General features: G+C 67.1%; 51 protein-coding genes (2 of these 51 only partly in view). 14 read left to right on the top strand and 37 right to left on the bottom strand.

What is annotated here, in order from left to right; all coding sequences use genetic code 11:
• Positions 1–1,713, top strand: the 3' portion of a protein-coding gene (gene tkt / locus MF270_RS14750) for a transketolase (protein WP_238366664.1). Its footprint begins 306 nt before the window's first position; 1,713 of the gene's 2,019 nt are visible here — the last part of the coding sequence; its start codon lies beyond the left edge, outside the window; the stop codon is at positions 1,711–1,713.
• A 264-nt stretch (positions 1,714–1,977) separates the two neighbouring features.
• Here tkt and MF270_RS14755 read toward each other — a convergent pair whose 3' ends face one another.
• Positions 1,978–2,949, bottom strand: coding sequence for a DUF808 domain-containing protein (locus MF270_RS14755; RefSeq protein ID WP_238366665.1), 972 nt, complete (start codon positions 2,947–2,949; stop codon positions 1,978–1,980).
• Positions 2,950–3,223: 274 nt separating this feature from the next.
• Between MF270_RS14755 and gap (MF270_RS14760) the strand changes: the two genes are divergently transcribed.
• The 4 genes from gap (MF270_RS14760) (at position 3,224) to MF270_RS14775 (ending at position 6,036) form a co-directional block, all read left to right on the top strand.
• On the top strand, positions 3,224–4,228 hold the full coding sequence (gap, locus tag MF270_RS14760; protein ID WP_238366666.1) for a type I glyceraldehyde-3-phosphate dehydrogenase: 1,005 nt from the start codon (positions 3,224–3,226) through the stop codon (positions 4,226–4,228).
• A gap of 144 nt (positions 4,229–4,372) precedes the next feature.
• The gene (locus MF270_RS14765; RefSeq protein ID WP_238366667.1) at positions 4,373–4,516 is read left to right on the top strand and encodes a hypothetical protein; all 144 of its coding nucleotides are present in this window, start codon (positions 4,373–4,375) and stop codon (positions 4,514–4,516) included.
• 163 nt (positions 4,517–4,679) lie between these two features.
• The gene (gap, locus tag MF270_RS14770) at positions 4,680–5,681 is read left to right on the top strand and encodes a type I glyceraldehyde-3-phosphate dehydrogenase (RefSeq protein WP_238366668.1); all 1,002 of its coding nucleotides are present in this window, start codon (positions 4,680–4,682) and stop codon (positions 5,679–5,681) included.
• A gap of 193 nt (positions 5,682–5,874) precedes the next feature.
• Positions 5,875–6,036, top strand: coding sequence for a hypothetical protein (locus MF270_RS14775; RefSeq protein WP_238366669.1), 162 nt, complete (start codon positions 5,875–5,877; stop codon positions 6,034–6,036).
• Positions 6,037–6,124: 88 nt separating this feature from the next.
• Here MF270_RS14775 and coaD read toward each other — a convergent pair whose 3' ends face one another.
• The 3 genes from coaD to MF270_RS14790 form a co-directional block, all read right to left on the bottom strand.
• On the bottom strand, positions 6,125–6,619 hold the full coding sequence (coaD, locus tag MF270_RS14780; RefSeq protein WP_238366670.1) for a pantetheine-phosphate adenylyltransferase: 495 nt from the start codon (positions 6,617–6,619) through the stop codon (positions 6,125–6,127).
• 231 nt (positions 6,620–6,850) lie between these two features.
• A complete protein-coding gene (locus tag MF270_RS14785; RefSeq protein WP_238366671.1) occupies positions 6,851–7,285 on the bottom strand; it encodes a CBS domain-containing protein in 435 nt (144 codons plus the stop codon).
• A gap of 66 nt (positions 7,286–7,351) precedes the next feature.
• Complete coding sequence (locus tag MF270_RS14790; RefSeq protein WP_238366672.1) at positions 7,352–8,251, bottom strand: LysR family transcriptional regulator; 900 nt, start codon at positions 8,249–8,251, stop codon at positions 7,352–7,354.
• Positions 8,252–8,355: 104 nt separating this feature from the next.
• On the opposite strand from MF270_RS14790, the gene MF270_RS14795 reads away from it, so the two are divergent.
• The 4 genes from MF270_RS14795 to MF270_RS14810 all read left to right on the top strand — a co-directional run bounded on the left by MF270_RS14795 (position 8,356) and on the right by MF270_RS14810 (position 12,302).
• Positions 8,356–9,855: a CoA-acylating methylmalonate-semialdehyde dehydrogenase gene (locus tag MF270_RS14795; RefSeq protein ID WP_238366673.1), complete on the top strand. Its 1,500-nt coding sequence runs from the start codon at positions 8,356–8,358 to the stop codon at positions 9,853–9,855.
• A gap of 201 nt (positions 9,856–10,056) precedes the next feature.
• Positions 10,057–10,473 carry a hypothetical protein gene (locus tag MF270_RS14800; RefSeq protein WP_238366674.1) on the top strand — a complete coding sequence of 139 codons (417 nt, stop codon included), beginning with the start codon at positions 10,057–10,059 and terminating at the stop codon, positions 10,471–10,473.
• Positions 10,474–10,521: 48 nt separating this feature from the next.
• The gene (locus MF270_RS14805) at positions 10,522–11,652 is read left to right on the top strand and encodes a carboxylate-amine ligase (protein WP_238366675.1); all 1,131 of its coding nucleotides are present in this window, start codon (positions 10,522–10,524) and stop codon (positions 11,650–11,652) included.
• Positions 11,652–12,302, top strand: coding sequence for a DUF2161 domain-containing phosphodiesterase (locus MF270_RS14810; protein ID WP_238366676.1), 651 nt, complete (start codon positions 11,652–11,654; stop codon positions 12,300–12,302). The genes MF270_RS14805 and MF270_RS14810 overlap by 1 nt, the downstream gene beginning before the upstream one ends.
• Before the next feature lie 95 nt (positions 12,303–12,397).
• Here the strand turns inward: MF270_RS14810 and MF270_RS14815 are convergent, their stop codons facing one another.
• From MF270_RS14815 to bcoG, 3 genes are read right to left on the bottom strand one after another with little or no spacing between them, the layout of a single operon-like run.
• Positions 12,398–13,810 (bottom strand): carnitine 3-dehydrogenase, encoded by a 1,413-nt coding sequence (locus MF270_RS14815; protein WP_238366677.1) that lies wholly within the window; start codon positions 13,808–13,810, stop codon positions 12,398–12,400.
• Positions 13,807–14,424 carry an SGNH/GDSL hydrolase family protein gene (locus tag MF270_RS14820; protein WP_238366678.1) on the bottom strand — a complete coding sequence of 206 codons (618 nt, stop codon included), beginning with the start codon at positions 14,422–14,424 and terminating at the stop codon, positions 13,807–13,809. The genes MF270_RS14815 and MF270_RS14820 overlap by 4 nt, the downstream gene beginning before the upstream one ends.
• Positions 14,421–15,338, bottom strand: coding sequence for a 3-dehydrocarnitine:acetyl-CoA trimethylamine transferase BcoG (gene bcoG, locus MF270_RS14825; protein WP_238366679.1), 918 nt, complete (start codon positions 15,336–15,338; stop codon positions 14,421–14,423). The genes MF270_RS14820 and bcoG overlap by 4 nt, the downstream gene beginning before the upstream one ends.
• Positions 15,339–15,540: 202 nt before the next feature.
• Between bcoG and MF270_RS14830 the strand changes: the two genes are divergently transcribed.
• Positions 15,541–15,762, top strand: a complete 222-nt coding sequence (locus tag MF270_RS14830; RefSeq protein WP_238366680.1) for a hypothetical protein — start codon at positions 15,541–15,543, stop codon at positions 15,760–15,762.
• 12 nt (positions 15,763–15,774) lie between these two features.
• On the opposite strand, the gene MF270_RS14835 is transcribed toward MF270_RS14830, so the two are convergent.
• Positions 15,775–16,491, bottom strand: coding sequence for an RlmE family RNA methyltransferase (locus MF270_RS14835; protein WP_238366681.1), 717 nt, complete (start codon positions 16,489–16,491; stop codon positions 15,775–15,777).
• Positions 16,492–16,563: 72 nt separating this feature from the next.
• Here MF270_RS14835 and kynU point away from each other — a divergent pair, with 72 nt between their 5' ends.
• Together kynU and MF270_RS14845 are read left to right on the top strand one after the other, a co-directional pair.
• The gene (gene kynU / locus MF270_RS14840; RefSeq protein WP_238366682.1) at positions 16,564–17,796 is read left to right on the top strand and encodes a kynureninase; all 1,233 of its coding nucleotides are present in this window, start codon (positions 16,564–16,566) and stop codon (positions 17,794–17,796) included.
• 81 nt (positions 17,797–17,877) lie between these two features.
• The gene (locus tag MF270_RS14845; RefSeq protein ID WP_238366683.1) at positions 17,878–19,176 is read left to right on the top strand and encodes a PAS domain-containing protein; all 1,299 of its coding nucleotides are present in this window, start codon (positions 17,878–17,880) and stop codon (positions 19,174–19,176) included.
• Positions 19,177–19,457: 281 nt separating this feature from the next.
• On the opposite strand, the gene MF270_RS14860 is transcribed toward MF270_RS14845, so the two are convergent.
• The 4 genes from MF270_RS14860 to MF270_RS14875 all read right to left on the bottom strand — a co-directional run bounded on the left by MF270_RS14860 (position 19,458) and on the right by MF270_RS14875 (position 28,417).
• Positions 19,458–25,364, bottom strand: coding sequence for a M10 family metallopeptidase C-terminal domain-containing protein (locus MF270_RS14860; protein WP_272490764.1), 5,907 nt, complete (start codon positions 25,362–25,364; stop codon positions 19,458–19,460).
• 271 nt (positions 25,365–25,635) lie between these two features.
• Positions 25,636–26,634, bottom strand: a complete 999-nt coding sequence (locus MF270_RS14865; protein ID WP_238366684.1) for an NADPH:quinone reductase — start codon at positions 26,632–26,634, stop codon at positions 25,636–25,638.
• A gap of 15 nt (positions 26,635–26,649) precedes the next feature.
• The gene (locus MF270_RS14870) at positions 26,650–26,829 is read right to left on the bottom strand and encodes a hypothetical protein (protein WP_238366685.1); all 180 of its coding nucleotides are present in this window, start codon (positions 26,827–26,829) and stop codon (positions 26,650–26,652) included.
• Positions 26,816–28,417 (bottom strand): FAD-dependent monooxygenase, encoded by a 1,602-nt coding sequence (locus MF270_RS14875; protein ID WP_238366686.1) that lies wholly within the window; start codon positions 28,415–28,417, stop codon positions 26,816–26,818. The genes MF270_RS14870 and MF270_RS14875 overlap by 14 nt, the downstream gene beginning before the upstream one ends.
• A 183-nt stretch (positions 28,418–28,600) precedes the next feature.
• Here MF270_RS14875 and MF270_RS14880 point away from each other — a divergent pair, with 183 nt between their 5' ends.
• Complete coding sequence (locus MF270_RS14880) at positions 28,601–29,374, top strand: ion transporter (protein ID WP_238366687.1); 774 nt, start codon at positions 28,601–28,603, stop codon at positions 29,372–29,374.
• On the opposite strand, the gene MF270_RS14885 is transcribed toward MF270_RS14880, so the two are convergent.
• The 11 genes from MF270_RS14885 to chvE all read right to left on the bottom strand — a co-directional run bounded on the left by MF270_RS14885 (position 29,371) and on the right by chvE (position 41,846).
• Entirely contained in the window at positions 29,371–30,216 is an 846-nt protein-coding gene (locus MF270_RS14885) for an SMP-30/gluconolactonase/LRE family protein (RefSeq protein ID WP_238366688.1), read from the bottom strand. The genes MF270_RS14880 and MF270_RS14885 overlap by 4 nt on opposite strands.
• A complete protein-coding gene (locus MF270_RS14890; RefSeq protein ID WP_238366689.1) occupies positions 30,213–30,821 on the bottom strand; it encodes a 2-dehydro-3-deoxy-6-phosphogalactonate aldolase in 609 nt (202 codons plus the stop codon). Before MF270_RS14890 ends, MF270_RS14885 begins: the two co-directional genes overlap by 4 nt.
• A 2-nt stretch (positions 30,822–30,823) precedes the next feature.
• Complete coding sequence (locus tag MF270_RS14895) at positions 30,824–31,729, bottom strand: 2-dehydro-3-deoxygalactonokinase (RefSeq protein ID WP_238366690.1); 906 nt, start codon at positions 31,727–31,729, stop codon at positions 30,824–30,826.
• 88 nt (positions 31,730–31,817) lie between these two features.
• Positions 31,818–33,332: an aldehyde dehydrogenase (NADP(+)) gene (locus tag MF270_RS14900; RefSeq protein WP_238366691.1), complete on the bottom strand. Its 1,515-nt coding sequence runs from the start codon at positions 33,330–33,332 to the stop codon at positions 31,818–31,820.
• A gap of 15 nt (positions 33,333–33,347) precedes the next feature.
• On the bottom strand, positions 33,348–34,265 hold the full coding sequence (locus tag MF270_RS14905; RefSeq protein WP_238366692.1) for a dihydrodipicolinate synthase family protein: 918 nt from the start codon (positions 34,263–34,265) through the stop codon (positions 33,348–33,350).
• Positions 34,262–35,272, bottom strand: coding sequence for an aldose epimerase family protein (locus MF270_RS14910; RefSeq protein WP_238366693.1), 1,011 nt, complete (start codon positions 35,270–35,272; stop codon positions 34,262–34,264). The genes MF270_RS14905 and MF270_RS14910 overlap by 4 nt, the downstream gene beginning before the upstream one ends.
• Before the next feature lie 9 nt (positions 35,273–35,281).
• Positions 35,282–36,202 (bottom strand): Gfo/Idh/MocA family protein, encoded by a 921-nt coding sequence (locus tag MF270_RS14915; protein WP_238366694.1) that lies wholly within the window; start codon positions 36,200–36,202, stop codon positions 35,282–35,284.
• The gene (gene araD / locus MF270_RS14920) at positions 36,202–37,947 is read right to left on the bottom strand and encodes an L-arabinonate dehydratase (RefSeq protein WP_238366695.1); all 1,746 of its coding nucleotides are present in this window, start codon (positions 37,945–37,947) and stop codon (positions 36,202–36,204) included. Before araD ends, MF270_RS14915 begins: the two co-directional genes overlap by 1 nt.
• A 3-nt stretch (positions 37,948–37,950) precedes the next feature.
• Entirely contained in the window at positions 37,951–39,177 is a 1,227-nt protein-coding gene (gene mmsB / locus MF270_RS14925) for a multiple monosaccharide ABC transporter permease (RefSeq protein ID WP_238366696.1), read from the bottom strand.
• An 11-nt stretch (positions 39,178–39,188) separates the two neighbouring features.
• Positions 39,189–40,709, bottom strand: a complete 1,521-nt coding sequence (gene mmsA / locus MF270_RS14930) for a multiple monosaccharide ABC transporter ATP-binding protein (protein ID WP_238366697.1) — start codon at positions 40,707–40,709, stop codon at positions 39,189–39,191.
• 84 nt (positions 40,710–40,793) lie between these two features.
• Positions 40,794–41,846 (bottom strand): multiple monosaccharide ABC transporter substrate-binding protein, encoded by a 1,053-nt coding sequence (chvE, locus tag MF270_RS14935; protein WP_238366698.1) that lies wholly within the window; start codon positions 41,844–41,846, stop codon positions 40,794–40,796.
• Positions 41,847–42,014: 168 nt separating this feature from the next.
• Between chvE and MF270_RS14940 the strand changes: the two genes are divergently transcribed.
• Positions 42,015–42,932: a LysR family transcriptional regulator gene (locus MF270_RS14940; protein WP_238366699.1), complete on the top strand. Its 918-nt coding sequence runs from the start codon at positions 42,015–42,017 to the stop codon at positions 42,930–42,932.
• A gap of 17 nt (positions 42,933–42,949) precedes the next feature.
• Here the strand turns inward: MF270_RS14940 and MF270_RS14945 are convergent, their stop codons facing one another.
• The 14 genes from MF270_RS14945 to MF270_RS15010 form a co-directional block, all read right to left on the bottom strand.
• Positions 42,950–43,411 (bottom strand): flavodoxin domain-containing protein, encoded by a 462-nt coding sequence (locus MF270_RS14945; protein WP_238366700.1) that lies wholly within the window; start codon positions 43,409–43,411, stop codon positions 42,950–42,952.
• On the bottom strand, positions 43,408–44,670 hold the full coding sequence (locus MF270_RS14950) for an FAD-dependent oxidoreductase (RefSeq protein ID WP_238366701.1): 1,263 nt from the start codon (positions 44,668–44,670) through the stop codon (positions 43,408–43,410). The genes MF270_RS14945 and MF270_RS14950 overlap by 4 nt, the downstream gene beginning before the upstream one ends.
• Before the next feature lie 10 nt (positions 44,671–44,680).
• Positions 44,681–45,427 (bottom strand): SDR family oxidoreductase, encoded by a 747-nt coding sequence (locus tag MF270_RS14955; RefSeq protein WP_238366702.1) that lies wholly within the window; start codon positions 45,425–45,427, stop codon positions 44,681–44,683.
• Positions 45,424–46,911, bottom strand: a complete 1,488-nt coding sequence (locus MF270_RS14960) for an aldehyde dehydrogenase (protein WP_238366703.1) — start codon at positions 46,909–46,911, stop codon at positions 45,424–45,426. The genes MF270_RS14955 and MF270_RS14960 overlap by 4 nt, the downstream gene beginning before the upstream one ends.
• A 17-nt stretch (positions 46,912–46,928) precedes the next feature.
• The gene (locus MF270_RS14965) at positions 46,929–47,750 is read right to left on the bottom strand and encodes an aspartate dehydrogenase (RefSeq protein WP_238366704.1); all 822 of its coding nucleotides are present in this window, start codon (positions 47,748–47,750) and stop codon (positions 46,929–46,931) included.
• Positions 47,750–49,456: a thiamine pyrophosphate-binding protein gene (locus MF270_RS14970; RefSeq protein WP_238366705.1), complete on the bottom strand. Its 1,707-nt coding sequence runs from the start codon at positions 49,454–49,456 to the stop codon at positions 47,750–47,752. The genes MF270_RS14965 and MF270_RS14970 overlap by 1 nt, the downstream gene beginning before the upstream one ends.
• A complete protein-coding gene (locus tag MF270_RS14975) occupies positions 49,422–50,210 on the bottom strand; it encodes an SDR family oxidoreductase (RefSeq protein ID WP_238366706.1) in 789 nt (262 codons plus the stop codon). The genes MF270_RS14970 and MF270_RS14975 overlap by 35 nt, the downstream gene beginning before the upstream one ends.
• Before the next feature lie 3 nt (positions 50,211–50,213).
• Positions 50,214–51,161, bottom strand: coding sequence for a VOC family protein (locus tag MF270_RS14980; protein ID WP_238366707.1), 948 nt, complete (start codon positions 51,159–51,161; stop codon positions 50,214–50,216).
• Positions 51,158–51,988 carry an alpha/beta fold hydrolase gene (locus MF270_RS14985; protein WP_238366708.1) on the bottom strand — a complete coding sequence of 277 codons (831 nt, stop codon included), beginning with the start codon at positions 51,986–51,988 and terminating at the stop codon, positions 51,158–51,160. The genes MF270_RS14980 and MF270_RS14985 overlap by 4 nt, the downstream gene beginning before the upstream one ends.
• A 3-nt stretch (positions 51,989–51,991) precedes the next feature.
• Positions 51,992–52,855, bottom strand: a complete 864-nt coding sequence (locus MF270_RS14990; RefSeq protein ID WP_238366709.1) for an ABC transporter permease — start codon at positions 52,853–52,855, stop codon at positions 51,992–51,994.
• A gap of 5 nt (positions 52,856–52,860) precedes the next feature.
• The gene (locus MF270_RS14995) at positions 52,861–53,853 is read right to left on the bottom strand and encodes an ABC transporter substrate-binding protein (RefSeq protein ID WP_238366710.1); all 993 of its coding nucleotides are present in this window, start codon (positions 53,851–53,853) and stop codon (positions 52,861–52,863) included.
• A gap of 87 nt (positions 53,854–53,940) precedes the next feature.
• Positions 53,941–54,720 carry an ABC transporter ATP-binding protein gene (locus MF270_RS15000; RefSeq protein WP_238366711.1) on the bottom strand — a complete coding sequence of 260 codons (780 nt, stop codon included), beginning with the start codon at positions 54,718–54,720 and terminating at the stop codon, positions 53,941–53,943.
• Positions 54,721–54,748: 28 nt separating this feature from the next.
• A complete protein-coding gene (locus MF270_RS15005; RefSeq protein WP_238366712.1) occupies positions 54,749–55,378 on the bottom strand; it encodes a hypothetical protein in 630 nt (209 codons plus the stop codon).
• Positions 55,378–55,704 carry the final stretch of an aromatic ring-hydroxylating oxygenase subunit alpha gene (locus MF270_RS15010; protein ID WP_238366713.1) on the bottom strand. It continues 729 nt past the right edge of the window, so 327 of the gene's 1,056 nt are visible here — the last part of the coding sequence; the start codon falls outside the window, past its right edge — the gene reads right to left on this strand; its stop codon occupies positions 55,378–55,380. The genes MF270_RS15005 and MF270_RS15010 overlap by 1 nt, the downstream gene beginning before the upstream one ends.

Consider the following 55,704-nt stretch of genomic DNA (forward strand, 5'->3'; position numbering starts at 1 on the left):
TGGGGCGCGATCACCGCGGGCCACCCGGAATATGGCCATGCCAAGGGGATCGAGACCACCACCGGCCCGCTGGGCCAGGGCATCGCCACCTCGGTCGGCTTCGCCATGGCCGAAGAGATGCAGCGCGCCCGCTACGGCAAAGACCTGGTGGACCATTACACCTATGTGATCGCCGGCGATGGCTGCCTGATGGAGGGTGTCAGCCAAGAGGCCATCGGCCTGGCCGGCCGGTTGCGCCTGGGCCGGCTGATCGTCTTCTGGGACAACAACAATATCACCATCGATGGCGAAGTGGGCCTGTCGGACAAGACCGACCAGGCCAAGCGCTTCCGCGCCAGCGGTTGGCACGTGCAGGAGATCGACGGGCATGACCCGGCCGCCATCGACGCCGCCATCGAGGCCGCCAAGGGATCGCGCCTGCCGTCGATGATCGCCTGCAAGACGCATATTGCCCTGGGCCACGCCGCGCAGGACACGTCGAAAGGCCACGGCGCGCTGACCAATGCCGATCAGAACGCCGCCGCCAAGAAGGCCTGGGGCTGGATCCATGGCCCGTTCGAGATCCCCTCGGACATCAAGGCCAAGTGGGAAGCCATCGGCGCCCGCGGCAAGACCGAGCGCGAAGCCTGGGAGGCCCGCCTGGCCGAAACCGGCGACATCCGCCGCAACCGCCTGCTGCGCGTCTACGAGCGCGACGTGCCCAAGAAGCTGCCCGCCGTGATCCGCGCGCTGAAAAAGCAGGCCTCGGAAAATGCCACCAAGGCCGCGACCCGCAAGGCGTCGGAAATGGTGCTCGAGGTGGTGAACCCGGTGATGCCGGAAACCGTCGGCGGCTCGGCCGACCTGACGGGGTCGAACAATACGCTGACCCAGGACATGGGTGTCTTTGACGTGGGCGCGCGCAATGGCCGCTATGTCTACTGGGGTATCCGCGAGCATGGGATGGCAGCGGCGATGAACGGCATGGCGCTGCATGGCGGCCAGCGGCCCTATGGCGGCACCTTCATGGCCTTCACCGACTATGCCCGCCCGGCGATGCGCCTGGCCGCGCTGATGCAGATCCCGTCGGTCTTTGTCATGACCCATGACAGCATCGGCCTGGGCGAGGACGGCCCGACCCACCAGCCGGTCGAGCACCTGGCGATCAGCCGCGCGACGCCGAACACCTACGTGTTCCGCCCCGCCGATGTGGTCGAGACCGCCGAGGCCTGGGAGATCGCGCTGACCTCCAAGACCACCCCGTCCGTGCTGTCGCTGACGCGCCAGAACCTGCCGGCGGTGCGGCTCGAGCACAAGCAGAAGAACCTGACGGCCCAGGGCGCCTACGTGCTGGCCCCGGCCGAAGGCAAGCGCCTGGCGATCCTGATTGCCACCGGCTCGGAAGTGTCGATCGCGATGGAGGCGCGCGAGAAGCTGCAGGCCGAGGGGATCGGAACGAGCGTCGTGTCCATGCCCTGCATGGAGTTGTTCGCCGAGCAGGACGAGGACTACCGCAAGCGCGTGCTGCCCGCCGGGCCGGTCCGCGTCGGCATCGAGGCGGCCGTGCGCGACGGCGGCTGGGACCGCTGGCTGCTGGGCGAACGGGGCCGGTCGAACCGGTCCGATTTCGTCGGCATGACGGGCTTTGGCGCCTCGGCCCCGGCGGAGGTGCTGTACGAGAAGTTCGGCATCACCGCCGATGCGGTGGTGGAGAAGGTCAAGGCGCTGCTCTGACCGGCTGGTTTCGGATCGCTTTGCGATCCGACCCGCGCGCCGGCAGAGCCGGCGCGCAAGGGGGGCCAGCCCCCGTCCGCGTGCCGCGGACTCCTCCGGGGTATTTTCGGGACGAAAGAAGACAGGGGGCGGTCCGACTGGGCCGCCCTTTCTGCCAGGTGACCAGGTGGGAGGGGGGCGCTGCCCCCCACGTCGCCTTTGGCGACGCCCCCCCGAGGTATTTGGAAAACAATGAAGTGCCGGGGATAGGTGGGGCCGCTGCGCTCAATGCGCGGCGGATTTGCCGGTGACGGCGCCGATCAGCGGGCCGATGATGCGGGTGGCGATGGGGATCAGGACCAGGCCCCAGGCCAGGCCCGCGATCCCGTCCATGGTCGCGGTGGCGACCCATTCGGCGGCCGCCTCGAATTGCGCGGGCACCATCTGGGCGAAGGCCACGGCGAGATGGTGGATCTCGTCGTAGAGCCAGGGCCAGCCCAGCACCTCGAGACCGTGGATCACGATCGAGCCGCCGACCCAGAGCATCGCCGCCGTGCCGACGACCGACAGCAGCCATAAGAGCCAGGGCATGACGGCGACAAGCCCGCGCCCCAGGGCCTGGCCAAGGCCGGTGCGGCCGTTCTGGGCAATGTAAAGCCCCACGTCGTCCATCTTGACGATCAGCGCCACCGATCCGTAGACCGCGACGGTCACGCCCACGCCGACCACCGCCAGCGTGGCGGCCTGTATCCAGATCGACGGCGCCTCGATCACCGAGAGCGCGATGGTCATGATCTCGGCCGAGAGGATGAAGTCGGTCTTGATCGCCCCCTTCACCTTCTTTTCTTCCAGATGGCCGGGGTCCTTGACCTCCATGTCCTCGGCCACCTTGTGGTCGGCATGGGGGAAGAGCACATGGAAGATCTTCTCCGCCCCCTCGAAACACAGGTAGCTGCCACCCAGCATCAGGAGCGGCGTGATCAGCCAGGGCGCGAAGTTCGCCAGCAGCATGGCCAGCGGCAGCAGGATCACGAGCTTGTTGAACAGCGACCCGCGCGTGATGCGCCAGATGATCGGCAATTCCCGCGCGGGCGCAAAGCCCTGGACGTATTTCGGCGTCACCGCCGCGTCGTCGATCAGCACCCCGGCGGTCTTGGCCCCGGCCTTGCCCGCCGCCGCCGCGACATCGTCGACCGAGGCCGCCGCGACCTTTGCAATCGCCGCCACATCGTCCATCAGGGCCAGAAGTCCGCTCATCCCGCCGTGTCCTTTTGTTGCCTGCGCTTACCCTAGCCCGCCGCCCGGTGGCTGCAAGCCTGCGTGCGCGAATCCCGTGCCGCGTTGCAGCGCCGCCCGGACCCGGCGCCCCGGCCCCGGGTGGATGTTGGGCGCTAACGGTGGCGCAACCATCGGTCCGGGCGACATGTTTAACGCTAACACACTGAGAAATGACCCCTTTTTGTCTTTCCGCCGTGATGTTCCGAAGCTATGTAAAACCCAACCTTTCAGACACGCGCCGAGGAGTGGGAACATGACCGTCACCGTTGGGATCAATGGCTTTGGACGTATCGGGCGCTGCACCCTCGCGCATATCGCCGAGAGCGCGCGCAACGACGTCCAGGTGGTCAAGCTGAACGCCACCGGCCCGATCGAGACGACCGCCCATCTTTTCAAGTACGACAGCGTGCATGGCCGGTTCGGTGGCAACGTGACCGTCAACGGCGACACGATGGATATCGGCCGCGGGCCGATGCAGGTCTTTTCGACCTACAACCCCGAGGAACTGGACTGGTCGGGCTGCGACGTGGTGCTGGAATGCACCGGCAAGTTCAACGACGGCCACAAGGCCGACGTGCACATCCGCCAGGGCGCCAAGTCGGTGCTGATCTCGGCCCCGGCCAAGAACGTGCAGAAGACCATCGTCTACGGCGTGAACCACCGCGACCTGCTGCCCCAGCACACCATGATATCGAACGGCTCCTGCACCACCAACTGCCTGGCGCCGTTGGCCAAGGTGCTGGACGAGGCGATCGGCATCGAGCGCGGCATCATGACCACCATTCACAGCTACACCGGCGACCAGCCGACGCTGGACCGCCGCCACAGCGACCTCTACCGCGCCCGCGCCGCCGCCATGGCGATGATCCCGACCTCGACCGGCGCCGCCAAGGCCCTGGGCGAAGTTCTGCCGGGCCTCAAGGGCAAGCTGGACGGCACCGCGATCCGCGTGCCGACCCCGAATGTCTCGGCCGTAGACCTGACCTTCGAGGCCAAGAAGGACGTGACCGTCGAGGACGTCAACGAGGTGGTGCGCGAGGCGGCCGAGGGTCACATGCGCGCGGTCCTGGGCTGGGATGCCGAGCCCAAGGTCTCGATCGACTTCAACCACACCACGCAAAGTTCGATCTTTGCACCCGAGCAGACCAAGGTCGTCGGCGGCCGCACCGTCCGCGTCCTGGCCTGGTACGACAACGAATGGGGCTTTTCCGCCCGCATGGCAGATGTCGCCGCCGCGATGGGCCGCCTGCACCAGTAACGCGCGAGCCGGGAGGCGCCGGGGAGAGGGCGCATCCCAGGGAGGCGAGGCCCGGGTCCGGTGGGACCCGGGCCTTTTTGCGCGCCCCGCTTGCATCGCCCGGCCCCTTGCGGCAGGGTCGCGCGGCGGCAAGGAGGGCAAGAGATGACCAACAAGCTGGCCCTCTGGCTGGGCGGATTGATCCTGCTGTTCCTGCTTGGCGATTACCTGCTGACGGGCGGCGCGGCCGCGCTGTTCCTGGCGCGCGAATTCGCCGACCTGCTGAATTGGGTCGCCTTCTGGCGCTAGCCGTCGCGGACCGGTCCTGCGTCACACCGGCCAGAAATGCATCCATTGCGGGCATTCTTTGACCTGAACGCCGTTCATTGGGTCGGTACGCGGTTGCCGTCTTCCCTTTCGCTTGCGCCTGTGTTAGCGCTACCAAGAACATATCGAACGGAGGGCAAGAGCCATGACCGTCACCGTCGCCATCAACGGGTTCGGCCGCATCGGCCGTAACGTCCTGCGCGCCATCATCGAATCCGGACGCACCGATATCGAGGTCGTCGCCATCAACGACCTCGGCCCGGTCGAGACCAATGCGCACCTGTTGCGCTACGATTCTGTCCACGGCCGCTTTCCGGCCGGGGTCACGACCACCGACAGCTCGATCGACGTAGGCCGTGGGCCGATCCAGGTCACGGCCGAGCGGGACCCGGCCAAGCTGCCCTGGGGCCACGTGGACATCGTGCTGGAATGCACCGGCATCTTCACCGACCGCGACAAGGCGGCGATCCACCTCGAGAACGGCGCGAGCCGGGTGCTGGTCTCGGCCCCGTCCAAGGGCGCGGACAAGACCATCGTTTACGGGGTCAACCACGGCACGCTCGGCGCCGATGACCGCGTGGTGTCGAATGCGTCGTGCACTACGAACTGCCTGGCGCCGGTGGCCAAGGTGCTGCACGACAGCTTCGGCATCAAGCGCGGCTTCATGACCACGATCCACAGCTACACTGGCGACCAGCCGACGCTGGACACGATGCACAAGGATCTCTACCGCGCGAGGGCGGCCGCCATGTCGATGATCCCGACCTCGACCGGTGCGGCCAAGGCCGTGGGCCTCGTGCTGCCCGAGCTTGACGGCAAGCTCGACGGTGTCGCCGTGCGCGTGCCGACGCCCAACGTGTCTTGCGTAGACCTGACCGTCGAGGTGGGCCGCGACACGACCGTCGACGAGATCAACGCCGCGATGCACGCCGCCGCGGCAGGTGCGCTGAAGGGCGTTCTGGCCGTCACCGACGACAAGCTGGTGTCGACCGATTTCAACCACGATCCGGCGTCCTCGACCTTTGCGACGGACCAGACCAAGGTCATGGACGGCAATTTCGTGCGCATCCTGACCTGGTACGACAACGAATGGGGCTTTTCCAACCGCATGGCCGACACGGCTGCCGAGATGGCCAAGTATCTCTGATCACAGCGTAAATCATGTCGAGCGCCCCTGCCATCGGTGGGGGCGTTCGCCGTTTCTGGCCCGGGCTTCGCGCCATGCAGGGAATGCAACGCGGCTTTGGGTGCCTGGCATTTGTGCTGCGGCGCAGCAATTCCTAAGTTAGCGCTATCGGCGACATGGAGTCGCCGACCAGACCAACCCAAGGAGCAAGCCCATGACCCTGCTGACCAACCTGCGTGGCCGCGCCGCGCGCGCTGTCGCCTACCGCCGCACCCTGCGCGAATTGCGCGGACTGAACAGCACCATCGCCCGTGACCTCGACATCGCGCCCGGCGATGTGCGCCGCATCGCACGCGAGGCGGTCTATGCGCACTGAGACCATCGAAGCCACGTACCGAAACCGGCCGGTGTCTGCCTGACCCCGGCCGGTTTTCGTTCAAGGGGCCGCGCAGGCGCCCTGCCCTTCAGCCCTTGAAACGGCCGTCAAGCGCGGCCAGCACCGGCGGGGTCACGAATTTCGACACATCCCCGCCCAGCCGGGCGATTTCCTTGACCAGCTTGGAGGCGATGGCCTGGTGCCGTGCCTCGGCCATCAGGAACACCGTTTCGACCGAGGAATCGAGCGCCCGGTTCATGCCGACCATCTGGAACTCGTATTCGAAATCGGCCACGGCCCGCAGCCCCCGCACGATGACGCTGGCGCCGACATCCTTGGCGCAATGAATCAGCAGGTTCTCGAACGGATGCGCCACGATCTCGGTCCCGGTCTCGCGGGACAGCGCCTCGCATTCGCCCTCGATCATCGCAACGCGTTCCTCGAGTGGAAAAAGCGGCCCCTTGTCGCGGTTAATCGCGACGCCGATGACCAGCCTGTCAACCAGCAGCGCCGCGCGCCGGATGATGTCGATATGGCCCAACGTGATCGGATCGAAGGTGCCCGGATACAGCCCGATGCGCATGACGCTCACTCCCCCTGCGTTCTAAGGGCACGCAACAATATTGCGCAGGATAATGCAAGTGCAGAAAATCTTGGGCGGTCATGTCGTGACCTGAGGGGGACAGCGCTTGGGGCCGGCGTGGATCCGGGGGCGCTGCCCCCGTCCGCCAAGGCGGACTCCCCCGAGGTATTTTCAAAACGATGAAGACAGGCCGATCCGACGACCGGCCCGAATGAATGTTGTTCAGCGCGCTCAGTGGCCCATGATCATGCCTTCGAGAGCATCCTTTTCCATCGCCAGCTCGCTCAGGCGCGCCTTGACCACGTCGCCGATGGTCACGATGCCGACCAGCTTGCCGCCCTCGACCACGGGCATATGGCGGAAACGGCCAACAGTCATCTGATGCAGGATCTCGTCGGTCTCGTCGCGCGGGCTGGCGCAGACCGGGTTGCGGGTCATCAGCGCCTCGGCCGTGTCCTCGAGGATCGCCGCCCCGCGATGCGACAGCGCGCGCACCACGTCGCGTTCCGACAGGATTCCCGTCGGCGTCACCCCGTCATCCGACACGACCACCCCGCCGATCCGCTTTTCGGCCAGGATGTCTGCGATCTCGGAGATCTTGGTCGCGGTGGACACGGTGATCACACCGCTGTCGCCCTTGGACTTGAGGATTTGCTCGACAATCATGCGGTACTCCTCCTATCGGCACGCTTGTTTCTCCAGCGTCCACCGAAGCGTGTGACCTGTCAAGCGTCAGGCCACTTCGGATTCGAGCCTTTGCACCTCGGCACGGATGCCTTCGACCAGCGCGGTGGCAAAGCGGTTCATCCGTTCCAGCCGCCGGTCATCATCGTGGCGCACGAGGTAAAAGCTGCGGGTGAGCGCGAACGCCTCGGTCAGCACGCGCTGCATGCGCGGCGCGAAGGGCAGCGCGAAATCGTGCACGATGCCGACACCGGCGCCCTGGCGGATCATGTTGAACTGCACCGAGGCGGAGTTCGACGCGCCATGCGGCGTCTCGAGCCCGAGATCGGCGAGATAGTCGAGTTCCTTGTCGAAGATCATGTCGGGGATGTAGCCGACGATGCGCTGGCCGGGGAGGTCGGCGAGGCTGTCGAGCTTTGGCGCGGTGCGCAGGTAGCTGCGGGCGGCGGCAAGGCTGAGCCGGTAATCGGTGATCTTCTGTACACTCAGGCGCCCCGCCGTCGGCGCGCTGACGGTGATGGCAAGGTCGGCCTCGCGCTTGGAAAGGTTCACCACGCGGGGCAGCGCGAGGATCTGGATCTCGAGATCGGGGTTGGCCTGGGCGATGCGCGCGCAGACCTGCGGCAGCACGAAATTGGCGCAGCCGTCCGGGGCGCCGATACGGATCTGGCCCGACAGCGTGTTCGAACTGCCCTGCATTTCCTCGACGGCGGCGCCCATGGCCTGTTCGGCCCGTTCGGCATGGGTCAGCAGGCGCTGGCCCGCATCGGTCAGCGCGTAGCCCTGCGGTGACTTGGCAAAGAGCGGCGCGCCCAGCGATTCCTCGAGCCGCGCGACGCGTCGGCCCACGGTCGCCGGGTCCACCCGCAGCCGCCGCCCGGCCTCGGACAGCGATTCCGCCCGCGCCACGGCCAGGAAAATCCGCATGTCGTCCCATTGGGGGTCCATCGCCCGCCCCTCCTGCATTCTTGCAAAGTCTTTTTGGCAGGTTTCGTCTGGTCGGGTGAAAAATGCAAGCCTATGCTGCGTTCAAAGACATCAGGGAGAGTCCCATGGAAGAATTGTGCCACTGGATCGACGGCAAGCGGGTCAAGGGGACCTCGGGCCGTTTCGCAGACGTGATGAACCCCGCGACGGGCGAACAGACCGGCAAGGTGCCGCTGGCCAGCGTGGCCGAGCTGACCGCCGCCATCGCCAGCGCCGCCGAGGCGCAGAAGGGCTGGGCCGCGACCAACCCGCAGCGTCGCGCCCGCGTGATGATGAAGTTCGGCGCCCTGATCGAAACGCATATGGACGAGCTGGCCGAGCTGGTGAGCCGCGAGCATGGCAAGACCCTGCCCGATGGCCGCGGTGACGTGCAGCGCGGTCTCGAGGTGGTCGAGGTCTGCATGGGCGCGCCCGCGATGCTCAAGGGCGAGTTCATGGACAACGGCGGCCCGGGCATCGACCTTTATTCCATGCGCCAGCCGCTGGGCGTGGTCGCCGGGATCACCCCGTTCAACTTCCCCGCGATGATCCCGCTGTGGAAGATGGCGCCGGCGCTGGCCTCGGGCAATGCCATGATCCTCAAGCCGTCCGAGCGCTGCCCCTCGACCTCGCTGCGTCTTGCCGAGCTGCTGCAGGAGGCCGGCCTGCCCGATGGTGTGCTGCAGGTCGTGAACGGCGACAAGGAAGCGGTGGACACGATCCTCGATGACGAGACGATCCAGGCCGTGGGCTTTGTCGGCTCAACCCCGATCGCGCAGTACATCTATGGCCGCGCGGCGGCGAACGGCAAGCGCGCCCAGTGCTTTGGCGGCGCCAAGAACCACATGATCATCATGCCCGACGCGGACATGGACAAGGCCGCCGACGCGCTGGTCGGTGCCGGTTTCGGCGCGGCGGGCGAACGCTGCATGGCGATCTCGGTCGCCGTGCCGGTGGGCGACGAGACCGCCGATGCGCTGATCGAGCGGCTCGTGCCCCGGATCGAAAAGCTGAAGGTCGGCCCCTACACTTCGGGCGATGATGTCGATTATGGCCCGGTCATCACCAAGCAGGCGCAGGAACGTATCAAGGGCCTGATCACCAGCGGCGTCGAGCAAGGCGCGACGCTGGTCAAGGACGGCCGCGACTTCTCGCTCCAGGGCTACGAGGACGGGTTCTACGTTGGCCCGACCCTGTTCGACAACGTGACCCCGGACATGGATATCTACAAGCAGGAGATCTTTGGCCCCGTGCTCAGCCAGGTCCGCGCAAAGTCCTATGACGAGGCGCTCAAGCTGACGATGGACAATGAATACGGCAACGGCACCGCGATCTTTACCGCCGATGGCGACGTGGCGCGGGATTTCGCCAGCCGGGTCAATGTCGGGATGGTCGGGATCAACTTTCCCATCCCCGTGCCGCTCAGCTACTTCACCTTCGGCGGCTGGAAGAAGTCGGCCTTTGGCGACCTGAACCAGTACGGCCCCGATGCCTTCCGGTTCTACACCAAGACCAAGACCGTCACCGCGCGCTGGTTCTCGGGCATCAAGGACGGCGCGGCCTTCAACTTCAAGGCCATGGACTGACGACATCGGGCAGCCGCCCACTCACCTGGCTCGAGGGTCGGTCCGCCACGCGGGCCGACCCTTTGCGCTGCGGGACATGCCTTGCAGCGCGGCCTCACTTTTCGCAGATCGGTCATTTCCCGATTGATCGGTGCGAAAGTTGAATTACCTTGTAGGGATAGTCGCAAATTTAAAGCGCTTCCAGACAGGGGCCGGGGTCAGATGCCAAGCGCGTTCCACATGTTCCCCGAGGACAATTTCGTCATCTCGCTGCACTGGGGCGTGATGACGGCCCGCGAACATTCCGCGCTGATACAGGAATACCGGCGACATCCCGAGGCGCATCCGATGCAGGATTGCCTTGTCGATTTCACCCATGTCACGGATTACGAGATCACCTTTTCTACCCTGCTGTTCGAGATTTCGTCGCTGCAATTGCCCGATGTCCGGCCGGACCTGTCGCGTATGGCCATCCTGGCCCCGACAGACGTGGGCTACGGCGTGGCGCGCATGTACGAATCCGTCATCGATGGCCGCCTGTCCACCACGCCCCGGGTTTTCCAGACCCGGCCCGAGGCCTTTTCCTGGCTCCGCCGCGACGACGGACCGCGCTACCGCCTGACGCCTCCCTTGCCCTGACCGCCCCGCTCTGGTTTCCTGCCTCAAAGGGTGCGGGAGAGCTGGGGCATGCAGGAGCCGGAATTCACCATCGGGATCGAGGAGGAATACCTTCTCGTCGACCAGGATAGCCTCGCGCTGGCCGGCCACGTGCCGGAGGCGCTGATGGAGGCCTGCCGCGCCGATCTCGAGGACCAGGTGAGCCCCGAGTTCCTGCAATGCCAGATCGAGATCGGCACCCGGCCCTGCCAGACCATTGGCGAGGCGCGGGACGAGCTGCGGCGCCTGCGGTCCACCGTGGCACGGCACGCAGCCGAGTTCGGGCTTGCCCCGATCGCGGTCAGTTGCCACCCGTTCAGCGACTGGAAGGACCAGCATCACACCGACAAGGACCGCTACAACGACCTGCAGCGCGACCTTGGCGGGGTCGTGCGGCGGATGCTGATCTGCGGCATGCATGTGCACGTGGGCCTTGGTGACGACGCGCTGCGAACGGACCTGATGCGGCAGCTCACTTACTTCCTGCCGCACCTGCTGGCCCTGTCCACCTCCTCGCCCTTCTGGCAGGGGCAGGACACGCGGCTGGCCTCGTACCGCATTTCCGTCTTCGACAACCTGCCCCGCACCGGCCTGCCACCGCATTTCGACAGCTGGCCGGAATACCAGCGCTCGGTCCAGACGCTGGTCGATCTTGGCGTGATCGAGGACAGCTCCAAGATCTGGTGGGACCTGCGGCCGTCCGCGCGCTTTCCGACGCTCGAGACGCGGATCATGGATGTCTCGCCCCGGCTCGAGGATGCGCTGACGCTGGCGGCGGTCAACCAGTGCCTGTTGCGCATGCTCTGGCGGTTGAAGCTCAGGAACCAGCGCTGGCGCTATTACGACAACTTCCTCGTGGGCGAAAACCGCTGGCGGGCGCAGCGCTACGGGGTCAGCGAAGGGCTGATCGACTTCGGCGCCGGTCAGATCGTGCCCTTTCCTGCGCTGATGGACGAGCTGCTCGAACTGATCGCCGAGGATGCCGGCGTGCTGCGCTGCCAGCGCGAGGTGCAGCGCGTCACCGACATCGCCGCGCAGGGCACCTCGGCCGACCGGCAACGGGCGGTCCATGCCGCGGCGCTTGACGGCGGCACCTCGACCGACGAGGCCACCTGTGCCGTCGTCCGTCATCTCATCGACGAATTCCACGACGGGTTCTGATGCGCGAGACCGAGCTTTACGCGCCGGTGAAGGCCCTGCTGGAAGGCCAGGGCTACGAGGTCAAGGCCGAAGTCGGCGCGGCCGACGTGGTCGCCTGCCGCCCGGGCGAGGATGCGCCCGTGGTGGTCGAACTGAAGACCGGGTTTTCGCTGACCCTCGTGCACCAGGCCGTGGCCCGGCAGGCGATGACGGATGCCGTCTACATCTGCGTGCCGCGCGGCACCGGCAAACGCTGGCTGGGGTCGTTGAAGCAGATGAAGGTGCTGTGTCGCCGGCTTGGCCTTGGCCTGCTGACCATACGCCTGTCGGACAGCCACCCCGAGATCCACCTCGACCCCGCGCCCTACCAGCCACGCAAGTCCGCGCCCCGCAAGTCGCGCCTGCTGCGCGAATTCGCCCGGCGCGAGGGCGATCCCAACACCGGAGGGGCGACCCGGACGGGGCTGGTGACGGCCTATCGGCAGGATTGCATGAAGATCGCCACGTATCTATCTGAAAACGGAGAGAGTCGTGGCGCCGCAGTCGCCAAGGCCACGGGCGTGGAAACGGCGACCCGGATCATGCGTGACGACCATTACGGATGGTTCGAACGGGTCACGACCGGGGTCTACCGCCTGACCCCGAACGGAATCGACGCCCTGGCCGGGTAAGTGGGGGGCTGTCTGGCCCCCGGTTGCCATTGTCTCTCGGACCAATGCCACAACAATGGCAACCCCCGAGAATTTGCAGACAAGATGAAGGAGGATCAGGCCTCTGCGTGGGACTTGGCAAGCGCCTCGACCCGGGCTAGGACCTCGGGCCGCGGCGGGCAGGACTTGCGCGTCTCGAGGCTGACGTGGAGCATGAACTGGTCGCAGGTAGCCAGGAGTTCCCCACCATGTTCGCGCCGCATCTCATGGAAAAGACGCAGTTTCTTGCCTTCGCCCTGTATGACCCGCGTCTCGACCACGAAGGGATCGGCGGCATGGGTCTCGGCCAGGTAGGTCACATTGGTCTCGGCGGTGAAATAGCTGTTGCCCTCGTCGATATAGGCAAGATCGGCGCCCACGTGCCGCATGATGGCATCGGCGGCGTCACTGAAGACCTGGCCATAGCGCCCTTCGTTCATGTGGCCGTTGTAATCGGTCCAGTCGACCGGCACGACGCGCCGCACCGTGACCATGGGCACGGTTTCGGTCAGCGGGGTCTTCAGCTCGTTCTCCTCGTGCTCGAGCAGCAGCTTGCCGGCAGCCTGGTCCTGCTGGCGCAAGGCGCGCAGGATGACGACGAGGTTCCGGTCGCGCCGTGCTTCGAGATCCGCGATCGTCGCGCCATTGGCTTGAGCATCCGATTGATCGGCAATGGTTTTCACCAGCTCATCGGTCAGCTCGGGCACGTCCATGAGCTTGGTCCAGGGCCATTTCAGCGCCGGGCCGAATTGCGCGAGGAAATGCGCCATGCCGGCCTCGCCGCCGCCGATGCGGTAGGTTTCGAACAGGCCCATCTGGGCCCATCGCAGGCCAAAGCCGTAGCGGATCGCGTTGTCGATCTCTTCGGTCGTGGCGATGCCATCCTTGACCAGCCAGAGGCTCTCGCGCCAGACGGCTTCCAGCAGGCGGTCGGCGATATGGGCGTCGATCTCGGCCCGGACCCGCAGCGGATACATGCCGACGGATCGCAGAATGTCCTGTGCCTTTTCAATGTCTTCCGATGCGTTCTTCGAACTTCCCACCAGCTCGACCACCGGCAGCAGGTAGACCGGCACGAAGGGGTGCGTGACGACAACGCGGTCTGGGTGCGGATGCCCCTCCTGCAGCGCGGTCGGCGTGAAACCCGAGGTGGAGGAGCCGATGAAAGCATCGGGTGAGATAAACTCGCCAATGCCTTGCAGCACCTTGCGTTTCAACTCGAGGCTCTCAGGCACGCTTTCCTGCACCCAGGTCGCGCCGGTCACGGCATCTTCGAGCGAGGTGCAGTAGGTGATCTCGCCCTCGCTGGGCATGGCCACATCGTAGAGCATCGGCAGCGAACGGCGGGCGCGGGCCAGCACCTCGGAGACCTTTCGCGGTGCCTCCGGGTCGGGGTCGAAGACCCGCACGTCCCAACCGTTCAGCAGGAAACGGGCGGCCCAGCCGCCACCGATGACGCCGCCTCCGACGATTGCTGCGATCTTGCTCATAGGCCTGTCTCCTTGATCTTGTCTGCCACGGCAATGCCGAGCGTCTTGTGGGCTTCGGCGCTGTAGTGAACGCCGTCCAGCGGGTCGGTTTCGATGATTGCCGATGCATCGAGGTAGTGTGTGCCATGCGACTTGGCGATCCGCGCCATGTCGCTCGACAGCCTGGCCATCCGTGCCTCTGCCCCGGCGAAGATCGGCGCGAGGCATCCGCGTTCCTTTACGGGCGCCGGGCAGATCACGAGGATCGGCAGGTCAGGCAGGTCGGCGCGGGCGCGTTGGATCAGCGCCCCGACGCCGAGGGCGATGTCGAAGCCGGTCAGCGAAAAGCGCTGTTTCGCGTCGTTTGTGCCAAGCTTGAGGATCATAAGGTCCAGCGGAGTCGAAGAATGAAGAATGGCCGGCAGAACGCTGAGACCATTGCGATAACGGCCTTCGATCGGGTCATCGTGGCAGGTGGTGCGACCGGGCAGGCCCGCCTCGATCACCGGCCGGCCCAAGGCCGCGCGCAGCACGCCCGGCCAGCGGACCTCGGGCGCGTAGCGGCCACTGACGCCCAGCCGCTCCATCGGCGGCGTGCCATAGGTGTTGCTGTCGCCGTAACAGAGGATGGTCATGCCGCGACCGGCGCGCGCTTGGTGAGGCCCAGCTTGGCGCGCACCTCGGCGGGACCGATGATGCGGGCGCCCATGCCCTCGACGATGCCGACCGCCCGCTCGACCAGCTGCGCATTTGTTGCCAGCACGCCCTTGTCGAGCCAGAGGTTGTCCTCGAGGCCGACACGGACGTTGCCCCCCGCCAGCACGGCGGCGGCGGCATAGGCCATCTGGTTGCGACCGAGGGAAAAGGCAGAGAACGTCCAGTCTTGCGGGACGTTGTTCACCATGGCCATGAAGGTGTTCAGATCATCCGGCGCGCCCCAGGGCACGCCCATGCAGAGCTGCACCAGCGCGGGGCTGTCCAGCACGCCATCGGCGACCAGCTGGCGGGCGTACCAGAGGTGCCCGGTGTCGAAGGCCTCGATCTCGGGCTTCACGCCCAGTTCGGTCATGCGGCGCCCCATGGCCTGCAACATGCCCGGCGTATTGGTCATGACGTAATCGGCTTCGGCAAAGTTCATCGTGCCGCAATCGAGCGTGCAGATCTCGGGCAGGCATTCGGCCACATGGGCCACGCGCGCCTCGGCGCCGATCATGTCGGTGCCGGCCTCGTTCACCGGGAAGGGCGCGTCGGGCGAACCGAAGACGATGTCTCCGCCCATGCCGGCGGTCAGGTTCAGCACCACGTCCACCTCGGCGTCGCGGATGCGATCCGTGACCTCGCGGTAGAGCGCAAGGTCCCGCGACGGCGCACCGGTTTCCGGATCGCGCACGTGGCAATGGACGATGGCGGCGCCGGCCTTGGCAGCTTCGATCGCGCTCTCGGCAATCTGCTTGGGCGACCGCGGCACGTGGGGCGAACGGTCCTGCGTGGCCCCCGACCCGGTGACGGCGCAGGTGATGAACACCTCCTTGTTCATGGAAAGCGGCATGTGACCCCCTCATTGGTGTTTTGCCCAAGGCGTAACACGGGCGCGCGCAGGCGAGATAGGTCAAATGCGACGGGTTTTGCTTTGGTTTTTCCCCTGGAATGAACCTTTTGCGAACTTCTTTGGCCGTAAAGTGAGGTCAGGATCGGCCCAGTTGCGCGGCGTTCGCGTCGCGCGGGTATCCCCACCAAAGGCGAGGGCAAGGATGGACGACAAGCGCCAAGACGCGGTGCCGGGCAGCGGACGCCATGACAAGCTCTTTGCGTTGATCCATCAACAGGTCGCGAGTCGCCCGCGCCGCCTGCCCGTCCGGCCCGATGCCGTCGATGCGGCCGACGCCGCCGCCTTCCTCGCCAGTGCCCATCGCAGTTTCGAACTGGTCCGGGCCGAGCGGACGCTGGTCGATCGCTTGCGCCACGCCTTCTGACGGCGCGTCTCCTCAGCCCCGGAACCCGGTCGCCACCACGAATTTTTCCGATGAATCCGCCCGTGACGAGGGCGGCTTGAAGTTCGAGACCTTGGCGAATTTCTGCTTCAGCAGTTTCTGCAACTCGCCCTCGGCGCCGCCGGCCAGCACCTTGGCGACAAAGGTGCCGCCCTCTTCCAGCACGTCGAAGGCGAGGTAGGCCGCCGCCTCGCAGAGCGCGATGATGCGCAGGTGGTCGGTCTGCTTGTGACCCGATGAGGCCGCCGCCATGTCCGACATCACCACGTCGGCCATGCCGCCCAGCCATTCCTTGACCTGCTGATCTGCATCGTCCGCCATGAAATCCAGCTGGTGGATCTCGCAGCCGGGGATCGGTTCGACCTCCTGCAGGTCGATCCCGAGGATGGAGCCCTGCTTCTTGCCCGCCCTCTCTCCCAACGCGTTCACCCGCTTGACGGCGACCTGGCACCAGCCGCCGGGCGCGCAGCCCAGGTCAACGACCCGGGCGCCGGGCACGAGAAAGCGGTACTTGTCGTCGATCTCCATGATCTTGAAGGCGGCGCGGCCACGGTAGCCTTCCTCCTTCGCGCGCTTGACGTATGGGTCGTTCAGCTGCCGTTGCAGCCAGCGGGTCGAGCTGAGCGACCGGCCCCGGGCCGACTTGACCTTGACCTTCAGGTCGCGCTGGCCGCGCCCGGATGTGTTCTTGCCCGAAGGGGTCTTGGCCATGGGTCCCATCCTTGCGATAGCTTGGGGGGACATGTAGCGCGCGAGGGGGCGCGCGCGCAAGGAAGGACGCAAATGACCGACTGGATGGAACGCGCGGTAGCGCTGGACGCGAACGATGGCATGGCCTGGACGCGGGACAGGTTCGAGCTGCCCGAGGGGGTGATCTACCTTGACGGCAATTCGCTGGGTGCCCGTCCGCGCGGCGTGGCCGAGCGGGTGGCGCAGGTGCTGGACGCCGAATGGCGGGACGGGCTGATCCGCAGCTGGAACGACGCGGGCTGGTTCGACCTGCCGCTGCGCGTGGGGGACAGGATCGCGCCGCTGATCGGCGTCGGGGCGGGCGAGGTCGCGGTTGGCGACAGCACCTCGGTCAACCTCTTCAAATGCCTCGCCGCCGCGCTGCACGCCCGGCCGGACCGGTCGGTGATCCTGTGCGAGGCCGGGAATTTCCCGACCGATGGCTACATGGCGCAGGGGCTAACACGGCTGGTCGAGAAGGCCGAGTTGCGTTGGTTCGACGATGCCGAGGACGTGCGCGCAAAGCTGGGCCCGGACGTGGCCGTCGTGCTTTTGAGCCATGTTCATTACCGCAGCGCCGCGGTGCAGGACATGGCGGCCGTGAATGCCGCGGCCCATGCCGCGGGCGCGCTGGTGCTGTGGGACCTGTCGCATTCCACCGGCGCGGTGCCGGTCGACCTGGGCGGAACCGGTGCCGACATGGCGGTCGGCTGCACCTACAAGTACCTCAACGGCGGGCCCGGCGCGCCGGCCTTCGCCTGGGTCGCGCCCGGGCTGGCGCCCGTCTCGCAACCATTGGCGGGCTGGATGGGCCATGCCGCACCCTTCGCCTTCGACCGCGACTACGCCCCGGCCGATGGGGCGCGCGGGCTGATGGCGGGCACGCCGCAGGTCCTGAGCCTCTCGGCGCTGGATGCCGCGCTCGAGATCTGGGAGGAGGTCGACCGCCCTGCCCTCTGGGCCCGGTCCGAAGCCATGGTCGCCTTCTTCATCGACGCGGTCCTTGACCTGTGCGCCGGTCACGGGCTGGCATTGGTATCGCCACGCGCGGCGCCGCGCGGCAGCCATGTCGGGTTCGATCACCCCGAGGGCTACGCCATCGTGCAGGCGCTGATCGCGCGCGGGATCATCGGCGATTTCCGCGCGCCCCAGATGATGCGCTTCGGCTTCGCACCGCTCTACCTGCGTTTTGCCGACCTGACAGCGGCAGCGTTGGCGCTGCGCGATGTGCTCGAGACGCGGGCCTGGGACGACCCGCGTTTTCAGGCCCGCGGCGCGGTGACCTGACGCGGGCGAAACCGGACGCGGATCAAGCACTTGTTAACGCGCCGCGGTCACTCTTCCGACGAGCCAGGAAGGACAGACCCCATGAGCCGAGTCGAGAGCGACAAGACCTGCATCACCGAGGAGGTGCCGAATTACGGGCTCGACGACCTCTTCATCTCGCGCACGGATGAGCGCGGCACGATCCGGGCCGGCAACAACGCCTTCGTGCGCATCTCGGGTTATGACTGGTCACAGCTGCGCAAGGCACCGCACAAGATCATCCGGCACCCGGACACGCCGCGCGGTGTGTTCAGCCTGTTCTGGGACCGCCTGCGCGAGGGCAAGCCGGTCGGCGCCTATGTCAAGAACCGCGCGGCGGACGGACGCTACTACTGGGTCTTTGCCATCGCCATGCCGGTCGAAGGCGGATTCATCTCGGTTTGGATGAAGCCGTGCAGCGCCATGCACGACCGGATCATGGCGCTCTACCGCGTGCTCCTGAGCTACGAACGCGACCGCGCGCTCAAGCCCGAGGACAGCCGTGACACGCTGCTGCAGCACCTCGGCGAACAGGGTTTCGCCAGCTACGACGCCTTCATGGCCGAGGCGATCCGCGCCGAGGTGGCCGCCCGCGCGGAGGCATTGGGCAAGCCCATGCCGCCATTGCTCGAGGATGTCGGCCACCTGCAGGACACCGTCACGCGGATGGAAAAGGATCTCGCCGCCGTGCGCGCCTCGGTCTACGAGATCCGCTCGACCCCGTTCAACCTGCGCATCCAGGCCAGCCGGGTCGGCGATATCGGCATCCCGATGCAGGTGATTTCGCAGAACTACGGGCTGCTGGCCAAGGACATCGAAGAGGTCAACGCCCAGATGCAGGAGGCGGTGACCGCCGCCGCCCGCGAGGTCGAGGTCGACGGCTTTGCCGTCGCCGCGGCCGGGCTCATGGGCGAGGCCGCGCGCCAGTTCCGCGCGCAGTCGGATTGGCCCGATGGCGTGGAGGCCGAGGCAGAGATCGCCGCCTTCGAACGCGAGATCACGCGCTTTGCAGCCCGGGGCGACGGGCTGAAGCGGCAGATGGAGGCCCTTCTCGCGACCCTGAGGCAGTTGCGCCGGGTGGTGTCGGGCCTCGCCGTGGTGCGCGTCATGTGCCGGATCGAGGCGGCGGGAATCGCCGACGACAGTGGCGGCATCGGCGAAGTGACCTCGCGCCTGCTGAAATTCCAGCGCGACATGGTGGCCCAGATCGACCGGATGGACGCGGAATGCGTGGATGCCATCGGCAGCGCGGGCCGGCTTCAGGGGCAGACCGCGACCGGCGGCGGACGCGCGGGCCGGCCCGGCACAGCCCAATCGCTGGCGTTGCTGCGCGAGATGTGCGCCCAGGCCAAGGCGGGATAGGCGCGTCGCCCCGGCCCTGCCCCCCGGGGCAGGACCGCGCTGGCGCTCTCCCGACTGCGCTCGCTTCTCGAACGTGCCCGGACCGGTTGTCTCAACTCGGGGTGCCCGGGACGGCGGTGCGGCCGGGCCATCCCGCGGCCGGGTGGCCTGCCGGGGGCGGCCTCGGCCATGTCCCCGCGGCGCACCGGGCCTTTGTCGCCCCCCCCGAAACGATACCGCCCGCGGCGCCTGGGGCGTCGCGGGCGGGTTCGGAGCGGTGCCCCGGTTTCAGGCGATCCGGATCAGAACAGGACCAGATCGGATTCCAGCGCCACCAGGTTGTTCACCCCGACCAGCAGGATCGTGTCCCCGCCGCCGAAGTTGAACACCGTGCTGCCCGCCACCACCGTGGCGTGGTCGGCGATGACCTGCGCTTCGGTCTTGCCGCCGCCCCAGAGCGCGGCGTCGAGGTGCAACTCGTCCGCACCCAGGGCAAAGTCCATCACGGTGTCGGCATGGTCGCCGTCGTTGAAGATGATCTGGTCCGCGCCGGCGCCAGTCACGATCGTGTCGTCGCCGCGATCGCCGTACAGCACGTCTGCGCCGCCGCCGCCGTCGATCGAGTCGAAGCCGAAGCCGCCGTGGATCGTGTCGCTGCCGAAGGCACCGTAGAGCGTATCAAAGCCCGCCCCGCCGTCGATCAGGTCCGCGCCCGACAGGCCGTCGATCGTGTCGTCGCCGCTGCCGCCTTCCAGCACGTTGTTGCCGGTCGTGCCCTCGATGTAGTTGTCAAGAGCGTTGCCGGCCCCGTTCAGGTCGCCGCCGATCAGGAACAGGTTCTCGACATTCGCGGCCAGGCTGTAGTTGATGGTCGCCACGACCATGTCGTTGCCCTGCGCGTTCAGCTCGATCACGACGTCGCCGGCATCGTCGACGTCGTAGCGGTCATCGCCGCCGTTGCCGGACATGGTGTCCGCCCCGGTGCCGCCGTCCAGCGTGTCCTTGCCGCCTCCGCCGTTCAGCTCGTCATCGCCGGCGCCGCCCAACAGGACGTCCCAGCCATTGTTGCCGTTCAGCGTGTCGTTGCCGGCGCCGCCATCGATCGTGTCGCCCTGCTTGCCGCCGTTGATGACATCATTGCCATCCTCGCCGTTCAGCAGGTCGTGGCCGTTGTTGCCCTTGATGTCGTCGTCGCCCGCACCGCCGTAGACCGTGTCCGAACCGCCCTTGGCCGTGATGGCGTTGGCGCCCGCGTTGCCGGTGATGACGTTGTCGAGCCCGTTGCCGGTGCCGAGGATGTCATCGGGGCCGATCAGCGTCAGGTCCTCGACATTGGCGGTCATCACATGGCCGAAGCTGGAGTAGACCAGGTCGTGGCCCCCCGTGCCCGAGGTCTCGGACACGACGTCGTTCCAGCTGTCGACATAGTAGACGTCGTCACCGCCGCCGCCGACCATGGTGTCGTTGCCGGCCCCGCCGTCCAGCGTGTCGCCGCCGGCGCCACCCTCGATCAAATCCGCGCCGCCTTCGCCCGCAAGGCTGTCCGCGCCGGCGCCGCCGATCACGGTGTCCTGGCCCCAACCGGCAAGGATCGTGTCATTGCCCGCCGCGCCATCCAGCACGTTCGACCCGTTTTCCGCAATGATCGTGTTGTCCAGCGCGTTGCCGGTGGCGTTGAGGTCCAGGCCGCCGGTCAGCAGGCCATCCTCGACCTCGTCGGCCAGCAGGATGTCGGCGGTGAAGGAATGCATGGTGTCATGCCCTTCGCCGCCGACTTCGATCACCACCTGGGAGGCATTGTCGATCTCGTAAAGATCGTTGCCGGCCCCGCCCAGCATGGTGTCGGCACCCGAGTAGCCGCGCAGGTCGTCATCCCCGTCGCCGCCCTCGAGACGGTCGTCGCCGTTGCCGCCCAGCAGCGTGTCGTTGCCCGCCATGCCCTGGATGGTGTCGTTGCCGGCGTTGCCGTCGATCCAGTTGTCGACGGCATTGCCACGCAGCAGCTCGCCCGTGCCGTCGGCGCCCATGATGTTCTCGAAGTTGATCACCTGTTCGCTGCCGGCCGAGTAGGACCAGACACCGGCCGTCAGGTCGATGGTGACGGGCACACCCCAGCTGTAGTGGCTGACGTCGAAGGTATCGATGCCCGCGCCGCCATCATAGATGTCACCGTCGATAGAGCCGCCGTCGGTCATCCGCACCAGGTCGTCGCCGTCGCCGCCCTCGATCGTGTCGGCGCCGCCGCCATCCTCGATCGTATCGTTGCCGCCGTTGCCCATGATGTGGTTGGCGCTGTTCGAGCCGATCAGCGTCTCGCCGACGCCGGCGCCACCCGAGATATTCTCGAAGGCCAGCACCGCCTCGGTGCCGCCCCCGGTGCTCCAGACGCCTGTCCCAAGATTGACGGTGACCGGCCCGCTCCAATTGTGGGCGCTGATGTCGAACGTGTCGATCCCGGTGCCACCGTTGAAGTAATCGCCGACCATGCCGTCATCTTCCGCGTAGACGGTGTCGTCTCCCGTACCGCCCAGCACACTGTCGGTGCCCGTGCCATCGTGCAGCTTGTCGTTGCCGTCATTGCCTTCCAGCGTGTCGTTTCCGCCGCGCCCGAAGACGGTATTGGCACCGCCGCCCATCTGGATGTGGTTGGCGCCCGCCGTGCCCAGGATCGTTTCGGACCCGGTCGCCGCGAAGGTGGCGTTGTAGTTCTCGAAGTTCTTGTAGCTGATCGTGGTCGAGGGCGAGCCCGCGAAGAAATACTCCCCGGTCTCGAGGTCGATCGTGTTAAGGGAGGTCAGGTTGACCGAGTATTCCAGCGTGTCGATCCCGTCGCCGCCGTCATAGGCGTCGGCACCGGCGTTGAAGTGGCGCACAACGTCGTTGCCGGCCCCTGCATCGACCGCGTCGACGCCGCTATTGCCATCGATGGTGTCGTCACCGTCGCCGCCGTAGAGCGTGTCGTTGTTATCGCCGCCCTCGATGGAATCGTTGCCGGTGCCGCCCTGGATCGTATCCTCGCCCGCGCCACCTTCGAGCACGTCGTTGCCCGAGCCGCCGTCGATGGAATCGTCACCGCCGTCGCCTTCGAGCGTGTCGTTGCCGCCGTTGCCCTCGAGCGTGTCGTCGCCGTCACGGCCCGCGACGGCGTTGCCGCCGTTGGACATCTGGATGTGGTTGGCGCCCGAGGTGCCCAGGATGCCCTCGCTGCTGGTGCCCGTGAAGGTGCCGTTGTAGTTCTCGAAGTTGGTGTAGGAGATCGAGGTCGAGGCAGTGCCGTTGTAGAGATACTCGCCCGACTCCAGGTCGATCACGTGCAAAGAGGTCAACCCGATGGAGTATTCCAGCGTATCGATGCCGTTGCCGCCGTCATAGACGTCCGTTCCGCCGTTGAAGTGGCGCACAACGTCGTTGCCGCCGCCGGCGTAGACGGTATCCACCCCGGCCCCGCCGTCGATCGTGTCGTTGCCTTCGTAGCCGTAGATGACGTTGTTACCGCTGGAGCCGGTCAGGCTGTCGCCGTAGGAATAGCTCCCGCGCAGGTGCTCGATGCTCAAGAGGGTGTCCGTGCCATCCCCGCCCGAGGCCGTTCCGGTCTCGAGGTTCACCGTGACGCCGGAGGTGGCGTAGTAGTAGTCGACCGTGTCCTCGCCGTTGCCGCCGCTGATGTAGTCGTTGCCGCCGTTACCCCGCATGTAGTCGTCGTCGTTGCCGCCGTACATGGTGTCGTTGCCGTCGGAGCCATAGAGGTAGTCGTTGCCGTCCCCGGCCGACATCCAGTTGGTCTCAACATCGACGCCGGTCGAACTGGACGAGCCATAGAGCGTGTCGTTGCCGTCATCGCCGTACATCGTGTCGTTGCCGCCGGCACCGACCATGTAGTCGTTGCCCGAGCCCGCGCTGGTGGAGCTTTCGCCGCCCTTCATCCAGTCGTTGTCTTCCTCGCCGTAGAGGTAGTCATTGCCGGTGCCACCATACATGGTGTCGCCGCCCGTGCCGCCGCGCACCGTGTCGTCGCCGCCATTCGCGATGATCGAGTCGTTCCCGCCCTCGGATTCGATGGAATCGTCTTCGGAGGTGGACTGGATCGTCTCGGACGAGCCGTCGCCGAAGATCTTGATGTGGTCGCCTTCGTTGCCCCAGGTGGTGAAGGTCCAGCCCGAGATGTCCAGCGCCGCCGTGTTGATGTGGATCTCGATGATATCGGTCGAGCCGCTGTTCTGGTTGCCGTCGATCAGCAGAGCCGTCGCGAACTCGGTGCTGCTGTCCAACTCCTGACTGTCCATGATGAAGGTCTTGTCGACATCGCCGCCGTCTGCGTAGAACTCGATCTCTTCGATGGACGAGACGTCGAAGCCGCGCGTATCGACCACGGAGCCGTTGACGCCGGTCAACAGGATCTTGTCGGTGCCGTCGCCGCCGTACAGGTTTTCGCCGGCGTCGGCGCCCTGGCTGTTGGTGTAGACAAAGGTGTCGTTGCCGTCGCCACCGTACATGGTGTCGTCGTCGCCTTCGCCTTCCAGCCGGTCGTTGCCGCCACCGCCGGACAGGTAATCCAGGCCCGAGCCGCCCAGCAGCGTGTCGTTGCCGAGATAGCCGTAAAGCGAGTCGTTGCCGCCGTTCCCGTCGAGTTCGTTGTTGTAATCGTTGCCAAGAATGGAATCGTGACCCGACCCGGTCCAGGCGTTCTCGATGATCGTACCGGCCGCGATGCCCATGTTGCCGATCAGCCCGCCCACGTCCGAGAAGGACCCGTAGCTGGACGAGGTGATGACCGCCAGGCGCACCGTCTGGTCGGCGGTGGAATTCGAGAAGTTGACAGTGTCGTTGCCGCCGCCGTCGACCAGGGTGAAGGCGTTGTCGTCGTAGCGCGTCGCCAGGTTGGCATAGGCGCGGCTGGTGGTGGTGGTGATGTTGGTGTTGTAGCCATACATCGTGTCGCCGGTGAAGGCGTTCGAAGTGCCATAGCCGTAGACTGAATAAAGGTCGGTCAGACCCTCAAGGTCGGCCAGCTGGTAGGTGATCGGCGTCACGCTCGACGCGGTTACATCCGGGTTGGCGCCCTGGCTGAGGTAGGACATCAACGACATCTGGTCACTGTCGTTGTAATAGACCCGGTCGCTCAGCACGTAAGAGCTGTTGTAATCACCCGCGTGGCCCAGGCCCATGGCATGGCCGATCTCGTGCAGGATCGTGGTGAAATAGCTGTCGCCCGGCCCGGTCGAGCTGCCCGGCAGGTGCACGACCGAATAGTCGATGGAGCCGGTGTTGGCCGAGTCGTAGGTTTCGGGGCCAGCCCAGTTGCCGCTGTTGTTGTCAAAGAAGAACAGGTCAACAGCGGACGAGGTTGAGGTCGTCTCGATGAAGTTGATGCCCAGCACTTCCTCGAGCAGGTCAAAGACGTCGCGGATGTCTTCATGCAAGTCCGTGGCGATGCCGTTGCTGTCGGAATAGGTGCCCCAGGGCGTCACCAGCGAGGGCATGTTGGTCAGGTTGTAGTAAAGGATGCCGTTGTTGGCGCCGGCGCTCATGTCGAAGTAGCGCGTGCCGGTCCAGCCGTAGGCATCGTTCCACCAGCCGGTGCGCAGGTAGTTCGAGAAATCCTGGATCGTGCCGTTCGACGTGGGCGCCGAGGGCGGTCCGTCGCCGTCGCCGGCGCCTTCGGACGGTTCGCGGTTGCAGCCAGGGCAGCCGCATTTGTCACCAAGGGCGACCTCGAGCAGCGGACCGAAATCGTAGGTCTGCGTCACCTCGACATCGGCGGCCATGATCGCCAGTTCTTCGTCGGTCGGGCCATCGTCGACAGGCGGGTTCAGCGCATCGTCGTCCAGCGCCGTGATGTCGGCATCGTCATCGCCGTCATCGGACGCGGCCGGCGCGGCAAGCGCGCTTTCCTCTGCGTCGTCCTCTTCATCCTCGGCGAGGTCGACCTCTTCGGCCAGGACATCGATGTCGACCTCGGCGGCCGGGGCGTCCGGGCCGTCATCCTCGGGCAGCTCAAGCTCGGGCGCGTCCGCGGACGAGGCCGGAGCCGCGTCGGCCGGAGCAGCCCCGGCGGTGTTCACGGCACCTGCGCCCTGCGCGGCCATGGCGCCCGAACCCGGCGCGGTCTCTTGCCGGCCCGGCGCGCGCTTGTCACGGCCGCCCGCTTCGCTCGAGGTGTCGTCTGCAGGCGTGGAAAATTCTTCGGGGGAAAACTCGTCGAAATCCATGTCAGTCTCCTACTTCCCCGAATGGGGAACCTGGTTGGAATAAGTCGATCAAAAGACGATCCAATGGCGGACCGAGGTTGGTCTGATGACGCAACGGTAACACAGAAGCGTGACGGAGACAGGGTCAGAAATTCCGGACCTTTCCCCGTAACCGGAACTTTCCGCAGCGACACTGCAGTCATAGGGCGAAATCTGTTTTCGGATCGATACCTGCGCTTGTATCGCGCCATCGGCAGGATTCCGCGCACCCTTCCGTTGCGTCACCCTGAAATCACCCGTCCGCTGGGCAGCGCAGCAGAATCGCCCCCGCGCGGGCGCCGTTGGCGACGATATCATGGGCCTTGGCGCAGTCCTCGAGCGCGAGAACCTCGGCGATGCGGATGTCCAGCGCGCCGCGCGTCAGCAGGTCGGTCAGATTTGCAATCGCACGGTCCCGCTGCGGCTGGGACAGCAGGTAGACCAACACCATGTCCAGCGTCACCGCCTTGAACATCATCTCGTAGAACGGCACCACCGGAGACATGGTCCGGGCCGACCCATAGGCCGCGATCGTGCCGCGCGTGGCGATCACATCCGTACAGAGGCGTACGTTCTCGCCGAACTCGACCTCGACGATGCGGTCCACGCCCTGCCCGCCCGTCTCTTCGAGGATCTTCGCCGCGAGCTCGGGGTCGGTATAGTCGAACACCGCCTCGGCCCCGGCCTCCCGCGCGGCTTCAAGCCCCGCCCCGCGCGCCGTCGCCAGCACCCGCGCGCCCGAGGCACGGGCCACCTGGATCGCGATATGGCCCACCGTGCCGGCCCCGCCGGACACAAGCACTGTCTGGCCATCGACCTCGCCTCCGCCCAACACGCTATGGGTCGCGGTGAGGCCGGGGATGCCCAGCGTCGCGCCCACGTCGAAGGACACGGCTTCGGGCAGCGGCACGGCCTGCGCCGCGGGCAGGGTGATGTACTCGGCCGCGGTGCCGAAAGCGCGCTGCCACTGGGCGTTCCACGTCCAGGCTCGCTGGCCGACGCGCGCCGGGTCCACCCCGTCGCCCACGGCCTCGATCACGCCGGCGCCGTCGCTGTGCGGCACGATCTGGGGAAAGGGCGGTCGCGTGACCCCGGGGCGCGACCCGGCGCGGACCTTGACGTCCGACGGGTTCACGCCCGAGCGTTCGACACGCAGCAACACCTCGCCCGGCGCCGGGTCGGGCGTGGGCAGGTCGGCGAGGGTCAGGACCTCGGCCGCGGGGCCGAAACGGTCGTAGGTGATGGCGCGCATGGATGCTCCTTCGGGTCAGGTATCAAGATGCTTGGCGGCGGACTGAATCAGGGCCAGCGCGCGGTCGGCGTCGCCCAGTTCCTGCGTCAGCAGCAGCGCCAGCTTGGCAAAGAACAGCTCGCGCCGCGCGGCCGGCACGGCGTCGATCTGCCGGGCAAGTGCTTCGTAGATTTCTTCCAGCTCAAGCGCTTGCATCGGGGTCTCCTCCCAGGGCGTGGTCCAGTGCCGCGCGTATGGTGTCGGTCTCGGCCCGGGCCCAGCGGGCAGCTATATGCCCGTCCGGTCGCACGAGGTAGGCGGTGCGCGGGGCTGCGGACAGCATGCGCGCGGCCTCGCTGTCCGGGGGCAGGATGACGGTGTGAAGGTCGGGATGGGTGACGGTCAGCGCCGGATCGCAGGCCAGCAGCGTGAAGCCGGGGCCCAGACGGTCCGACAGGAAGCCGCCTTCAACCCGCGTCTCGGGCAGCGCGGCGCCGGGCACCGGCCCGCCGGCAAAGCGGGGATCATCGGCAGCCACAACCGGGCTGTCGGCATAGGTGTAGGGCGTCATCTGGCGCGGGTTCGCCAGTTGCCCCGCCCATGGATGATCAAGCGCGAGGCCAAGCGCCGCATCCCGCATGAGCGTCCAGCCGACGCTTGGCGGCGTCATGAACCGCGCCGATTTAGATGCATTTTCAAAGACATCCAGCGTGGCCCCGCGCCGTTCGGGCGAATAGCTGTCCAGGAGCTGCTCGGGCGCACGCCCCCGCACCACCCGCGCCAGTTTCCACGCGATGTTGTCGGCATCCGCCAGCCCGTTGTTCAGCCCCCGCACGCCGAAGATCGGCACGATATGCGCGCTGTCGCCGACAAAGAACACCCGCCCGTCGCGGTAATCGTCGAGCGCCAGCGTGTTGGCGGAATAGATGCTCCACCATTCCAGCTCCCACGGGCCCTGATGCCCGATCTCTTCCAGCACCGCCGCGACCGAGGCGCGCACGACCTCCTCGCGCACCGCTTCCGTAGCGTCCTCGCCCTCGCCCAACTGATAGTCGATGCGCCAGATGTCATCGGGCTGGCGATGCACCAGCACCGTCCCGCCGCGCCGGCAATCGGGGTCGAAAAGCGCCCGGCGGATCGTCGGGTAGTCATGGGCCATCTGCACGTCGGCGATGACATAACGCCCCTCGTAGTTCTCGCCCTTCAGCCGCAGCCCGCGCATCGCCCGCACGGCGCTGCGCGCGCCATCGGCGGCAAGCAGCCAGTCGGCTGCGAAGTCATAGCTGCCGGTCGGGTCCTCGACACTCAGCCGAACGCCTCCGTCCATGTCCTGAACGCCGTTCACGCGGCTTTGCCAGCGAGTTTCGATCAACGGCTCGCGGGCGACGGCCTCCCAAAGGTAGGCTTCGATGAACTGCTGCTGGATATTGTACATGGGCCGGAATTTCTCGGACCCGCTGTCGGGCATGTCGAACTCGAGGATCTGCCGCCCACGGTAAAAGCTGCGCCCCGTGGTCCAGGGCAGCGCCTTTTCGAGAAACGGCGCGACGGCGCCCAGCCGCTCGAGGATATGAAAGCTCGACCGCGACACGCAGATCGCCCGGCTGCCGTCGTTGAACGTCGCCTTGGCGTCGAAGAGCACGCAGCGCACCCCGGCCCGCGCCAGCCCCAGCGCGGCGGTCATGCCCACGGGCCCCGCGCCGACGATGGCCACGGGCGCCGCGCCACCCCGCTGCGCGGGCGGATCGAACTGCGGATAGGTGAAATACAGCGAGTCCGTCTCGCCCCGCCCCTGCGGTCTCATCTGGCCCCCTCCTTGCCCTCTGCACCGGTGTAGCGGCCCCGCCGCCCCCTGTCTGCCCCCGATCCGCGCAGACCCCCGCCGAAGGCGCGGGCAATCCGCCGCAACCGGGCGAAACCGCGCGCCGCCCCCCTTGTTCCCGGGACCGCCCGACCCCATACCCAACACGACACAGATGGAGCCACCATGACTTTCCGCGAACGCCTGTCCGACCAGCTTGACCGCCCGATCGTGCGCAACACGATCATGGGGGTGATCCTGTTCAACGCCGCCATCCTCGGGCTCGAGACCTCGGACACGGTCATGGCGACGGCCGGGCCACTGATCATTTTCCTCGATATGCTCTGCCTCGCGGTCTTCGTGGTGGAACTGGCGGCGAAACTCTACGCCCGCGGCTGGTCCTTCTTCCGCTCGGGCTGGAGCATCTTCGACTTCGTCATCGTCGCCATCGCGCTGGTGCCGGCCGCGCAGGGGCTGTCGGTCTTGCGGGCGCTGCGGATCCTGCGGCTCTTGCGCGTCATCTCGGTCGCGCCGACCCTGCGCCGCGTGGTCGAAGGCTTCGTGACCGCCCTGCCCGGCATGGCCTCGGTCTTTTTGCTGACGGGCGTGATCTTCTACATCGCGTCCGTGATGGCCACGAAACTCTTCGGCCCCACCTTCCCGGACTGGTTCGGCACGCTGGGCCTGTCGGCCTATTCTCTGTTCCAGATCATGACGCTGGAAAGCTGGTCCATGGGCATCGTCCGCCCGGTGATGGAGGTCTACCCCTACGCCTGGGCCTTCTTTGTCCCGTTCATCCTGATGACCACCTTCGTCGTCGTGAACCTTGTCGTCGGCCTGATCGTCAACTCGATGCAGGACGCCCATGCCGAGGAATCCAACGCCGCCACGGACGATTACCGCGAGACCGTTCTGCGCCGGCTGGAATCGATCGAGGCCAAGCTGACCCGCGGCGACTAGAGGATCACGCGCGGCTCGGGCAGGCCCGTGATGCCGGCCGGGGCTTCGTAGACGCAGCCCTGCGCGTCGTCGGGGCTGTCGAGGTTCTCGCGCGCCGTGGTGACGTAGAGCGTCGTCAGCTCCGGCCCGCCAAATGCCGGGCAGCTGGCATTCGTCCCCGGCACCGCGATCGCGCGATCGAACGCACCTTGGGCCGTGTAGCGCGCCACCCGGCCCGCGCCCCATTGCGCGTTCCAGACCCCGCCATCGCTGTCCACGACCGCGCCGTCGGGGTTCAGCCCCTCGGCGCGCAGGTCTAGGAACACCTCCGCCTCGCCCTCGGGCCAGCCATCGGCGTCCAGTGCCTGGGTCATCACGCGCTTGCCGAAGGTGTCGGTGAAATAGCCGCGCCGGCCGCCGGGGGCGAAACAGATGGCGTTCGGGATGGTGATCCCGTCGTGCACCTTGCGGAAATCGCCGCGGTAATAGCGGTAGATCGCCCCGGCGCGCGGCTCGGCCGCCTTGCCCATGGTGCCGATCCAGAAGCCGCCCATCGGGTCCGCCCGCCCGTCATTCGACCGGGTCACCGGGTTGTCCGCCTCGAGCGGCGCCACCCGGTCCCGTTCCCCGGTCGCGAGGTCGAACCGGTAAAGCCCCGTCTCGGAGGCCATCAGCAGCGTGTCCCGGTCCACCCATCCGGCCGCCGAGACATGGTCTTCGAATTGCCAGTGCCTCGGGCTGTCGCCGTCGCGGGTCAGCAGCCGCTTGCCAAGGATGTCGAACCAGAACAGCTGGCCGCGCTCGGGGTGCCACAGTGGCCCCTCGCCCAGCTCGCACATCCGGTTGTCGAAGATCGTGGTCATGTCGGTGCCTCCCTGTCGTAGCGCGCGACGATTTCTTCCGCCCGGGCGCGCACCTCGGCGGCGCTGCGGCCCGGCGTGTAAAGCGCGGTCCCGATGCCGAACCCCGTCGCGCCCGCCGCGAACCAGTCCGCGAAATTGTCCGGTTTCGCGCCGCCCACCGCGAACAGCGGAACATCGGGGGGCAAGACCGCCTTCATCGCCTTCAGCCCCTTGGGACCGATCAGGTCGCCGGGGAAAAGCTTCAGCCCGTCCGCCCCGGCCCGGAGCGCGGTGAAACACTCGGTCGGCGTCATGGCGCCCGGGTAGCAGGTCATGCCCGCGGCCTTGGCGGCCGCGATAACCTCGACGTTGGTGTCGGGCGCGACGACCAGCGTACCGCCCGCCTCGCCCACGCGGGTCACATCGGCCGGGCTCAGCACGGTGCCCGCGCCGATTTCGGCCCGGCCCGCCAGCGCCTCGGCCATAAGGCGGATCGAGGTCAGCGGGTCCGGCGAATTCAGCGGCACCTCGATGCGGCTGATGCCGGTGCGCACCAAGGACTCGGCTACCGAAACCGCGTCCTCTGGCGTGATGCCACGCAGGATGGCAATGATCTGTCGGGTCATGTCTACGCCTCTGTCAGCCTGGCATGAGCGGCTTTCAGACCGGCCAGGGTCATGGCCGCGGCCGCCTCGCGCAGGATCACCGCGCCCTGCGCCTCGAGCGCCCGGGCATAGAGATCCGCCTGCGCCCCGTTATCGAGCACCGCCAGCTGCTGCCCCAGCCAATACGCCCGCGTCGCGGCCAGCTCCGCCCCGATCAGCAACCCGGCCAGCCGGCCCCAGGCCGCACCGCCGGGCTGTCCTAGCAGCAGGTCGGCCGCCCGGATCGAGAAGAGCTCGGCCGCCATGCGTTCGGGCCGCGACAGGGTCGCCGCAACGGCCGCATCGAAGGCGGCAAGGTCGGGCGTCTCGGCCCCGAGACTGTGCCGCAGGACCGACTGGGTGGACAGCAGCGCAAAGAGCTCACCGGTCATGAAGCTGCGAAACGACACGACCTCGCCCGCGCTGACATGGACCCACTTGGTGTGGGTGCCGGGCAGCAGGACGATCCCGTCGAACTTGGGGCGGGTGGCCAGCAGGCCGGCGACCTGCGTCTCCTCCCCGCGCATGACATCCGCAGGGGCGGCCTGGCTCAGCCCCGACAGGATGCGCACCGACAGGCGCGGATCGCGGGTCGGCGCCTGCATCACCCCGTCCCCGGTCGGTGCGCAGGGCACGGCGGCATAGGGCGCCTCGACCCAGCCCTGCCGCGCCCCGGCCATGCCGCAGACGACGACCTGCGTTACGATGCCCTCGGGCAACCAGTCCCCGACGAGCTCCAGAAGCGCCGGCTCGAATCCTTCGGGCGCGAGTTGCCCCATACCCCTGTCCGACCGCGCCGACTGCACGACGGACCCGCCTGCGTCGAGGCCCCAGGCCCGCAGCGCGCTGGTGCCCCAATCGACGGCGATCCAGGCCAGGCCCGCGCTCATCTCGCCCCCATGCCTTTCATTATTCCGAAAATACTCCGGGGGAGTCCGCCAGCGGCGGACGGGGGCAGCGCCCCCTGATCCGTCTGCCTCACTGCAGGTCCCCCGGCAACAGCGCATCCGGCAGGTTCTGGTAGCAGACCGGCCGCAGGAAGCGCCGGATCGACAGCGTCCCGACCGAGGTCGCGCCGAAGTTGGTCGAGGCCGGGTAAGGCCCGCCGTGCACCATGGAGTCGCAGACCTCGACCCCGGTGGGGAAGCCGTTGGCCAGCACCCGGCCCGCCTTGCGCTCCAGCACCGGCATCAGCTTCTGCGCCAGCGCCGTGTCCCCGTCGTCAAGATGCAGCGTGCAGGTCAGCTGCCCATGCAGGCTGCGCGCGACCTCGAGCATCTCCGCCTCGTCCGAGGCACGGACCACGAGGCCGAGGGGGCCAAAGACCTCTTCCCCAAGCGCCTCGTTTTCCAGCCACTCCATGCCGGTGGTGGCATAAAGATAGGGCGTCGCGTTGCGCAGGTCGCAGGTCGAGGTCATCACCTCCTGCACCCCGGCCGAACCCGCCACCCGGTCGCGCCCCGACCGGTAGGCCGCGGCGATGCCGTCGGTCAGCATGGTCTGCGCGCCCACGGGCTCGAGCGCCTTGCCCGCGCCCTCGACAAAGGCATCCGCATCGGGCCCCTCGATCAGCACCGCGATCCCGGGGTTGGTGCAGAACTGCCCCGCGCCCATGGTCAAGGAGCCCGCCCAGCCCTCGGCAATCGCGCCGCCGCGTGCCGAGACTGCGCCGGGAAGGATGAACATCGGGTTAACTGAACCCAGTTCACCGAAAAACGGGATCGGATCGGGCCGCTGGGCGCAGAGATCGAACAGCGCCCGCCCGCCAGCCAGCGAGCCGGTGAATCCTACGGCGCGGATTAACGGATGTGTAACCAGTGCCGTGCCAACATCCCGCTTGCCGCCCTGAATCAGCGAAAACACACCCGGAGGAACGCCACAGGATTTGATTGCAGCAAGAATCGCCTCGGCCACGATCTCGCCCGTGCCAGGGTGGGCGCTGTGCCCCTTGACCACCACCGGACAGCCGGCCGCGAGCGCGGCCGCGGTGTCGCCGCCCGCCGTGGAAAAGGCCAAGGGGAAGTTCGACGCGCCAAAGACCGCCACGGGCCCGATGGGACGCTGCACCATCTTCAGGTCCGGCCGCGGCAGCGGCTGCCGGTCCGGAAGCGCCGCGTCATGGCGCCGGTCGAGGTAGTCGCCGCCCAGGATATGCTCGGCAAACAGGCGCAGCTGCCCGGTCGTGCGCCCCCGTTCGCCCTGCAGACGTGCGGCCGGCAGACCCGTCTCCTGGGTGCCGATCTCGGTGATCGCCTCGCCCCGCGCCTCGATCTCGTCCGCAATGGCGGTCAGGAAGGCCGCGCGTTCCTCGCGGCTGGTGTAGCCATAGGTCCAGAACGCCTCTTCCGCCGCCTTGCAGGCCTGGTCCACCAGGTCGGGCGTGCCAACGGCGAACTCATGCGCCGGGCCATGGGCGGGTTCCGAGGCAAAGGTGGTCTCGCCAGAGGTCCAGTCGCCCGCGACCAGGTGCTTTCCATGGGGGGTGAATGTCATGTCCTCGCCTCTCTGTTACTTGCCCCAGCGCAGGGCAATCAGGTCCATCTCGCGCGACAGGCTCAGCAGCCGCGCCTTTGTCCGCTCGCTCATCGGGGTGAGCGGGTGGCGCACGTGATCCGATCCAATCACCCCGCCCTCCTTCATCACCACCTTGGCCGCGCGCAGCCCGCATTGCCGGTTCTCGTGGTTGATCAGCGGCAGGCAGCGCGTCCATTGCGCAAGCGCCTCGTCGGTATCGCCCGCATGGTAGCGCGTGACAATGGGCCGGATATGTTCGGGTTGCAACGCGCTGGTCATCGTACCGGTGCATCCGGCGTCGAGATCGGCCAGCAGAGTCACCGCTTCTTCACCGTCGAAGGGCCCGACGATATGGTCCCCACCCGCCTCGATCAGCTTGGCCAGCTTGTCGGCGGCAAAGGGGGTTTCGATCTTGAAATAGCTCACATTCTCGATCTCTGCGGCCATGCGCACCAACAGCGGCACCGGCAGCGACACGCCCGAGAGCGGCGCGTCCTGCACCATGATCGGGATCGAGATCGCGTCGGACACGGCCGCGAAATGTTCAAAGATCCCCTGTTCCGAGGGCACGAGGCCAACACCGTGATAGGGCGGCATCATCATGACCATTGCCGCGCCCATCGCCTCGGCCGCTCGGGCCCGCGCGGCCACGACACCGGTATGGAAGTGGCTGACCGTCACGATCACCGGCACGCGGCCGGCGACATGCTCGAGGCTGATCCTCATCAACAGGTCCCGCTCGGCATCGGACAGCAGGAACTGTTCCGAGTAATTGGCAAGGATGCAGATCGCGTCCACGCCCTGGTCGATCATGCAGTCGAGCACGCGGCGCATGCCGTCCTCATCCACTGCGCCGTCGTCGTGAAAGGGTGTCGGGGCCACGGGCAGGATGCCGGTCAGAGGGGTCTTCATCGGTGGGTCCTTTCGTCGTCCCGCGTCACGTGAAAGCGCGACACCTGGGTGTAGCGCGCGCCCGGGCGCAGGGTGATATCGGGGTAATCGGGGTGGTTCGGGGCGTCGGGCCAGTGCTGCGGCTCGATCGCGATCCCGGCATGGGCGCCGTAGCGGTGGCCGGAATGCGTCGCGAGCATGCCGCTGTCCACCGCCGTGCCATCGTAGATCTGCAGGCCCGGCGCGGTGGTCGACACGTCCAGCCGCAGCCCGCCGCCGCGCAGGGTGCAGGCCGGGTGCATCGTGCCTGCCGCACCGTCGAGGCAGAAGTTGTGGTCGAGCAGCGTGTCGCCCGGTTTGACCACGGGCCGCGGCGCACGGAAATCGAACCGCGTCGTGGTGACCGGAGCCGGATCGCCCAACGGTATCAGATGGGCATCGACGGGCAGGTACCGCTCGGCCACGATGGAGAGGCGATGGTCACGGATGTCGGGGCCGCCCGAGAGGTTCCAGTAGCCGTGATGGGCGATATTGCAGAAGGTCAGCGCGTCGGTCTCGGCCGCGTAGCTGATCTCGAGCGCGCCATCGTCGCCCAATCGGAAGCCCGCCGTGAGGACAAGGTTGCCGGGAAAACCCGCCTGCCCGTCCGGCAGCACCACCCGCAGCCGGCAAAAGCCGGGCCCGTGGTCGAGGAAGTCCCACACCCGGTCCGGCGCGGCGCCGCGCCCGCCATGCAGCGTCGTGCGGTCCTTTTCGTTGCGGTCGAGGTCCAGGGCACGCCCGTCCAGCAGCGCCCGCCCCCCGGCGATGCGGTTGGCGACGCGACCGACCGTCGCGCCGTACCAACGCATCGCGCCGAGATAGGCGTCGATGGTCGGGGACCCCAGCACCAGCGCGTGATCGACCCCCGCCATCCGCAGATCCTGCAAGATGGCGCCAAGCGTCAGCACATGCGCGGTCATCCCGCCTCCGCTGATCGACAGACGATGAACCGCCTCGCCGTTACGCTCTCCGAAAATCTCTGTCATCCCGCGCCCTTACCAGTCAAAGGGCGCGACCGTTTCGCGCCGCCCGAGGGTAAAGGCATCGGCGACGTGGCGCATGGGCGCAAGGTCCATGTCGATCCCGCCCGTGTTCAGAAGCGTTTTCATGCGAGCGTAAAGACGCGGGTACTCGCCGCCCAGCGGCGCGGCCTCGCCGGTCTCTGCGCCGTCCACGATCATCCGCGCGCCGCCATCGAGCAGTTGCAGCGTACCGCCATCGGTCTCGGCCCGGATCTCCCAAGTCTGGTCGCCCTCCTGCCGCCAGTCGAGCACCATGGTCGCCCGGGCGGTCGGGTGGTGAAAGGCCAGTTCGGCCGCGATGGGGGTCTGGCGATTGGCCGGCACGTCGAGGCGGGCGGCGGTGACATGCATTGGCTCGGCCACGATCTCGGTCAAGATCGACAGGGCGTTGATGCCGGGATCAAAGACGCCCAGGCCGCCCGGCTCCCAGATCCATTCCTGGCCGGGATGCCAGCGACGCACATCCTCTTTCCAGGTGATAACCAGCGTTTTCAGATGCTTGCCTGCCAGCCAGGCCTTTGCGGCCTGCACCATGTCCGCCTCGCGCGAATGCCAGGTGGCATAGAGCGACACGCGCATGTCCCGCGCCATCCGCTCAAGCGCGTGGCATTCCGACAGGGTCGCACCTGGGGGCTTTTCCAGCATGACATGGCGCCCGGCCCGGATCGCCCGCGCCGCGTAGTCAAAGCGCGGCACCGGCGGCAGGCACAGCGACACGACACGGATGTCCGCGCGCTCTTCCAGCATGCGGTCGAAATCGTCGTAGGCTTCGACCCCGTCAACCGCACCGTGACGCGAGACGGTGGCGGCGAGGTCCCAGTCCGGGCTGGCGGCGATGGCCGGAACATGCTGATCCCGTGCGATCTTTCCGATGCCGACAAGCGCAAGTTTCATCAGTGGGAATCCTTTCCGACCGCCGCGCCCCGGCAGCCTTTGAGAAAGGACAGGTCGGCCCCGGTGTCGGCCCCTTCGACATGGGCTTGGTGGAGCCAGAGATAGCCGCCATCCGCGACCTCGTGCGAAGGCGACCAGACGGCAAGGCGGTCTGCCAGCTCGGCTTCGGAGATGTCGAGATGCAGGCGGCGCCCGGCCACGTCCACCTCGATCATGTCGCCGGTGCGGACCACGGCGAGCGGGCCACCGGCGGCAGCTTCGGGCGAGGTGTGCAGGATCACGGTGCCGTAGGCCGTGCCCGACATGCGCGCGTCGCTGATGCGGACCATGTCGGTGATGCCCTTTTTCAGCACCTTGGGCGGCAGTCCCATGTTGCCCACCTCGGCCATGCCCGGATAGCCCTTGGGCCCGCAATTCTTGAGCACCATGACGCAGGTCTCGTCGATATCCAGCGCGTCGTCGTTGATGCGCGCCTTGTAGTCGTCGATATCCTCGAAGACGACGGCCCGGCCCCGGTGCTGCATGAGGTGCGGGCTGGCGGCCGAGGGTTTCAGCACGGCGCCGCCCGGCGCCAGGTTGCCACGCAGCACGGCGATGCCGCCTTGCGGGGTCAGCGGCTGGTCGGCCGGGCGGATGACGTCCTCGTTCCAGTTGGTGACGTCCTTGACCTCGTCCCAGATCGTCGTGCCGCTGACGGTCAGCGCGTCCCTGTGCAGCTGCCCGCCTTCGCCAAGCCGTTTAAGAACGACCGGCAAACCGCCCGCATAGAAGAATTCTTCCATCAGGTACTTGCCCGAGGGCATGAGGTTCACGATGGTCGCCACGTCGCGGCCGCAACGGTCCCAATCGTCGAGCGTCAGGTCGACCCCCTCGACCCGCCCCGCGATGGCGAGCAGATGCACGACCGCATTGGTCGACCCGCCGATGGCGCCATTGGTGCGGATCGCATTCTCGAAGGCGTTTTTTGTCAGGATATCAGAGGGTTTCAGGTCGTCCTTCACCATCTGGACGATGCGCCTTCCCGAGAGTTGCGCGATGACGCGGCGACGGGAATCCACGGCCGGGATCGCGGCATTGCCCGACAGCGCCATCCCCAGCGCCTCGGCCATCGACGCCATGGTCGAGGCGGTGCCCATGGTGTTGCAGGTGCCTGAAGATCGGCTCATAGAGGCTTCTGCTTCAAGGAATTCTTCCTGCGTCATTTCCCCCGCTTTCACGGCTTCGGAGAACTTCCACAGGTGCGTGCCCGACCCGACCCGTTCGCCCCGGAACCAGCCGTTCAGCATCGGCCCGCCGGTCACGACGATGGACGGCAGGTCGCAGGAGGCCGCCCCCATCAGTAGTGACGGCGTGGTCTTGTCGCAGCCGACCATCAGCACGCAGCCGTCGATGGGCTGTCCGCGGATCGCTTCCTCGACCGCCATAGCAGCGAGGTTGCGGAACATCATCGCCGTGGGGCGGAAGGTGTTCTCGGAAGCCGAGAAGACCGGCACCTCGACCGGAAAGCCGCCGGCCTCCCAGATGCCGGCCTTGACCTTTTCGACCAGCTCACCGAGGTGGCCGTTGCAGGGGGTCAGGTCGGACCAGGTGTTGAGGATGCCGATGATCGGCCTTCCGTCAAAGACATCATGGGGATAGCCTTGGTTCTTCAACCATCCGCGGTGGTAGATCACGTCGCGCGACGTGCCGCCGTACCATTCCTGGCTGCGCAGCCTGCGCGGCCATGTCGCCGGTTTGAAAGTCATGGCTCAGCCCTGCTTTGACTTGTTGTAGACGTCGAAAATCACGGCGGCGAGCAGAACCAGCCCCTTGATCATCTGCTGGTAGTCGATGCCGATGCCCATGATCGACATGCCGTTGTTCAGAACGCCCATCAGGAAGGCGCCGACCACGGCCCCGACGATCTTGCCCACGCCGCCCGACATGGAGGCCCCGCCGATGAAGACGGCCGCGATCACGTCAAGTTCCAGCGCAAAGCCCGCCTTGGGCGTCGCGGTGTTCAGCCGCGCGGCAAAGACCAGCCCGGCGATGGCCGCCAGCACGCCCATGTTGACGAAGGCAAGGAAGGTCAGCCGTTCGGTCTTGATCCCCGACAGTTTCGCCGCCTTCTCGTTGCCGCCCAGGGCATAGACCCGGCGGCCCAGCGTCGTGCTTTCGGTCAGGAAGGTGTAGATGACAGTCAGTACACCCATGGTGATCAGCACGTTCGGCAGGCCCCGGAAGGTCGAGAGCTTGAACATGATGAAGATCAGCGCGGCCGAGATGATGGCCAAGCGGGCGACGAAGAACACCTGCGGTTCGTCCTCGATCCCGTAGGCCCGGTTGCGGGCGCGTTGCCGCAGGGCCGACCAGACGATGATCCCCGCCGCCGCGATCCCCATCAGGAAAGCCAGCATGTTCAAACGGTTGGCGCCAAATATTGGTGCGATACCTTCACCGACCGAGGCGGGCAGCACGTCCGGGACAAAGCCGGTGGCGATGACCTGGAATTCGCGCGGGAACGGGCCGACCGATTGCCCTTCGAGCAGCCAGAGAGACAGGCCCCGGAAGACCAGCATCCCCGCCAGCGTGACGATGAAGCTGGGGATCTTCCAATAGGCCACCCAGTAGCCCTGCGCGGCGCCGACCAGCCCGCCGACGACAAGGCAGATGGGGACGGTCACGTAGACCGAGTAGTCGAGGTTCACGATCATCACAGCCGCCAGCGCACCGATGAAGCCCATGACGGACCCGACGCTGAGGTCGATATTGCCCGACACGATCACCACCAGCATCCCCAGCGCCATGATGATGATGTAGCTGTTTTGCAGGAAGAGGTTGGTGATGTTCACCGGCCGCAACAGCGTGCCGTCGGTGACGATCTGGAAGAAGACCATGATCGCGATCAGGGCAAAGAGCAGCCCGTATTCGCGCAGGTTGTTCTTGAGGTAGTGCATGACGCCCGTCTGCGCGCCTGAATGTTCGGCCAGAGCCATCGGTCCCCTCCCTATTCCGTCACGATGAGCGACATGATGCGCTCCTGGCTGGCCTCGCTGGCGGCCAGTTCACCGACCAGCGCGCCTTCGTTCATCACGTAGATGCGGTCGCACATGCCCAGCAGTTCGGGCATCTCGGACGAGATCATCACGACGCCTTTGCCTTGCGCGCTGAGGTCGTTGATGATGCCGTAGATCTCGAATTTCGCGCCGACGTCGATGCCGCGCGTCGGCTCGTCGAGGATCAGCACCTCGGGCTCGGCAAAGAGCCACTTGGACAGCACGACCTTCTGTTGGTTCCCGCCCGACAGGTTCACCACCTTCTGGAACACGCTCGGCGTGCGGATCGCCATGGCGGCGCGGTAACGTTCCGAGACGCGGGTTTCCTCGTTCTCGTTGATCACGCCGCTGGTCGAAACCGCCTCGAGGTTCGACAGGGTGATGTTGCGCTGGATGGTTTCGTCCAGCACGAGGCCAAGGCTCTTGCGGTCCTCGGTCACGTAGGCGAGCCCGGCGGCGATGGCGCGCGGCACGTTCGACGTGTCGGCGGGCTGGCCGTTCAGCAGAACCTCTCCGCTGATGTTGCGCCCGTAGGAGCGGCCGAAGATGCTCATCGCCAGTTCCGTCCGCCCCGCGCCCATGAGGCCGGCGATACCGACCACCTCACCGGCGCGGACGGTGAAATTCACGTCGCGAATGACCTGTCGGTCGGCATGTTCGGGGTGCCAGACGTTCCAGCCTTTCACCTCCATCAGCGTTGCGCCCGAACGCCGTTCACGTTCCGGGTAGCGGTGCGCCATGTCGCGGCCGACCATGTCGCGGACGATCAGGGCCTCGGTGATCGGCGCGCTGCGGGCGTCCATGGTCGACACGGTCGTGCCGTCGCGGATCACGGTCACGCTGTCGGCCACGCGGCGCACCTCGTTCAGCTTGTGGCTGATGATGATCTGGGTGACGCCCTGCGTCTTGAGTTCCAGCATCAGGTCCAGCAGCGCCTGGCTGTCGGATTCGGACAGCGCCGCGGTCGGCTCGTCGAGGATCAGCAGGCGCACGTCCTTGGACAGCGCCTTTGCGATCTCGACCAGCTGCTGCTTGCCGACGCCCAGGCTGTCGACCTTGGTCTGCGGCGCCTCGGAAAGGCCCACCTTGCGCAGCAGGTCCGCGGCGCGGGCGTTCGTCTCGCGCCAGTCGATGACCCCGCCCCGGGCGCGTTCGTTGCCCAGAAAGATGTTCTCGGCGATCGACAGCAGCGGCACCAGCGCCAGTTCCTGGTGGATGATGATGACGCCCCGCGCCTCGCTGTCGGAAATGTCGCGAAACTCGGCCAGCGCGCCGTCGTAATGGATCTCGCCCTCGTAGCTGCCGGCCGGGTAGACCCCGCTCAGCACCTTCATCAGGGTGGATTTTCCGGCGCCGTTCTCTCCGACCAGCGCGTGGATTTCCCCTTCGCGCACGGAAAGCTGCACCTGGTCCAGCGCCTTCACCCCCGGAAAGGTCTTGGTGATGGCGCGCATCTCGAGCAAGGCCGTCATGCGCCTGTCCCCCTGCCGGCCCTGGCCGGACCATTCCCTGGATGCCCCGTCCGGCACGGAACCGGACGGGGCAGACGCGTCAGATCACTTGATCTGGTCCATCGTGTAGTAGCCGGAGCCGATCAGCACCTCTTCCCAGTTCGAGGCATCGACCGGAACGGGCTCGAGCAGGTAGGACGGGATCACCTTGACGCCGTTGTCATAGGTCGAGGTGTCGTTGATCTCGGGCTCACCACCCTTGAGCAGCGCGTCCACCATGCCGACCGTGACGCCGGCCAGCGACCGGGTGTCCTTGAAGACGGTCGAATATTGCTCGCCCGCCAGGATCGACTTGACGCTGGGCACCTCGGCGTCCTGCCCGGTCACGATGGGCATCTGCTGGTCGCCCGAGCCGTAGCCGACGCCCTTGAGCGAGCTGAGGATGCCGATCGACAGCCCATCGTAGGGCGACAGCACGCCATGGACCTGCTTGTCGGTGTAGTGGGCCGACAGGATGTTATCCATCCGCGCCTGCGCCACCGCGCCGTCCCAGCGCAGGGTGCCGACCGTGTCCATGCCCATCTGGCCAGAGACGATGTTGATCGTGCCGTCTGCGATCAGCGGGTCCAGCACCGACATGGCGCCGTTGTAGAAGAAATAGGCGTTGTTGTCGTCGGGCGAGCCGCCGAAGAGCTCGACATTGTACGGCCCCTCGCCAAAGCGCGCTTTCAGCCCGTCGACGAGGCTCGTGGCCTGCTGCACGCCGACCTTGAAGTTGTCGAAGGTGGCGTAATAGTCGACATAGGCGCTGTCGCGGATCAGGCGGTCATAGGCGATGACCTTGATGTCGGCGAAATGCGCGTTCTCCAGCGCGTTCGACAGCGTGGTGCCATCGATGGCGGCGATGACCAGCACATCCACGCCCTTGGTGATCATGTTCTCGATCTGGGCCAGCTGGTTGGGGATGTCATCCTCGGCATATTGCAGGTCGGTCTCGTAGCCGGCGGCCTGGAATTGCTCGACCATGGAATTGCCGTCCGAGATCCAGCGGGCCGAGGATTTCGTGGGCATGGCGATGCCGATGGTCCCGTCGGCCAGCACAGCCGTGCCAAGGGCGATGACGGCCGTGGCCGACGCCAGAAGGGTCTTGAGTTTCATGTTGGTCTCCCAGTGCTGCACGGCGCGGGGCGGGCCCGGTCGCTGCGCGTCTCCCTATGTGGGCCCTCTTCCTCCGGAGCCCGTGGGGCCTTGGTTAGCCCATGGTTTGCATGACAGTAAAATCCGAATATGGTTGATCTGCATACCAGTTTTGTAAAGTGATCCGCCATGGACCTCGCCCGCCGCCTGAAACCCGCCCATCTGCGGCTGATCCTGCTGACCGGAGAGCTGGGGCAATTGCAGGCCGCCGCCCATGCCATGGGTCTCAGCCAGCCCGCCGCCAGCCGCATCCTCGCCGACCTCGAGGCGCAGGTGGGGGCCAAGCTGTTCGAACGCCTGCCCAAGGGGATGGAGCCCAGCCCGGTCGGCGCGGCCTTTGTCCGTCATGCGCGGGTGATCCTGTCGGAGATCGACAACCTGGCGGCCGAGGTGCAGAACCTGAATTTCGGCCAGGCGGGCGAGGTGCGCGTGGGGGCCGTGACCGGCCCGGTGGTCGGCTGCCTCATGCCCGCATTGCAGGCGGTGCGGGCCAAGGCGCCGGGCCTCGAGGCGACGGTCGAGGTCGGCCCCTCGACCCAGCTGGTGCGCGGGCTGATCGAGGGGCGGTTCGATTTCGTGCTGGCCCGGATGCCGGCCGAATACGACAGCCGCGATTTCCACATCGCCCCCGCCCGGACCGAAGAGGTGGCGCTGCTGGTCCGCCGCGGTCATCCGCTGGAGGGCCGCGCGGCCGTCACGCTGGCCGAGCTCGGGGATTACGAATGGGTGATGCAGGAACGTGGATCGCCCATCCGTCTGGCGATCGAGGCGGCCTATCACGACGCCGGCGTGCCGGCGCCGGGGCGGATCATCAACAGCTCATCGCTGCTGGTCATGCTGTCGATGCTCGAGGTGACCCAGGCCATCGCCCCGCAAAGCCGCGAGGTGGCGGGGCTGTTGACCCGGCCCGCCATCGGCACCAACCTTGTGCCGCTTTCGGTGGCGAGCGATCTGACCGTCTCGCCCTTCTTCGTGATCCGCAACCGCGCGAGCCAATTGTCCCGCGCGGCCGAAAGGGTCATGCAAGAGGTGCTTCAGCGCCTCTGAACCCGCGTGAACAGCGTTCAGGCGTCTTCCATCGCGGCCTCGGCCTCGGCCACCCGCTCGGTGAACCAGGGATAGGCCACGTCCTCGGCCAGGTCGCCGCTTTGCACATCGTGCACGATGCGCGGGCCGATCTGCGTGGCACCGGCCGCGACCAGCAGGTCGGCCAGCTGGTGCGAGCCCTCGCCGAAGGTCTCGTAGTCGCTGTCGCCGAGGCCGAAGATGGCAAAGCGTAGGCCTGTGAGGTCCGGCTTGGTCTTTTCCACCTTGTCCGCAAAGGGTTGCGCCGAGGCGGGCAATTCACCGTCGCCGTAGCTGGAACAGACGACGACGTGGAACGTGTTTGTCTCCATCGCCGCCGGGTCGACATCGGCCAGGCTCGAGATGGTGAAGTCGTGGTCGCCTTCGAACTCGGATTCGATGTCCTCGCAGAGCATCTCGGAATTGCCGGTCTCGGTGCCGAAAAGAAGGGTGATGTTCATGGGGTGGTTTCCATCGCTTTGAGGGCAAGTTTAAGCATCTCGGCCCGGTCGGCGAGCTTGCGACGCACGCGGCCCTCGCCCGCGCTTGCCTGCTCATGCGCGTCGATGCGCTGCCAACCGGCGTAATCGGTGAGGTGGTCGAAGCGCGCGAACAGCGCCGCGCTGCCGGGCTTGTCGACCTCGGGCATGTCGGCCAGGTCGGCGGCGATGGCCTCGGCCACCGCCTGGCTGTCGGTCCGGTTCTCGGGGATCGTGCCGCGCGGCCCGCGCCGGAACCATCCGGCGGCGTAGAGTCCGGGCGCCAGGCGCCCCGTGTCGATGTCGCTCGCCGCGGCGACCAGCGCGTCCCGCTCCAGCGTGTCATCGGCGCGGAAGCCGACCGCGCTGATGACCGCGTCGCAGGGAATGTCCAACGTCTCGGTCCCGTCCGCGCGGGCGAAATGTGCCGCGGTGACGTGACCCTCGCCGACAAAGCGCGTGGGCGTCCAGCCGAAACGGAAGGTCACGGTGCAGCGCGGGTCATCGCTGCTTTCCAGCCCGGTGACCGCTTCGAGGCGCGGGTCGTCCTGGCCTTCGCTGAGACCCAAGTCCGCGATCTCGAACTTCAGGCCGGCGATCTTGCCGATCTCCTTGACCATGACCGGGTCGAACTTGGCCAGGTGCGCGGGCGAGCGGCCGACGATGTCGATCGCCTCGATCCCCGCCGCCGCGATGCGGTCGATGTGGGTGTCGCTGAGGTCCGAGCCCTCGAACTCCCCCGCGCCCTTGGCCAGGATACGCAGCACATCCATCGCGACATTGCCCTGCCCGACGATCACCACGCGCTTTCCATGCGTGACCGTATCGTCCGCGTGGTCCGGGTGGTCGTTCCAGCAGCGCGTCAGGGTGCCCGCGCCGATCACGCCGTCCAGGTCCTCGCCCTCGAGCCCCAGCTTGCGGTCCCGCGACAGGCCCGCGGCCAGCACGACCACGTCATAGGCCTCGCGCAGCGCGTCCAGCGTCAGGTCGCCCTCGGCGCCGATCGAGAGGTTGCCGACAAAGCCGACCCCCTGCCGTTCGAACAGCCGCGCGAACTGGCGCGTGACGGCCTTGGTCCCCTGGTGGTCCGCCGCCACGCCATAGCGAACGAGGCCGTAGGGCACGGGCAGCCGGTCGATCATGTCGATCTGCGGCTCATCGCCCTTGCAGAGCTTGAGCAGCGACTGGGCGAGGTAGCAGCCGGAGGGCCCGGCGCCGACGATGGCAATCTTGCGAGTCATGTGCGGCACCTCAATTGAAGACGAAGCCATGGTCAACAGGCATTACCTGTCCGGTCAGCGTGATTGCGGGCACGGTGCACAGGTAAGCGGCAACATCGGCCACTTCGCCGGTGCCCTGCGGCCCAGGCACGGCGCGGCCGGTCTCGTACAGCGTGTGGCGCGCCTCGGGGACATACTCGGTCGAGGGGGTGGTCAGGATGCCCGGCGCGATGGCGGTGACGCCGACCTTGTCGGGGCCAAGCTCGCGCGCGAGGCCCCGGGTCATGGCGATGATCGCGCCTTTCGAGCTGATGTAGCTCATCAGGTTGGGCGCGCCCCAAAGCGCGGTGTCCGAGGCGAGGTTGACGATGCGGCCGGACCCGCTGGCGCGCAGCGCCGGGGCCAGCGCGCGGATCATCAGCCAGGTGCCGCGGACGTTCACGGTCATGACCTTGTCCCAGCTGTCGATCGGGATCTCTTCGAAGCCGATGCCGCCGATCCCCGTGGCAATCGCGCCGTTGTTGATCAGCCCATGGACCGGCCCGCCGACGGCCTTGCCGAAAGCGACGATGCTCTCGGGATCACCCAGGTCGGCGGTGAGCGTTTCCACGGTCGCGCCGGTCTCGGCCAGCTCGGCCTGAACGGCGTTCAGAGCATCCTGGTCGAGGTCGGACAGCACCAGCGACGCGCCTTTCGCGGCACAGGTACGGGCGATGTCGCGGCCAAGGCCGCCCGCGGCCCCGGTGATGACGATGCGGCGTTCGGTCAGATCGGTCATGCTGATACTCCTGCCCAGGGATGCGGCTGGCCGGTCAGGTCGCAATAGATGCCCTTCTGACGCTGCCAGGCCCGAAGCCCTGCCCGGCCTTTCTCGCGCCCCATGCCGGATGCGCCGTCGCCGCCGAAGGGGGTCGAGGCCGAGAATTGCTTGTAGGTGTTGATCCAGACCGTGCCCGCCCGGATCGCACCCGCCACGCGCCAGGCGCGGGGGAAGTCGCGGGTCCAAATGCCGCAGGCCAGGCCGTAATCGTTGTCGTTGCCCATGGCGATCACGTCCTCTTCGCTGTCGAAGGGCAAGACGCAGAGGACGGGGCCGAAGATCTCTTCGCGGCAGGTCTTGGCGTCGTTCGAAAGCCCCGCGATGATCGTCGGCAGGTAATAGGCCCCGGCCGCGCGGGCGGCGTCATCGGGCGCGGTGCCACCGCAAAGGATCACTCCGCCCTCGTCGAACGCGCCGGCCACGTAGGCCGCCACGCTGTCGCGGTGGGCGTGGTTGATCATCGGCGCGACCTGCGTGCCCTTGGCAAAGGGGTCGCCGACCCGCAGCGCCTGGGTCGCCGCGACGAGCTTCGCGACGAAGGCGTCATAGATGCCGCGCTGCACGAACAGCCGCGAGCCGGCGATGCAGCTTTGCCCCGTGCTCGAGAAGATCCCGAAAAGCACGCCGGCCACGGCAACGTCCAGATCGGCGTCGTCGAAGACGATGGTGGGTGACTTGCCGCCCAATTCCAGCGAGATCGGCATCAGCTTGCGCCCGGCCTGTTCGCCCAGCATCCGGCCGGTATCGGTGCCACCGGTAAAGGCGATGCGGCCGATGTCGGGGTGATTGACCAGCAGGTTGCCAACCTCTCGCCCCGATCCCGGCAGGACGGACAGCAGTCCCTTGGGCAGGCCCGCCGCCTCGGCGATGCGGGCCAGTTCCAGCGAGACCAGCGGCGACCAGCTGGAGGGCTTAAGAACGACCGCGTTGCCGGCGGCGAGCGCCGGGGCGACCTTTTGCGCATCGGAGGCAATGGGCGAGTTCCAGGGCGTGATCGCGCCCACGACTCCGATGGGTTCATGTACCGAGGCGGTCAGCGAGGTGCCGCGCCGGGTGGTCAGATCGTCATCGGCCGTTTCGCAGACGGCGGCGAAATAGCGGAAGGTCCCGGCGGCCGAGGCGGCCAGCGCGGCGGTTTCCGCAAGGGTCTTGCCGGTATCGCGCGATTGGATCTGCGAAATCCGGGGGATGGCAACCTCGATCCCGTCGCCGATGCGCGTGAGGATCCTCGCGCGGTCCTGCGGCAGGGCATTGCGCCACGCCGGGTCGGCCTGGGCCGTCTTGGCGGCGGCGATGGCGGTCTCGGCATCGGCGGCCGAGGCGCCGGCCAGCACCATGTTGACCGACCCGTCATGCGAATAGGTCGAGGTGATGGGCGCGCCCTGCCCCTCGCGCCACTCGCCGCCGATGAACAGGCGGCCGTCTGGCAGATCGTGTGACATGTCTTTCATCGTGAGCCTCAGATCGCGACCGGCCCGGCGGCGTTCAGGATCTCGCGCGCAACGGAATAGACGGTCGACAGGGATGTCTTGGGATTGTCCGGCGAGGGCTTGCCTTCGAGCCGGATGGTGAAATCGAGCGCGTCCGAGCGCACGGTGACTTCGTGCACGTTGCCCGGCGCCGCGGGGTCTGCGATCATGCGCACGCGGGTCGCGTCCATGCCCGCGCCCGCCAGCGCGACCGTGGCCGCGACATTGGCGTTCTTGGGATAGGCGGTAGCAGCCTCGCGCGCGGTACCTTCGAAAAAGATCTGCGCCTCGGTGAGCGCGCCGAGGTCCAGCAGCGTTTCGGCCGGGGTGCCCTGCCAGGCGCGCGGGGGCTTGCGCGAGGTATAGGTGACCTCGGTCAGGCCCGATAGCCGTGCGGCGACAAGCGCGTCGATGCCGCCGACCGCGCCGGGGACGAGGTGCAGGCGCGTCTTCCCGGCCTTGGCGGCGTCGCGCAAGGCGTTGTCCAGCGCCGCATCCGCCAGGGCGCCGACCGAGACGATGACGCAGGGGATGCCCGCCTTGAGGCAGGGCAACACGCCGTACATGACGCCTTCGTGGGTTGCCACCTCGACAACGAGGTCGGGCTTGGCGGCGATGAGGGCAGACGCCTCCGTATGGATCGCCGCCGTTACGCCCAGCCGCTTGTCCGGCCCGTGGAACGCCTTGGCCGCGCGGGTTTCGGCCCCCGCACGCGCGAGCACGTCGAGGGCGGAAAGGCGCAAGCCTTCATCGGCAAGCACCCCGAGGAGCGCCTGCGCGATGTTGCCGTATCCAATGAGGCCAAGCCGCATCACTCGGCCTTTCCGGCCGCACCCGCCGGCGGGCCGGCAAAGGCCTGGGCGAAGGGGCCGATGGCGTTCATGTCGACCTCGACCACTACCGGGCCCTCGGTCGCGATGGCCTCGTCCAGCGTCGCGGCGAAGGCGTCCACCGACTTGACCACCTTGTGCGGCATGTCGATGGCATCGCAGAGCTTTGCAAAATCCGGGGTCTTCAGCGCCGAATAGTGCCGCCGCCCGCCGTATTGCGCGTCCTGGATGTTCTCGATCACGCCGTAGGCCTGATCGTTCATCAGCACATAGACCAAAGGCGCCTCTTCCTGCACGGCAGTGATCAGCTCGGCGATGCCCAGCTGCGCGCCGCCGTCGCCGACCAGCGTGATCGCCTTGGGGCCGGGGCTGGCCAGCGCCGCGCCGATGCCCATGGCGATCCCCTGCCCGATGCCGCCCCCAAGCGCATGTACGCCCAGGCGCGGCCCGGCGAACTGCACGTAGCGGTTGCCGAAGGTGGAGTTCGAGATGGTCACGTCGCGCACCCAGGGGTGGCCGCCCTGCGAGACCTTTTCCAGCAGCACGTCGGCGACCACCTGGTACGGCCCGAGTCGCTGACGCATCGCGCCCTCGGCCAGCGCGCGGGCGGTCGAGATCTCGTGCGGCAGGTTCGGGTCGGTGTCGAGCTTGGCCGGCAGCCGGTCCAGCAGGCGGCGCAGCGTGTCGGCCGCGTCGCCGTGAATGAACAGCTCGACCGGGTAGTTGCGACCGCCCTGGCTCGCCTCGGCGTCGATCTGCGCCAGCGGCGGCAGCGGCAGCAGGTTGTCCTTGGTCTCGTTCCCGCGCAGCCGCGAGCCGACGACCAGCATCAGGTCGCAGGTGGCGTAAAGCTGCTCGGCCTGCGGGGTCATGTTGAAGGCGCCCAGCGTGGCCGGGTTGTCCTCGGCCACGACCGCGCGGCCGTTGGTCGAGGTGACGGCGCCGAAGCCGCGCGCGACCAGCTCGGTCGCCTCGGGCCCTGCGGCGCGGGCACCACCGCCCAGCCAGATCAGCGGGCGTTTCGCGGCCAGCACCCGGGCGGCCAGCGCGTCGATGGCGGCGTCGGGCGCGATGGGGCGCGTGACGGTGATCTCTCCGATGGATGCCCCGCCCGAGACTTCGCTGCGTTGCAGGTCCACCGGGATCTCCAGGCTCACCGGGCCGGAGGGCGCCGAGAGCGCGGCCGAGGCGGCAGCCTGCAGCACGCCCATCGCGGCGTGCGCGTCCCAGATGCGGAACACCTGCTTGGACATGCCCTGCAACATCTGCGGCTGTTTCGGCACGTCATGGATCGGCGCGCGGTCACGGTCGGCGAATTTCAGGTCGACCTGCGACGTGATGTGCAGCAGCGGCGTGCCGGCGGTCAGCGCCTCGACCTGGCCGCCGGCGGCATTGCCCGCCGCCGTGCCGGTCGAGGTCATGACGACCCCCAGCTTGCCGGTGACACGCGCCCAGGCATCGGCCATGTTCATCGCGCCCGCCTCGCCCCGCGCAGGCACGAACCGGATGCGCCCCTGCTCGGCGATGGCGTCGAGAATGGGCATGTTGTGGATGGAAATCACACCGAAGACCGTCGTCACGCCCATGTCGGCGAGCGCGCGCGCGATCTGGTCGCCCACGTGCTGCGGACGGACCGGATCGACTTCGGTGGGTTCAAATGAATCGGGAAACGCCGCCAGAGATTTCAACTTGAGCTCCTGTCATGTAAGAGGATGCGGGCGCGGCGAGGAAGGTCAGCACGCGGGCTGCCTCTGCCGGATCGCCGAGGCGTCCAAGGGGGATGTTCTTTTTCGCGGCCAGATCGGCGTACCAATCGGCGCGGCTTTGGGTCTTGTCCCTGCGCGCCTCGAAGCGGCGCTGCCATTGGTTCGAGTCGATGAGCCCCACGAGGATGGAGTTCACGCGGATCTCCGGCGCGAGTTCCCGCGCCAGCGATTTCAAGAGGTTCTGCACCCCGGCCCGGGCCGAAGAGGTGCAGACCATGTGCGGTTCGGGCTGAAGCGCCAACAGCGAGTTGGTGGCAACGATGGCGCCCTGCCCCGAGGCTTTCAGCTGCGGGATGAAGGCGCGGATCGGGCGGATCTGGCTGAAGTATTTCAGCTCCAGCTCCTCGCGCCAGGCGTCGTCCGTGGTCTCGGCAAAGGTGCTGACGCGGCCTTGCCCTGCGTTGTTGACCAGCGCCGAGGCGCCGCCGAACTCCGCCACCGCTGCGGCGAAGGCGGTCATGTCGTCCTCGACCAGCACGTTGACCGGCTGGGCAAGGACGCGGTCCTCACCGTATTCGGACGCCAGATCGGCGCGCACGGCCTCCAGCCGCTCGGCGCCACGGGCGCAGATCGCGACCCGCGCGCCCTCAGTCAGCAGCTGTTTCGCGGTGGCAAGGCCGATGCCGGACGAGCCGCCCGTCACCACCACCACCTTGTCTGTCAGTCCAAGATCCATGACTTATTCCGCCGCGTCCTTGGAGGCGTTCGACGGCGGGAAGCCCGGGTCTGGCCGCCCCATCATCACCGCGCGCTGCGCCGGCGTCGGCGGGCCGGCGGTCATCCACTGGTCCATCTTTTCGGGCACGTCGCGCGGCCAGACCTGCGCCTCGTGCGTCGCCTCGTCGATCTGCTGCACCTCGGAGGTGAACTCAATCACGAAACCCGAGGGCGAGACGAAATAGGCAAACGGGTTGTCGCCCGGCCCGTGACGGCCCGGCCCCCAGCTGGGCACCTGGCCCTTCTGGCGCATACGGCCGATGCCGCGCATGAAATCGTCGATGCTCGCCATCTCGAAGGCGACGTGGTTGACGCTGGCATAGGGCGCGCGGACCAGCGCGATGCAGTGGTGATCCACCGTCTCCATGTCCGAGGCCGAGCGGAGGAAGACCATCTGGTCGGCCGAATAATCCGAGACCCGAAAGCCCAGAACATCGCGATACCAGGACTCGACACCCTCCATGTCGGGGGTGTTGATGACGCAATGGGTGATCTTGCGCGGATAGGCGAACTCGGGCTCGGACGGTTTCATCTCGAGCTCGGTGGTGAAACGCAGCCGGCGGAAATCGGGGTCGAGCATCTCGAACCCGTAGCCGCCGATGAGGTCGTCGAAGACCGCCGGCGCGCAAAGCACATGGGCACCCGCCGCCAGCACCTGCGCATGCAGCGCATCCATGCTGGCGCGGTCGGGCATGCCGAAATGGATGTAGTCCAGCCCGTAGGTGTCGCCGTCCTTGAGGCCGTAGACAAAGGGCTCGGCCCCGGTCGCGGCGAGGTAGACGATGCCGTCGCCTTCCTTGGCGATCTTCAGGCCCCAGTCGTTGACGTAGAACATCTTGGTGGCGGTCATGTTCGGCGCGCGCATGACGACGCTGCGCAGATGACCGACCCGTGCTGTCGGAGTGTTCATTGGACGGATTCCTTCTTGCGGGGGGCCGTGGGCTCGGGGCTGGCCCGAAGCGCGGCCGCAAACTCTGCGGGGGTTTCCACGTGGCAGGCGTGTCCGCTGCCCGGGATCTCGTGAATCTCTGTGCCAAGGGCCGCGGCGGCCGCCTCGGATTGGGCGCGCGGGGTGATGATGTCGCCGGTGCCCCAGATGACCATGGCAGGCGCGGTGACGCGCGAAAGGCTGTCGACCAGCCGGCCAGAGGCGAGCATCTTCACCGCCTGCCCGTAGCCCGGCATCGTCACCTGCGCCATGGCGTCCACCACGCGGGCCTTCGCCTCGGGGCGCCCCTCGGGGTCGGCCAGCAGGCGTGGGCCGCGATCCTCGGCCACCGCGCGGGCGCCCTTGAGGTCAATCGCCGCGATGCGGGCGGCGGCGGCCTCCGACAGGTCGCCCGGCACCTTGCCGTGGCCACAGGCCGAGGCGGCGAGGATCAGCGTATCGACCCGCTCGGGCGCGTCAGCAGCAAAGCGCGCCGCCATCAGCGTGCCCAGCGAATGGCCCAGCAGCGTCACCGCCCCCAGCCCCAGCACATCAAGGAAGCGCCCCAGCGCGGCGGCATAATCGGCCTCGGTCGGCCATTCGGCGGTCAGCGCTTCCGAGCCGCCATAACCCGGCGCGTTCCAGGCGATCACGTCCCAACCGGCCGGCAGGTGATCCAGCATCGGCCGGAACGACCCGGCGTTCGAGCCGATGCCATGCAGGCAGACCAGAACCCGGCCCGGCCCCGGGCGACGCCAAAAGGCGATCCCGGCGGCGCGGTCTTCGGTCAGGGGGGCGGCGGCGGGCATCGCTTAGTGCTCCTCGCGGACGAGGTAGTGCAGCACGCGCTTTTCGACGGCGGCGACGGCGAAATAGAGCGCGACGCCGATGACGGTCAGCAGGATGATCGCGTCGAACACCATGGCCGTGTTGGCCTGGCCCTCGCCATAGGTGATGAGGAAGCCGAGCCCGGTGTTGCCGCCGACCAGCTCGCCCACCGTGACACCAATCACGGCCAGCGTGGCGCCGATGCGCAGACCGGCAAAGAGGTTCGGCAGCGAGGACGGCACCTCGATCTTGCGGAAGATCGTCCAGCGGTTCATCGAGTAGACGCGGGCCAGGTTCACGAGGTCACGGTCCACCGTCTTCATGCTTTGAAGCACGTTCACGAGGATCGGGAAGAACACGATCAGCACGGTCACCAGCAGCTTGGGGATCGAATTGTAGCCGAACCACATGATGAAGAGCGGCGCAAAGGCGACCTTGGGCGCGATCTGCAGCGCAAGGATGTAGGGCGAGAGCACCCGCTCCATCAGGCGCGACATGCCCAGCAGATAGCCACAGGCCGCGCCCAGCAGGCCGCCCAGGACAAAGCCCAGCAGCGCCGAGGTCAGCGTCGACATGAAGTGGCGCAGCAGGTCCTCGCGCGCGGCAAGGCGGCCGAATTCGGCCATGCAATCCGAGAAGGTCGGGATGATGTAGCGGGGCAGCCCGAGCGCGGGCGGCAGGAATTCCCAGATGGCGATGACGATGACGCCAAGGCCGATGATGGCGGCAATCTCGGTCTGGTTGCCGCCAAGGGTGTTACGCAGGCCAAGGAAGGTCGTCGCCTGCCGGCCCGGGCCGCTGCCGGACCCTTTCGGGTCCGGTGCGAGTTTCGTTTGCGTGTCTGCCATGGCCATTATTCCGCACCCACGAAGGCGTTGGTGTAGACGTCATCCAGCGGCAGCTTTTCGCTGATGATGCCGGCCTCGGCGTAGAAATCCATCACGGTCTGCACGCGGTCGGCCTCGAAGGCGCCCATGGTCTGGCCCTCGTCGGTGGCATAGACCAGCTCGGTGTAACGGCGCATGCGGTCTTCGAGCATGGCGGCCTTGCCCTCGAACTGCGGCAGGAAGCCTTCCAGCAGCTCGGCCGAACCGGCCGGGTCGGTCATCACGTCTTCCATTCCGCGCAGGGTGGCGGTGACAAAGCCCTTGACCACCTCGGGGCGGGTTTCGATCATCTTGTCCGAGGCGAGGATGGCCTGCGCCATGGCCGGAAACAGGTCATTGATAGGGATGATCTTGATCGGCACGCCCGCATCCTCGATCGAGGCGGCCCAGTCCGGCGTGCCGGCGATGGCGTCAAGATCGCCCGAGATCATCAGCTGCACCATTCCGGCCGGGCCGACGGCGCGCACATCGACGTCATCGCGCGTCAGGCCGGCCGAGGAGAGCGCGGCAAGCAGGTTGTAGAAGGTGGTGTCCTGGAAGGCGAGCACGCCGACCGGGTGCCCCTTGAGGCCCGCGATATCCGCCGCCCCGCTGTCCTCGCGGATGACGATCTGCACCAGTGCCTTGCCGCCCAGCAGGGCCACGGCCTTCACCGGCAGCCCGTTCGGGCGCACGATGATCGAGGTGTCGCCGATGCCGCCGCCAAGGTCCGCATTGCCGACCGCGACCTGCTTGGCCACGTCCGCGCCGCCCTTGCCGACAGCCCAGCTGACGTCGAGCCCTTCTTCTTCGTAGTAGCCCTTTGCGCGGGCCACCTGGAACGGGGTGAAGGCCGGCAGGAAGTCGGGCGCCGGGAAGAGGTAGCTGACCTTTTCCAGCTCAGCCGCCCATGCGGCCGGTACCGTCGCAAGAGCCGTGGCCGTGGCCAGAGCGGCCGCTTTGAGAAATCCGAAAGTCATCTTTTTGCTCCTTGTTGGCCGGCCCCCCTGTCGGGCCGGATTTGGTGAACCGGGTTCAGCGCGCAGCTGCCCCAGCGTTTCCGCGGCTCAGGCCGCTTGATCCTCGAGATGAAGAAGATCGAACAAGCGTTTGACGTAATTGCCGCATTTCGATTCCATCGAACGCGCAAGCGGGTCGGTCCGGTTGCCCAGCTCGATCGGGAATTCATCGACCACCGTGCCCGGCCGGCCCGACATGCAGACCACGCGGTCGGACATGATGACGGCCTCGTTCAGGTCGTGGGTGATCAGAACGCAGGTCACGCCGGCCTCGGCGATGGTACGGGCGAAGTGGCGTTGCAGCACCAGCTTGGTCTGCGCGTCGAGCGCCGAGAACGGCTCGTCCAGCAGGATGATGTCGGGCTCGATCACCAGCGTCCGGGCCAGCGCCGCGCGCTGCCGCATACCGCCCGACAGCTGGTGCGGGTACTTGTCGGCGAACTCGGCCAGCTTCATCCTTTCCAGCTCGAGCATGGCGCGCTCGCGCCGCTCGGCCTTGGAGATCTTCTTTTCCTCCAGCCCGAACTCGACGTTCTTGACGATGGACCGCCAGGGCAGCAGCAGGTCTTTTTGCAGCATGAAGCCGACTTCGGGCCGGGTGCCCACGACCTTCTCGCCGTCGATCAGCACCTCGCCTTCGGTCGGCGCATAGAGCCCCGACACCATGTTGAGGATCGTCGACTTGCCACAGCCCGAGGGCCCGACGACCGACACCAGTTCCCCGGCGGCGACGGAAAAGCTCATATCTTCGACCGCGCGCACCTGGTGGCCGGTCTTGCGGTCGGTAAAGACCTTGGTGATCCCTTTGAGTTCCAGGCTGGATGTCATGTCGCGTTCCCTGTTGTCCGTTGCGTCCTCAGCTCCACAGGTAGCCGTAGAGCGTGAGCTGCGAGGTGAGGCGGGTCAGCCCCGTCCCCTCGCCCATGCGGACATCGCGCAGCCATGTCCGTCCGTGAATTTCCATGCCGGTGGCGTTAAGCCGCGAGGCAAAGCGCGCGCCCTGCGCCCACAGCCCGCCCCAGGCATCCGTGCCCTCCATCGACACCGGCGCGGCAAAGCGCGTGCCGGGGATCGACAGGCTGCCAAGCACCTGCATCGCATCAAGAAAAGCGGTGCCCTGCACCTCGGCCCCGTCCAGCACCAGCGCGCCCCAGAACTCGGCCTTGCTGAGGCTCAGCTCCCCGGCGATCACCGACCCGTCGAGCCGCAAATCGTTGCCGAACCGCGCGCCCTCGCCCGAGAGCTTGGCCTCGAACCGGCAGTCGCGCAGCCACGACAGGCCCCGGGTGGTCGCGCCGTCCAGCAGCACCGGCCCTTCGAACAGGCTGCCCGAAAGGTCAAAGCCGCAGAGCTCGCGCCCGCGCAGGTCCAGCGCGCCGGTGACGCGCCGGTCCCGCAGGTCCACGGCCTCCTTGGGGGTGAAGGGCACGGTCAGCGCCCCCACCACCTCGGCGGCCGGGATCGGGGTGAGCGGCGCGTCCTTCATCACGCGCTCTGGCTCTTGGCCGCCTCGGCCGCGTCGAGCGCCTTGAAGTGCTCTTTCGCGCGGCGCACCATCATCTGCCGCAGCCGGCTGACGCCGATGTCGTGCTGGTAGAGCATCTCGCGGCGGCGGGCGTCTTCGGGGATCGATTCCAGCATCTCGCGGTCCTGTTCCAGCACGAACCAGTGCCGGTCTTCGAGGAAGGCGCGATAGAGGAACCGCCAGCTTTCCGCGGCCAACCCCTGCACCTGGCGGCAACGCCAGAAGAAGGAGTGATGCGTGTGCTCGTCGATCGCCACGGCGAACCCGATGATGCGGAACGGGCCGCC

Source organism: Mesobacterium pallidum, assembly GCF_019966535.1.
Taxonomy (GTDB): Bacteria; Pseudomonadota; Alphaproteobacteria; order Rhodobacterales; family Rhodobacteraceae; genus Mesobacterium; species Mesobacterium pallidum.

What these genes read in the sequence shown, in the direction of transcription:
- mmsA (WP_238366697.1), bottom strand. Translation starts at nt 40,709, where the DNA reads ATGACGGCCTTGCTCGAGATGCGCGCCATCACCAAGACCTTTCCGGGG.
- MF270_RS14915 (WP_238366694.1), bottom strand. Translation starts at nt 36,202, where the DNA reads ATGAAACTTGCGCTTGTCGGCATCGGAAAGATCGCACGGGATCAGCAT.
- MF270_RS14880 (WP_238366687.1), top strand. Translation starts at nt 28,601, where the DNA reads ATGACTTTCCGCGAACGCCTGTCCGACCAGCTTGACCGCCCGATCGTG.
- MF270_RS14980 (WP_238366707.1), bottom strand. Translation starts at nt 51,161, where the DNA reads ATGAACACTCCGACAGCACGGGTCGGTCATCTGCGCAGCGTCGTCATG.
- MF270_RS14775 (WP_238366669.1), top strand. Translation starts at nt 5,875, where the DNA reads ATGACCCTGCTGACCAACCTGCGTGGCCGCGCCGCGCGCGCTGTCGCC.
- MF270_RS14885 (WP_238366688.1), bottom strand. Translation starts at nt 30,216, where the DNA reads ATGACCACGATCTTCGACAACCGGATGTGCGAGCTGGGCGAGGGGCCA.
- MF270_RS14975 (WP_238366706.1), bottom strand. Translation starts at nt 50,210, where the DNA reads ATGGATCTTGGACTGACAGACAAGGTGGTGGTGGTGACGGGCGGCTCG.
- MF270_RS14815 (WP_238366677.1), bottom strand. Translation starts at nt 13,810, where the DNA reads ATGAGCAAGATCGCAGCAATCGTCGGAGGCGGCGTCATCGGTGGCGGC.
- MF270_RS14905 (WP_238366692.1), bottom strand. Translation starts at nt 34,265, where the DNA reads ATGAAGACCCCTCTGACCGGCATCCTGCCCGTGGCCCCGACACCCTTT.
- MF270_RS14990 (WP_238366709.1), bottom strand. Translation starts at nt 52,855, where the DNA reads ATGGCAGACACGCAAACGAAACTCGCACCGGACCCGAAAGGGTCCGGC.
- MF270_RS14900 (WP_238366691.1), bottom strand. Translation starts at nt 33,332, where the DNA reads ATGACATTCACCCCCCATGGAAAGCACCTGGTCGCGGGCGACTGGACC.
- MF270_RS15000 (WP_238366711.1), bottom strand. Translation starts at nt 54,720, where the DNA reads ATGACATCCAGCCTGGAACTCAAAGGGATCACCAAGGTCTTTACCGAC.
- gap (WP_238366668.1), top strand. Translation starts at nt 4,680, where the DNA reads ATGACCGTCACCGTCGCCATCAACGGGTTCGGCCGCATCGGCCGTAAC.
- bcoG (WP_238366679.1), bottom strand. Translation starts at nt 15,338, where the DNA reads ATGCCGCTTTCCATGAACAAGGAGGTGTTCATCACCTGCGCCGTCACC.
- MF270_RS14790 (WP_238366672.1), bottom strand. Translation starts at nt 8,251, where the DNA reads ATGGACCCCCAATGGGACGACATGCGGATTTTCCTGGCCGTGGCGCGG.
- MF270_RS14835 (WP_238366681.1), bottom strand. Translation starts at nt 16,491, where the DNA reads ATGGCCAAGACCCCTTCGGGCAAGAACACATCCGGGCGCGGCCAGCGC.
- MF270_RS14810 (WP_238366676.1), top strand. Translation starts at nt 11,652, where the DNA reads ATGCGCGAGACCGAGCTTTACGCGCCGGTGAAGGCCCTGCTGGAAGGC.
- MF270_RS14795 (WP_238366673.1), top strand. Translation starts at nt 8,356, where the DNA reads ATGGAAGAATTGTGCCACTGGATCGACGGCAAGCGGGTCAAGGGGACC.
- MF270_RS14940 (WP_238366699.1), top strand. Translation starts at nt 42,015, where the DNA reads ATGGACCTCGCCCGCCGCCTGAAACCCGCCCATCTGCGGCTGATCCTG.
- MF270_RS14895 (WP_238366690.1), bottom strand. Translation starts at nt 31,729, where the DNA reads ATGAGCGCGGGCCTGGCCTGGATCGCCGTCGATTGGGGCACCAGCGCG.
- MF270_RS14890 (WP_238366689.1), bottom strand. Translation starts at nt 30,821, where the DNA reads ATGACCCGACAGATCATTGCCATCCTGCGTGGCATCACGCCAGAGGAC.
- MF270_RS14965 (WP_238366704.1), bottom strand. Translation starts at nt 47,750, where the DNA reads ATGCGGCTTGGCCTCATTGGATACGGCAACATCGCGCAGGCGCTCCTC.
- MF270_RS14955 (WP_238366702.1), bottom strand. Translation starts at nt 45,427, where the DNA reads ATGACCGATCTGACCGAACGCCGCATCGTCATCACCGGGGCCGCGGGC.
- MF270_RS14960 (WP_238366703.1), bottom strand. Translation starts at nt 46,911, where the DNA reads ATGTCACACGATCTGCCAGACGGCCGCCTGTTCATCGGCGGCGAGTGG.
- chvE (WP_238366698.1), bottom strand. Translation starts at nt 41,846, where the DNA reads ATGAAACTCAAGACCCTTCTGGCGTCGGCCACGGCCGTCATCGCCCTT.
- MF270_RS14805 (WP_238366675.1), top strand. Translation starts at nt 10,522, where the DNA reads ATGCAGGAGCCGGAATTCACCATCGGGATCGAGGAGGAATACCTTCTC.
- araD (WP_238366695.1), bottom strand. Translation starts at nt 37,947, where the DNA reads ATGACTTTCAAACCGGCGACATGGCCGCGCAGGCTGCGCAGCCAGGAA.
- MF270_RS14845 (WP_238366683.1), top strand. Translation starts at nt 17,878, where the DNA reads ATGAGCCGAGTCGAGAGCGACAAGACCTGCATCACCGAGGAGGTGCCG.
- MF270_RS14995 (WP_238366710.1), bottom strand. Translation starts at nt 53,853, where the DNA reads ATGACTTTCGGATTTCTCAAAGCGGCCGCTCTGGCCACGGCCACGGCT.
- MF270_RS14830 (WP_238366680.1), top strand. Translation starts at nt 15,541, where the DNA reads ATGGACGACAAGCGCCAAGACGCGGTGCCGGGCAGCGGACGCCATGAC.
- MF270_RS14950 (WP_238366701.1), bottom strand. Translation starts at nt 44,670, where the DNA reads ATGACTCGCAAGATTGCCATCGTCGGCGCCGGGCCCTCCGGCTGCTAC.
- MF270_RS14945 (WP_238366700.1), bottom strand. Translation starts at nt 43,411, where the DNA reads ATGAACATCACCCTTCTTTTCGGCACCGAGACCGGCAATTCCGAGATG.
- MF270_RS14785 (WP_238366671.1), bottom strand. Translation starts at nt 7,285, where the DNA reads ATGATTGTCGAGCAAATCCTCAAGTCCAAGGGCGACAGCGGTGTGATC.
- MF270_RS14910 (WP_238366693.1), bottom strand. Translation starts at nt 35,272, where the DNA reads ATGACAGAGATTTTCGGAGAGCGTAACGGCGAGGCGGTTCATCGTCTG.
- MF270_RS14870 (WP_238366685.1), bottom strand. Translation starts at nt 26,829, where the DNA reads ATGCAAGCGCTTGAGCTGGAAGAAATCTACGAAGCACTTGCCCGGCAG.
- MF270_RS15005 (WP_238366712.1), bottom strand. Translation starts at nt 55,378, where the DNA reads ATGAAGGACGCGCCGCTCACCCCGATCCCGGCCGCCGAGGTGGTGGGG.
- gap (WP_238366666.1), top strand. Translation starts at nt 3,224, where the DNA reads ATGACCGTCACCGTTGGGATCAATGGCTTTGGACGTATCGGGCGCTGC.
- coaD (WP_238366670.1), bottom strand. Translation starts at nt 6,619, where the DNA reads ATGCGCATCGGGCTGTATCCGGGCACCTTCGATCCGATCACGTTGGGC.
- MF270_RS14875 (WP_238366686.1), bottom strand. Translation starts at nt 28,417, where the DNA reads ATGAGACCGCAGGGGCGGGGCGAGACGGACTCGCTGTATTTCACCTAT.
- MF270_RS14755 (WP_238366665.1), bottom strand. Translation starts at nt 2,949, where the DNA reads ATGAGCGGACTTCTGGCCCTGATGGACGATGTGGCGGCGATTGCAAAG.
- MF270_RS14820 (WP_238366678.1), bottom strand. Translation starts at nt 14,424, where the DNA reads ATGACCATCCTCTGTTACGGCGACAGCAACACCTATGGCACGCCGCCG.
- MF270_RS14985 (WP_238366708.1), bottom strand. Translation starts at nt 51,988, where the DNA reads ATGCCCGCCGCCGCCCCCCTGACCGAAGACCGCGCCGCCGGGATCGCC.
- mmsB (WP_238366696.1), bottom strand. Translation starts at nt 39,177, where the DNA reads ATGGCTCTGGCCGAACATTCAGGCGCGCAGACGGGCGTCATGCACTAC.
- MF270_RS14800 (WP_238366674.1), top strand. Translation starts at nt 10,057, where the DNA reads ATGCCAAGCGCGTTCCACATGTTCCCCGAGGACAATTTCGTCATCTCG.
- MF270_RS14765 (WP_238366667.1), top strand. Translation starts at nt 4,373, where the DNA reads ATGACCAACAAGCTGGCCCTCTGGCTGGGCGGATTGATCCTGCTGTTC.
- kynU (WP_238366682.1), top strand. Translation starts at nt 16,564, where the DNA reads ATGACCGACTGGATGGAACGCGCGGTAGCGCTGGACGCGAACGATGGC.
- MF270_RS14865 (WP_238366684.1), bottom strand. Translation starts at nt 26,634, where the DNA reads ATGCGCGCCATCACCTACGACCGTTTCGGCCCCGCGGCCGAGGTCCTG.
- MF270_RS14860 (WP_272490764.1), bottom strand. Translation starts at nt 25,364, where the DNA reads ATGGATTTCGACGAGTTTTCCCCCGAAGAATTTTCCACGCCTGCAGAC.